Origin of the sequence: Aliifodinibius sp. S!AR15-10, from assembly GCF_031569985.1 — a bacterium.
Lineage (GTDB): Bacteria > Bacteroidota > Rhodothermia > Balneolales > Balneolaceae > JAMQKA01.
In genome coordinates this window covers 1-57,671 of sequence record NZ_JAMQKA010000026.1, presented here as the reverse complement: position 1 = coordinate 57,671, position 57,671 = coordinate 1, and the positions used below count along the sequence as shown (strand labels likewise).

General features: G+C 45.8%; 57 protein-coding genes, 2 tRNA genes and 2 pseudogenes (1 of these 61 running past the window's edge). 43 read left to right on the top strand and 18 right to left on the bottom strand.

Features of this window, described 5'->3' with window-relative positions:
* The 6 genes from NC796_RS16235 to NC796_RS16210 all read left to right on the top strand — a co-directional run.
* On the top strand, positions 1 to 90 hold the end of the coding sequence (locus tag NC796_RS16235) for an RluA family pseudouridine synthase (RefSeq protein ID WP_310685876.1). Its footprint begins 621 nt before the window's first position; 90 of the gene's 711 nt are visible here — the last part of the coding sequence; the start codon falls outside the window, past its left edge; the stop codon is at positions 88 to 90.
* Positions 91 to 336: 246 nt separating this feature from the next.
* Positions 337 to 834 carry a Dps family protein gene (locus NC796_RS16230; protein WP_310685874.1) on the top strand — a complete coding sequence of 166 codons (498 nt, stop codon included), beginning with the start codon at positions 337 to 339 and terminating at the stop codon, positions 832 to 834.
* A 48-nt stretch (positions 835 to 882) separates the two neighbouring features.
* A complete protein-coding gene (locus tag NC796_RS16225) occupies positions 883 to 1,173 on the top strand; it encodes a hypothetical protein (RefSeq protein ID WP_310685873.1) in 291 nt (96 codons plus the stop codon).
* Between the two features lie 95 nt (positions 1,174 to 1,268).
* The gene (locus NC796_RS16220; RefSeq protein ID WP_310685872.1) at positions 1,269 to 2,090 is read left to right on the top strand and encodes a mechanosensitive ion channel family protein; all 822 of its coding nucleotides are present in this window, start codon (positions 1,269 to 1,271) and stop codon (positions 2,088 to 2,090) included.
* A gap of 189 nt (positions 2,091 to 2,279) precedes the next feature.
* A complete protein-coding gene (locus tag NC796_RS16215; protein WP_310685871.1) occupies positions 2,280 to 4,403 on the top strand; it encodes a DUF349 domain-containing protein in 2,124 nt (707 codons plus the stop codon).
* A 103-nt stretch (positions 4,404 to 4,506) separates the two neighbouring features.
* Positions 4,507 to 5,772 carry an MBL fold metallo-hydrolase gene (locus NC796_RS16210; RefSeq protein ID WP_310685869.1) on the top strand — a complete coding sequence of 422 codons (1,266 nt, stop codon included), beginning with the start codon at positions 4,507 to 4,509 and terminating at the stop codon, positions 5,770 to 5,772.
* 123 nt (positions 5,773 to 5,895) lie between these two features.
* Here NC796_RS16210 and NC796_RS16205 read toward each other — a convergent pair whose 3' ends face one another.
* Positions 5,896 to 6,372, bottom strand: a complete 477-nt coding sequence (locus NC796_RS16205; protein WP_310685868.1) for a hypothetical protein — start codon at positions 6,370 to 6,372, stop codon at positions 5,896 to 5,898.
* 183 nt (positions 6,373 to 6,555) lie between these two features.
* On the opposite strand from NC796_RS16205, the gene NC796_RS16200 reads away from it, so the two are divergent.
* The 6 genes from NC796_RS16200 to NC796_RS16175 all read left to right on the top strand — a co-directional run bounded on the left by NC796_RS16200 (position 6,556) and on the right by NC796_RS16175 (position 14,589).
* Positions 6,556 to 6,891 carry an arsenosugar biosynthesis-associated peroxidase-like protein gene (locus NC796_RS16200; protein ID WP_310685867.1) on the top strand — a complete coding sequence of 112 codons (336 nt, stop codon included), beginning with the start codon at positions 6,556 to 6,558 and terminating at the stop codon, positions 6,889 to 6,891.
* Between the two features lie 94 nt (positions 6,892 to 6,985).
* Positions 6,986 to 8,035, top strand: a complete 1,050-nt coding sequence (gene arsS, locus NC796_RS16195; RefSeq protein ID WP_310685865.1) for an arsenosugar biosynthesis radical SAM (seleno)protein ArsS — start codon at positions 6,986 to 6,988, stop codon at positions 8,033 to 8,035.
* Positions 8,036 to 8,169: 134 nt separating this feature from the next.
* Complete coding sequence (locus NC796_RS16190) at positions 8,170 to 8,784, top strand: TIGR04282 family arsenosugar biosynthesis glycosyltransferase (RefSeq protein ID WP_310685863.1); 615 nt, start codon at positions 8,170 to 8,172, stop codon at positions 8,782 to 8,784.
* 137 nt (positions 8,785 to 8,921) lie between these two features.
* Positions 8,922 to 9,611 carry a TIGR04283 family arsenosugar biosynthesis glycosyltransferase gene (locus NC796_RS16185; protein ID WP_310685861.1) on the top strand — a complete coding sequence of 230 codons (690 nt, stop codon included), beginning with the start codon at positions 8,922 to 8,924 and terminating at the stop codon, positions 9,609 to 9,611.
* 166 nt (positions 9,612 to 9,777) lie between these two features.
* On the top strand, positions 9,778 to 13,116 hold the full coding sequence (locus NC796_RS16180) for a TonB-dependent receptor domain-containing protein (RefSeq protein ID WP_310685860.1): 3,339 nt from the start codon (positions 9,778 to 9,780) through the stop codon (positions 13,114 to 13,116).
* A gap of 246 nt (positions 13,117 to 13,362) precedes the next feature.
* The gene (locus NC796_RS16175) at positions 13,363 to 14,589 is read left to right on the top strand and encodes an ectonucleotide pyrophosphatase/phosphodiesterase (RefSeq protein ID WP_310685859.1); all 1,227 of its coding nucleotides are present in this window, start codon (positions 13,363 to 13,365) and stop codon (positions 14,587 to 14,589) included.
* A 250-nt stretch (positions 14,590 to 14,839) separates the two neighbouring features.
* Here NC796_RS16175 and NC796_RS16170 read toward each other — a convergent pair whose 3' ends face one another.
* The gene (locus NC796_RS16170; RefSeq protein ID WP_310685857.1) at positions 14,840 to 16,024 is read right to left on the bottom strand and encodes an MFS transporter; all 1,185 of its coding nucleotides are present in this window, start codon (positions 16,022 to 16,024) and stop codon (positions 14,840 to 14,842) included.
* A gap of 140 nt (positions 16,025 to 16,164) precedes the next feature.
* On the opposite strand from NC796_RS16170, the gene NC796_RS16165 reads away from it, so the two are divergent.
* Entirely contained in the window at positions 16,165 to 16,602 is a 438-nt protein-coding gene (locus NC796_RS16165) for a 5' nucleotidase, NT5C type (protein ID WP_310685856.1), read from the top strand.
* 584 nt (positions 16,603 to 17,186) lie between these two features.
* Here the strand turns inward: NC796_RS16165 and NC796_RS16160 are convergent.
* From NC796_RS16160 to recN, 5 genes are all read right to left on the bottom strand, one after another.
* Complete coding sequence (locus NC796_RS16160) at positions 17,187 to 18,623, bottom strand: lipase maturation factor family protein (RefSeq protein WP_310685854.1); 1,437 nt, start codon at positions 18,621 to 18,623, stop codon at positions 17,187 to 17,189.
* A 57-nt stretch (positions 18,624 to 18,680) separates the two neighbouring features.
* Positions 18,681 to 20,189 carry an acyl-CoA dehydrogenase family protein gene (locus NC796_RS16155; protein WP_310685853.1) on the bottom strand — a complete coding sequence of 503 codons (1,509 nt, stop codon included), beginning with the start codon at positions 20,187 to 20,189 and terminating at the stop codon, positions 18,681 to 18,683.
* A gap of 280 nt (positions 20,190 to 20,469) precedes the next feature.
* Positions 20,470 to 20,739 (bottom strand): hypothetical protein, encoded by a 270-nt coding sequence (locus NC796_RS16150; protein WP_310685852.1) that lies wholly within the window; start codon positions 20,737 to 20,739, stop codon positions 20,470 to 20,472.
* A gap of 35 nt (positions 20,740 to 20,774) precedes the next feature.
* Positions 20,775 to 21,155 (bottom strand): rhodanese-like domain-containing protein, encoded by a 381-nt coding sequence (locus NC796_RS16145; RefSeq protein WP_310685851.1) that lies wholly within the window; start codon positions 21,153 to 21,155, stop codon positions 20,775 to 20,777.
* A 51-nt stretch (positions 21,156 to 21,206) separates the two neighbouring features.
* Positions 21,207 to 22,913 carry a DNA repair protein RecN gene (recN, locus tag NC796_RS16140; RefSeq protein WP_310685850.1) on the bottom strand — a complete coding sequence of 569 codons (1,707 nt, stop codon included), beginning with the start codon at positions 22,911 to 22,913 and terminating at the stop codon, positions 21,207 to 21,209.
* 501 nt (positions 22,914 to 23,414) lie between these two features.
* Between recN and NC796_RS16135 the strand changes: the two genes are divergently transcribed.
* Positions 23,415 to 24,428 (top strand): RluA family pseudouridine synthase, encoded by a 1,014-nt coding sequence (locus NC796_RS16135; protein ID WP_310685848.1) that lies wholly within the window; start codon positions 23,415 to 23,417, stop codon positions 24,426 to 24,428.
* Positions 24,429 to 24,617: 189 nt separating this feature from the next.
* Positions 24,618 to 24,691 (top strand) — tRNA-Arg (locus tag NC796_RS16130).
* A gap of 697 nt (positions 24,692 to 25,388) precedes the next feature.
* Here NC796_RS16130 and NC796_RS16125 read toward each other — a convergent pair.
* A complete protein-coding gene (locus tag NC796_RS16125) occupies positions 25,389 to 26,285 on the bottom strand; it encodes a helix-turn-helix transcriptional regulator (RefSeq protein ID WP_310685846.1) in 897 nt (298 codons plus the stop codon).
* Between the two features lie 229 nt (positions 26,286 to 26,514).
* Here NC796_RS16125 and NC796_RS16120 point away from each other — a divergent pair, with 229 nt between their 5' ends.
* From NC796_RS16120 to NC796_RS16030, 19 genes and pseudogenes are all read left to right on the top strand, one after another.
* Positions 26,515 to 26,922 carry a nuclear transport factor 2 family protein gene (locus tag NC796_RS16120; RefSeq protein ID WP_310685845.1) on the top strand — a complete coding sequence of 136 codons (408 nt, stop codon included), beginning with the start codon at positions 26,515 to 26,517 and terminating at the stop codon, positions 26,920 to 26,922.
* An 82-nt stretch (positions 26,923 to 27,004) separates the two neighbouring features.
* Positions 27,005 to 28,078 carry an SMP-30/gluconolactonase/LRE family protein gene (locus NC796_RS16115; protein WP_310685844.1) on the top strand — a complete coding sequence of 358 codons (1,074 nt, stop codon included), beginning with the start codon at positions 27,005 to 27,007 and terminating at the stop codon, positions 28,076 to 28,078.
* A 101-nt stretch (positions 28,079 to 28,179) separates the two neighbouring features.
* Positions 28,180 to 29,544 carry a PQQ-dependent sugar dehydrogenase gene (locus tag NC796_RS16110; protein ID WP_310685843.1) on the top strand — a complete coding sequence of 455 codons (1,365 nt, stop codon included), beginning with the start codon at positions 28,180 to 28,182 and terminating at the stop codon, positions 29,542 to 29,544.
* Between the two features lie 20 nt (positions 29,545 to 29,564).
* Positions 29,565 to 30,188, top strand: coding sequence for a flavodoxin (locus NC796_RS16105; RefSeq protein WP_310685842.1), 624 nt, complete (start codon positions 29,565 to 29,567; stop codon positions 30,186 to 30,188).
* Positions 30,189 to 30,256: 68 nt separating this feature from the next.
* Positions 30,257 to 31,240 carry an aldo/keto reductase gene (locus tag NC796_RS16100; protein ID WP_310685841.1) on the top strand — a complete coding sequence of 328 codons (984 nt, stop codon included), beginning with the start codon at positions 30,257 to 30,259 and terminating at the stop codon, positions 31,238 to 31,240.
* A gap of 30 nt (positions 31,241 to 31,270) precedes the next feature.
* Positions 31,271 to 32,431, top strand: a complete 1,161-nt coding sequence (locus NC796_RS16095) for an aldo/keto reductase (RefSeq protein WP_310685840.1) — start codon at positions 31,271 to 31,273, stop codon at positions 32,429 to 32,431.
* 81 nt (positions 32,432 to 32,512) lie between these two features.
* Positions 32,513 to 33,363, top strand: a pseudogene (locus NC796_RS26855) (aldo/keto reductase).
* Positions 33,364 to 33,506: 143 nt separating this feature from the next.
* Entirely contained in the window at positions 33,507 to 34,400 is an 894-nt protein-coding gene (locus tag NC796_RS16080) for an alpha/beta hydrolase (RefSeq protein ID WP_310685837.1), read from the top strand.
* A 146-nt stretch (positions 34,401 to 34,546) separates the two neighbouring features.
* A complete protein-coding gene (locus NC796_RS16075; RefSeq protein ID WP_409070389.1) occupies positions 34,547 to 34,951 on the top strand; it encodes a nuclear transport factor 2 family protein in 405 nt (134 codons plus the stop codon).
* Positions 34,952 to 35,009: 58 nt separating this feature from the next.
* Positions 35,010 to 35,339 (top strand): annotated as a pseudogene (locus tag NC796_RS26850) (carboxylesterase family protein); the annotation flags it as partial.
* A 61-nt stretch (positions 35,340 to 35,400) separates the two neighbouring features.
* Positions 35,401 to 36,099, top strand: coding sequence for a carboxylesterase family protein (locus NC796_RS26845; RefSeq protein ID WP_409070387.1), 699 nt, complete (start codon positions 35,401 to 35,403; stop codon positions 36,097 to 36,099).
* On the top strand, positions 35,990 to 36,667 hold the full coding sequence (locus NC796_RS16065) for a carboxylesterase family protein (RefSeq protein WP_409070388.1): 678 nt from the start codon (positions 35,990 to 35,992) through the stop codon (positions 36,665 to 36,667). Before NC796_RS26845 ends, NC796_RS16065 begins: the two co-directional genes overlap by 110 nt.
* A 19-nt stretch (positions 36,668 to 36,686) precedes the next feature.
* Positions 36,687 to 37,424, top strand: coding sequence for a carboxymuconolactone decarboxylase family protein (locus NC796_RS16060; RefSeq protein ID WP_310685834.1), 738 nt, complete (start codon positions 36,687 to 36,689; stop codon positions 37,422 to 37,424).
* A gap of 56 nt (positions 37,425 to 37,480) precedes the next feature.
* Complete coding sequence (locus tag NC796_RS16055) at positions 37,481 to 37,981, top strand: cupin domain-containing protein (protein WP_310685833.1); 501 nt, start codon at positions 37,481 to 37,483, stop codon at positions 37,979 to 37,981.
* A gap of 88 nt (positions 37,982 to 38,069) precedes the next feature.
* A complete protein-coding gene (locus NC796_RS16050; RefSeq protein WP_310685832.1) occupies positions 38,070 to 38,828 on the top strand; it encodes a hypothetical protein in 759 nt (252 codons plus the stop codon).
* An 81-nt stretch (positions 38,829 to 38,909) separates the two neighbouring features.
* The gene (locus tag NC796_RS16045) at positions 38,910 to 39,314 is read left to right on the top strand and encodes an SDR family NAD(P)-dependent oxidoreductase (RefSeq protein WP_310685831.1); all 405 of its coding nucleotides are present in this window, start codon (positions 38,910 to 38,912) and stop codon (positions 39,312 to 39,314) included.
* Positions 39,302 to 39,607, top strand: a complete 306-nt coding sequence (locus NC796_RS16040) for a hypothetical protein (RefSeq protein WP_310685830.1) — start codon at positions 39,302 to 39,304, stop codon at positions 39,605 to 39,607. The genes NC796_RS16045 and NC796_RS16040 overlap by 13 nt, the downstream gene beginning before the upstream one ends.
* A gap of 376 nt (positions 39,608 to 39,983) precedes the next feature.
* Entirely contained in the window at positions 39,984 to 40,250 is a 267-nt protein-coding gene (locus tag NC796_RS16035) for a hypothetical protein (RefSeq protein ID WP_310685829.1), read from the top strand.
* Between the two features lie 9 nt (positions 40,251 to 40,259).
* A complete protein-coding gene (locus NC796_RS16030; protein WP_310685828.1) occupies positions 40,260 to 40,631 on the top strand; it encodes a hypothetical protein in 372 nt (123 codons plus the stop codon).
* A gap of 189 nt (positions 40,632 to 40,820) precedes the next feature.
* Here the strand turns inward: NC796_RS16030 and NC796_RS16025 are convergent.
* Positions 40,821 to 40,894 (bottom strand) — tRNA-Arg (locus NC796_RS16025).
* 498 nt (positions 40,895 to 41,392) lie between these two features.
* On the opposite strand from NC796_RS16025, the gene NC796_RS16020 reads away from it, so the two are divergent.
* The 7 genes from NC796_RS16020 to NC796_RS15990 all read left to right on the top strand — a co-directional run bounded on the left by NC796_RS16020 (position 41,393) and on the right by NC796_RS15990 (position 45,405).
* Positions 41,393 to 41,965: a cyclic nucleotide-binding domain-containing protein gene (locus tag NC796_RS16020; protein WP_310685827.1), complete on the top strand. Its 573-nt coding sequence runs from the start codon at positions 41,393 to 41,395 to the stop codon at positions 41,963 to 41,965.
* 100 nt (positions 41,966 to 42,065) lie between these two features.
* Positions 42,066 to 42,962: an alpha/beta fold hydrolase gene (locus NC796_RS16015; protein WP_310685826.1), complete on the top strand. Its 897-nt coding sequence runs from the start codon at positions 42,066 to 42,068 to the stop codon at positions 42,960 to 42,962.
* A gap of 23 nt (positions 42,963 to 42,985) precedes the next feature.
* Entirely contained in the window at positions 42,986 to 43,324 is a 339-nt protein-coding gene (locus NC796_RS16010) for a hypothetical protein (RefSeq protein ID WP_310685825.1), read from the top strand.
* A gap of 112 nt (positions 43,325 to 43,436) precedes the next feature.
* Positions 43,437 to 43,922 carry a DUF3237 family protein gene (locus tag NC796_RS16005; RefSeq protein WP_310685824.1) on the top strand — a complete coding sequence of 162 codons (486 nt, stop codon included), beginning with the start codon at positions 43,437 to 43,439 and terminating at the stop codon, positions 43,920 to 43,922.
* Positions 43,923 to 43,945: 23 nt separating this feature from the next.
* A complete protein-coding gene (locus NC796_RS16000) occupies positions 43,946 to 44,368 on the top strand; it encodes a cupin domain-containing protein (RefSeq protein ID WP_310685823.1) in 423 nt (140 codons plus the stop codon).
* A 116-nt stretch (positions 44,369 to 44,484) separates the two neighbouring features.
* On the top strand, positions 44,485 to 44,880 hold the full coding sequence (locus tag NC796_RS15995) for a DUF6010 family protein (RefSeq protein WP_310685822.1): 396 nt from the start codon (positions 44,485 to 44,487) through the stop codon (positions 44,878 to 44,880).
* A 102-nt stretch (positions 44,881 to 44,982) separates the two neighbouring features.
* Entirely contained in the window at positions 44,983 to 45,405 is a 423-nt protein-coding gene (locus NC796_RS15990) for an SRPBCC family protein (protein ID WP_310685821.1), read from the top strand.
* Positions 45,406 to 45,487: 82 nt separating this feature from the next.
* On the opposite strand, the gene NC796_RS15985 is transcribed toward NC796_RS15990, so the two are convergent.
* From NC796_RS15985 to NC796_RS15945, 9 genes are all read right to left on the bottom strand, one after another.
* A complete protein-coding gene (locus NC796_RS15985; protein WP_310685820.1) occupies positions 45,488 to 46,012 on the bottom strand; it encodes a GNAT family N-acetyltransferase in 525 nt (174 codons plus the stop codon).
* 221 nt (positions 46,013 to 46,233) lie between these two features.
* Positions 46,234 to 46,512: a hypothetical protein gene (locus tag NC796_RS15980; protein WP_310685819.1), complete on the bottom strand. Its 279-nt coding sequence runs from the start codon at positions 46,510 to 46,512 to the stop codon at positions 46,234 to 46,236.
* Between the two features lie 20 nt (positions 46,513 to 46,532).
* Positions 46,533 to 46,784, bottom strand: a complete 252-nt coding sequence (locus NC796_RS15975; protein ID WP_310685818.1) for a hypothetical protein — start codon at positions 46,782 to 46,784, stop codon at positions 46,533 to 46,535.
* 56 nt (positions 46,785 to 46,840) lie between these two features.
* The gene (locus NC796_RS15970) at positions 46,841 to 48,889 is read right to left on the bottom strand and encodes a hypothetical protein (protein ID WP_310685817.1); all 2,049 of its coding nucleotides are present in this window, start codon (positions 48,887 to 48,889) and stop codon (positions 46,841 to 46,843) included.
* A 112-nt stretch (positions 48,890 to 49,001) separates the two neighbouring features.
* Positions 49,002 to 50,477, bottom strand: a complete 1,476-nt coding sequence (locus NC796_RS15965) for an APC family permease (RefSeq protein ID WP_310685816.1) — start codon at positions 50,475 to 50,477, stop codon at positions 49,002 to 49,004.
* 38 nt (positions 50,478 to 50,515) lie between these two features.
* The gene (locus NC796_RS15960; protein ID WP_310685815.1) at positions 50,516 to 51,481 is read right to left on the bottom strand and encodes a homocysteine S-methyltransferase family protein; all 966 of its coding nucleotides are present in this window, start codon (positions 51,479 to 51,481) and stop codon (positions 50,516 to 50,518) included.
* Positions 51,482 to 51,715: 234 nt separating this feature from the next.
* Positions 51,716 to 52,459, bottom strand: a complete 744-nt coding sequence (locus tag NC796_RS15955) for a methyltransferase domain-containing protein (RefSeq protein ID WP_310685813.1) — start codon at positions 52,457 to 52,459, stop codon at positions 51,716 to 51,718.
* Between the two features lie 3 nt (positions 52,460 to 52,462).
* A complete protein-coding gene (locus tag NC796_RS15950) occupies positions 52,463 to 52,906 on the bottom strand; it encodes a GNAT family N-acetyltransferase (RefSeq protein ID WP_310685812.1) in 444 nt (147 codons plus the stop codon).
* Positions 52,907 to 52,980: 74 nt separating this feature from the next.
* Positions 52,981 to 54,777 (bottom strand): hypothetical protein, encoded by a 1,797-nt coding sequence (locus tag NC796_RS15945; protein ID WP_310685810.1) that lies wholly within the window; start codon positions 54,775 to 54,777, stop codon positions 52,981 to 52,983.
* Positions 54,778 to 55,448: 671 nt separating this feature from the next.
* On the opposite strand from NC796_RS15945, the gene NC796_RS15940 reads away from it, so the two are divergent.
* Positions 55,449 to 55,904 carry a GNAT family N-acetyltransferase gene (locus NC796_RS15940; protein WP_310685808.1) on the top strand — a complete coding sequence of 152 codons (456 nt, stop codon included), beginning with the start codon at positions 55,449 to 55,451 and terminating at the stop codon, positions 55,902 to 55,904.
* A 378-nt stretch (positions 55,905 to 56,282) separates the two neighbouring features.
* The gene (locus NC796_RS15935; RefSeq protein ID WP_310685807.1) at positions 56,283 to 57,575 is read left to right on the top strand and encodes a VCBS repeat-containing protein; all 1,293 of its coding nucleotides are present in this window, start codon (positions 56,283 to 56,285) and stop codon (positions 57,573 to 57,575) included.
* Positions 57,576 to 57,671: the final 96 nt, after the last annotated feature.

The window sequence follows — 57,671 nt, the reverse complement described above, 5'->3', positions numbered from 1 at the left end:
AAGGTGACGTATGAGGCAAAAATCCCACCTGATATGCTTCGTGTTATGGACCGGTTTCGCTGGAACCGGGAAAAGCAGCAGAACAGCTGAAACGAGATCTCTTATCTTACATTTCTATCTTTGATATAGGCAGATTCTATCGGTCAAGAGGAATGATTTCCGTGCGTTTGTTGTAGAAAAATGTGAAATATTACAACAAATAATCCCAACAACGACTCATGATTAAAGAATTGAGAAACTTTGTCTGTGAACTGCTGTTCGAAATTTATGGAAAAGAGCAGTGCGACGCAGAAACAAGAGAAATCAATATTCAAAGTTAACGGAGGTATTAAAATTATGAGTGCACAACAAGGAGTCATGGATATGGAAGTAAATATTGGCATTAGCGAAAAAAACAGAAAAGAGATTGCCGAAGGGTTGGCCCATTTGCTGGCCGACTCCTATATGGTGTATCTCAAAACACATAATTATCACTGGAACGTGACAGGAGAACTGTTCCACCCGCTGCATGAGCAGTTTGAGCAGCAGTACACTGAACTGGCCGATGCCATCGATGAAATTGCGGAACGGATCCGGGCTTTGGGCCACAAGTCACCGGGCTCATTTACTGAGTTCAACGAGTTGACTTCGATTAAGGAAGATATCGAGAAGCCAAAGGCCCTGGAGATGGTACGCCGGCTGGCCATTGCCAATGAACAAGTCATCCGTACCGCACGAAAAGCATTGGATGCCCCCAAGAAGGCCGATGATGAAGCAACGATTGACCTGATAACTCAGCGTCTGCACGTCCATTCAAAAGCGGCCTGGATGTTGCGAAGTCACTTGGAAGATTAATTTTATCTCAGTCTATTAATTTAAATCAATAGGATTCAGGAGGTCATTATGGCCACACGCGAAGAATACATTGATAAACTTGAAAAACAACTTCGGGAATGGAACCAGCAGATCGATAAGCTTCAGAAGAAAGCCGAAGGGGAGTCCAACAAGGTAAAGGCGGATATCTCGAGACGGTTGGAAAAACTAAAAACAAAACGAAGCGAGCTGAAGGTAAAGCTGGACCGTATCAAAGACTCCAGTGAAGATACGTTTGAGAAAGTCAAAGAAGACGCTGAGGCACTCTGGAAGGATGTTCGCGAAGGATTCTCTGAAGTCCGTTCTATTCTAAAAGATTAGCAATATCCGGAATTCTAATTAAAGGCAGCATAATTCTGTGCTGCCTTTTATATTTTGTACAGTTTATTCAACCTAAAATAACAGGAGATAAGTAGATGGAGCAGATCAATGAGCTATGGGCGACGGTATACGAACAGTTAGCTACGTACGGGTTAAACGTAATTGGTGCTTTGGGTATCCTGATTGCGGGATGGGTTGTGGCCAATTGGCTTAGCAAGAGAGTAAAGAAATCTACTGCCAAAACAGAGAGGATTGATGACACGATCTCTCCGATTTTAGTGAAGGGCACAAAGATTGCGGTACTCATCATCACCATTTTAGCTGTGTTAAATCGGTTTGGTGTGCAAACAGCCAGTATTATTGCCGTGTTGGGTGCCATCGGGCTGGCTATTGGACTGGCACTGCAGGGAACACTTAGCAATATTGCGTCCGGTTTTATGTTGCTTTTACTCCGCCCGTTTAATGTTGGTGATGCCGTAGAGATTGGAGGTACCTCGGGTATTGTAGATGAAATAGGCCTGTTTGTTACGGAAATGCATAGTTTTAACAATGTTGCTATCACAATGCCTAATTCACAGATTTGGGGTACTAAAATTGAAAACCTCACCCGCAACGAAACCCGGCGCGTTGATATGGAAGTTGGCATCGGGTATGACGACGACATTGACAAGGCGATGAAGGTAATCAAGGAGGTATTGGATGGCGATGATCGGGTTCTGTCGGAACCAGCGCCGCTCATTGCTGTCGGTTCGCTTGGAGATAATGCCGTTATTTTGCGCGTACGTCCCTGGACGGCAACCGAAAACTATTGGCCTCTATACCATGATTTCACTAAAAAAGTGAAGCAACGATTTGACGAAGAGGATATATCGTTTCCTTATCCACAACGTGATGTTCACCTGTTCCAGGAAGGCTAAACAATTGATCGACAACTTATTTAATTGCCTGAAGCCGGTTGAAAAGACCGGCTTCTTTGTTTCTATTTATAGCAAACAGAAGAAGTTTGTAATAAATTGTATAGAAATATTATCTTATCTAAACTTAACGAGTTTTTAAATATAGCAATGGTAGACCTCTAACATTCGAAGTGGTCCACGACTGTAGTTATGAGTGAAGAAACTGAAACAATGCTTGATTTTGAATATGAAGATCAGTTCTCTTATTTGACGGAGGACGGAGATCTAATGCTAAAAGAAACCAGTCTGTTTGCGGAGCGCAAGATTGCAGAAGTAACCGACAAGGACAGCCTCTCTGAAATTGTGAATGAATACCAAGAGGCGTTTGGCCGACTAAAAGATAGGGTGGAAACCCTGCTTGAGCAGGATGAGAAGGGCACCGAGGATGTAGATGAACTGATTGAGGAGCTGAAAAATGCCCAGGCGATTGGTGATTTTGAGGATCTGTACGAACAGTTAAAAAATGTAAAGGAAAGTTTGAGTCAACCAGTCCCCGAGCAGGAAGAGACCACAGAGGAAAAGCAGGAAACGAAATCAACCGACGGCGCGGAAGAGCAACAGGCAGAAGAGACCTCAGACGAGGAGAAATCCGAAGAGGAACAGACCGGGATTGGATACTATGAAGAGATCGTTGAAAAGGCGGAATCCCTGTCCAAGCAGTCTGATTGGCCTTACGTGACCATGGAGCTTGACAACCTGGCCAACAAGTGGAATGAAGGCCCTGAGGTGGAAGGGGATGAGGTCAAGGAGCTGCTGGGACGATTCCAAGATGCCCAGGAAAAATTTGAGCAGCGCAAAGAAGAGCATTATGAGCAGCTGAACAAGCAGAAAAAAGAGAACCTGGAAAAGAAAAAAGAGCTGCTCGAAAAACTCACCGATATTGTTGAAAACAAACAATGGACCGCCACCCAGAAAGTTTCCAGCCTGAAAGGACAATGGAACAGCGTGGGTATCCTTCCCTCTGGAACGGGTGATGAGCTTGAAGAAAAATTTAATGCCCAGCTCAAAGAGTTTGATGAGCACAAGGTGGATCGCCTGGTAAGCAAGCGCCAGCAGGAAGAGGACAACCTGACCGGAAAATTGATCGTTCTGGACAAGATGGAGGATCTGGCGTCTTCGATCGACGATGATACCAACGACTGGAAAGCGGTGGACAATGAGTTTGATGATCTGACCAAGCAGTACAAGCGTATTGGTCGCGTGCCGGCTGAGAAGTCTGATGAGGTGTGGGATCGCTACAAGTCGGCCCAGGACAAGTATTACGACCAGAAGTACAAATATGACAAGAAGCACCGCCAGAAATTCGATAAGTATTACCAGAAGAAAGAGGATCTGTGCCGCAAGGCGGAGGCGTTGCTGGAAGAAGATAACCTGCCCAAAGCGGCCAAGGAACTGAATAAACTACACCGCCGGTGGAAGAAGACGGGCAACCTGCCTCAGCGTGACGAAGACAAGTTGTGGGCACGTTTTAAAGCCGCTACCGACTCGTTCAACGAATACAAGTCGGAGCACCTTGACGAGCTTAAGGAGCAGGAAGAGGCCAATTATAATAAGAAGATGGAGCTTATTGAAAAGGCCCGTGAGATTAATGATACCTCCGACTGGGATAAAGGCCACAGCAAAATGCAGAGCCTGCTTGACCAGTGGAAAAAAGTTGGACCAGTTCCACGCAACAAGTCACGCAAATTGTGGAAACAGTTTAAGGAAGCCCAGGATGTGTTCTATGAGCGGCGGAGAGAACACTTTAAGGATAGAAAAGAACAACAGAAGGAGAACTTAAAAGAGAAAGAAGAGATTCTCGAAAAATTACGAGAGCTTGGCCAGCTTGATGACCCCATTGAGGCTGTGGAACAGGCCAAACCGCTACAGGAAAAATTTAAAGAAGCCGGATACGTTCCGATAAAAAGGAAGAACGAGATTTGGAAGCGATACCGCGAGGCGTGTGATGTAATTTATGAACGGTTCCGTGCAGCGAAATCGGGCAATAAATTTGACCAGGAGTTGGCCAAGGCCGACCTCGATCCCGATCAGCGTTCCAAAATCATGGGAATTCGCAAGAAGTACAAGAAGGTGAAGCACGAGATGCATGAGCTCGAGGAAGAGGTGCTTCAGTATAAAGAATCCCGGACCTATTTTAAGTCAAGCGATGATGACAATCCGTTGTTGAATGAGATCAAGTCAAAAATTGAGAAAGTGGAAAACAGACTTCAGAAGAAGCAGGATAAGCTTGACGAGCTGGATGAACAAATAGACGATATTAGGAGAGAAGGCTAACACTGTTGCGTTACATCGGTACTGTTTGAGTATAACGGCTATTAAGTTGGCAATAATAAATATGGTTTCGGGCAAGAAATGTTTTTGATTAAACCCCTTTTGTGTGAGTAATCAGAGTTTAAATAAAAAGATATTTCTTGTATCGGAACAACCCTCCGATCTTCCTGTCTTAACCAGCGCCGTTGAGAAGCATGATTTCCGTTTGATTACAGGTGCTCAAAGCTCAAAGGAGGAGTTGGTGAGCCGCATTCGTACCAGCCACCCGGACCTCATTTTTTGGGATATACAGTCTTTCAAGCAGGATTTACTCTCCCTTGTGCGCTCCCTGCAGGATCATGCGGAGACGGAATCTATTCCGATCTGTTTCCTCAGATCTCAAAACGACAGCGCACATCAAGTTTCTGAAGAATTAAAGTCACTGGCCTATGTTTCACTGCTGGAACCAGGTTTCGGGGGGAAAGAGGTGCATTCCCTTCTTGACCGGCTCCTTAAACCAAGTGTGGCAATTAAATTTTGGGGTGTCAGAGGGTCAACGCCATGTGCCAATAAAGAGAATATTTTTTACGGCGGAAATACGACCTGTGTGCAGGTGGAGCTGCCATTTACGGATGAACTGTTGATTCTTGACAGTGGAACCGGCATCAGGAATCTGGGCAACTATTTAACAGAGTTCAGGGACAACGTGACCGGTCACATTTTTATCACTCACCCGCATTGGGATCATATACAGGGATTTCCCTTCTTTAAGCCGATCTACAATCCTGATAACCACTTTGAAATCCATATGCCACCGCAGGTTACGGGAGGGTGCAGGGAAATTTTGTCCGGCCATCTTACCAAAACATTTTTCCCTGTGACACTGGACATGTTCGATGCCAATCTAAACTATATCACCCAGCAGAGCGGCCTGACCGAATACAATGGGTATTCAATTGAATATATGAGTGCAAATCATCCCATAAATACCGCTATATACAAATTGAGGGTGGGGGGTAAAACCATAGTGTTTTGCCCGGATAATGAGCTTAAGCCGATTGAACAGAAAACAAACGCCTACTTCTATACAAAGTTCAAAGAGTTTTTAAAGGATGCCGATGTATTGATTCACGACGCTCAGTATGACAAGACTACCTATCAAAAAAGGACCGAGTGGGGACATTCGGCATGGGAGACCACGGTGGATTTTGCACTGCGATCGGGTGTGAAAAACCTGTTCCTTACGCATCATGACCCCGACTCAAACGATACGTATCTTAAGCAGCTGGACCAACAGATCCAGGAAGAATTCAGTGCAGATTTTGAGTCTGTACAGTTGGCAAAAGAGGGAGCGAAGATCCAGCTAAAGCTGGAGGAACCGATTGCCACCTAGCTCATGTCTGCTCCCTACACGAAGTTTAGCCGCGTTGCCTGCCCAATATTTCCCTGAGTGTTACTCAAATAAAAAAGCCCACTGGAGTGAGCAGTGGGCTTGAGCTCTGTCAAGAAATTAATTTTAGAGGTATATACGCACACCAAGTGCTCCGCCGATATCAAAGTCAGTGCTCGGGGCCAGGTTAAGCGTTGGGGCCAGCTCCAGGAACAGACCTACTGGCGCTTCTTCGAAAAGATAATTCATGCCAACCGGCACGCGGAGGCCAAGAACGGAGTCGTTATCCGTAAGCACAAGGCGCCCGCCAACACCATAATACACTGGGAGCTGTCCTTCTTCCACATCATCAAAAACAGTGTAGCTGTGCCACAGGTAATCAGCGTGCAGGTGCAACGCGTCATACTGTCCAAGAGACCAGGCAATGCCGCCATCGATTGCATTTCGCTGTGATTGCCAATATTTGAGGCTAATTCCGGTCGGTTCACCGATCATTAAACCCACGCCCAATTTGCCATCCTTGCTTTGAGCTGTTGCAGAATTGGTGCTAAATAGTAAAAAGAGTATCGTAATAATAAATAGTCCCGAAAAAGATTTCTTCATAAGCAGCTATCCTGTTTTATTTAGTAAGATTATCTATTTAAACAGTGTCTTTTAATGTAATTGTGATAGAAAAGTTTCGAGCAAAATAGATCTTTTTGAATGAGATCCAATTCCTATTTGTTCTCGTATTCAGTATTACATGGCAGAAACAAATAACGTTCACTAAAAAAACTAGTAAACTCTATGGAAGAAACATACTATAAGCCTGAAGACCTCAAAAAATTTGAAGACGTTGGAGAATTTGGTCCTGAGCTGGCTGAGAAATTCTTTGATTATTATGGGTCGGTATTTAAAGAAGGAGCCCTCTCCGCCAAAGAAAAGTCACTCATAGCCTTGGCCGTGTCACATGTTTTGCAATGTCCCTATTGTATCGACGCTTACTCAACCGACAGCCTGGAAAAAGGAGCTACCGAGGAACAGATGATGGAGGCCGTGCATGTGGCATCCGCTATACGAGGCGGGTCCTCACTGGTACACGGCGTGCAAATGATGAATAATGTGAAGAAAAAGACGATGTGATAGTGAAAATTCTAAATTCCAAAACACAAATATCAAACCCACGGTTTTGAATTATTCACAAACGGTGGACCTAATATTTAATTAGGTTTTTAACATGAAGTCACTCAAAGCAGAAAAGCACGAACTGGCCGATCCGGCGGTGCAGCTCGATGTCATCAACAATCACTCCGAAAAACTTAAGTTACTACCTAACTTTGAGGAGAAGCTCGAAGAAGTAGGGCTGTATCCTCTCAAGCCCACTAGTATCGAAATTTTCCAGATTAATGTGGGCTATATGTGCAATATGACCTGCAAGCACTGCCATGTGGACGCCGGACCCGACCGTGACGAAGTGATGACCCGGGAAACACTCGAGTATTGCCTGGAGGCACTCCGGGGCACAGATATTGAGACCGTGGACCTAACCGGCGGCGCCCCGGAGATGAACCCCCACTTCAAATGGTTTGTGGAGGAGGTTGCTGCGATGGGCAAGCATGTTATTGTGCGTTCAAACCTTACTATTCTCACTACGGCCCCCAAGTACCGGGAACTGCCCGAATTTTTTGCAGAACACGGGGTGGAAGTAACCTGTTCCCTCCCTTTTTACAATCGATCTCGAACCGACCGGCAACGCGGCGAGGGAACCTATGATAAGTCAATAGAAGCGCTTCAGATGCTTAATGAAGTAGGCTACGGAAAGCAGGACACCGGCCTGGAGCTGAACTTGGTATACAACCCGGTGGGGGCATTTTTACCTTCCAATCAAAAGGAAATTGAGCAGGATTTTCGAAAAGAGCTACGGCGGAAGCATAATATTGAGTTTAACAACCTGCTGGCGATTACCAACCTGCCGATCAGTCGATTCCTGGATTTCCTGCTTGTGTCAGGCAATCTCGATGAATATATGGAACGGCTGGTAACCTCCTTTAATCCCCAGGCGGCCGAGGGCGTGATGTGCCGTAATACCATCTCCGTGGGGTGGGATGGCACCCTGTACGACTGCGACTTCAACCAGATGCTTGAGATGGAGACGCACGAGGAGGTCCCCGGTCATGTGAAAAACTTTGACAAAAGACTGCTCGAGAATCGCCAGATTATGACGAACCAGCATTGTTATGGCTGCACTGCTGGCGCCGGCAGCAGCTGTGGGGGACAGACGGCGTAGGAAGACATCTTTGGGTTTCCAAAATTCACCAGAATATTATGTTTTGGGATAAGGCGTGATATTGCTCTTGAGCTTGGCTAGTTTGTACGGGTATTACGGAATCACTCTGAATGCATAAAATATATAAGAAATAAGTGGCTACCGAAGAACTCCTTATTGTTTTCGTTAAAAATCCAAGAGAAGGCAGGGTTAAGACACGTCTTGCTGAATCAGTGGGCGATAAAGAAGCACTCAGAATATATAACCAGCTGCTTCAGTATACCCTGGATATCGTAAAGCCCCTGGAGATCGATGTGCAGGTGTGGTATTCGGAGTATATTCCATTGAACGACATTTGGGACACGATTGGAGCCCAAAAACGGACGCAGGTGGGCAAGGATCTGGGTGAACGCATGAAGCATGCCTTCGACTGTGCTCTCGATGACCGCTACAACCGTGTGGCCATTATAGGTAGTGATTGCGCGGAGTTGACGACCGAGATTATCCGGGATGCATTCAATGAGTTGAAGTCTCAGGATACTGTTATCGGGCCATCAAAGGACGGCGGATATTACCTGCTGGGAATGGACGATCATTACCAGCAACTTTTCGATGATAAAGAATGGAGCTCTGAGAGTGTATATGCAGAAACCATTACTAGTATTGAGGATCTCAATCTTACATACAGCGAACTTCCCAGGCTCAATGATGTAGACACCCTGGAGGACTGGCAGGATATAAAAATACGTTTTGTGAATTCTTCGAAATGAATATCAATCCGCTTTTCTCACCAATTAACTCCTAAGCAATCTGCAGGGCGTTAATTTTGCAATTGAGTGAATTCATTTGTTAAACTCATGATCAAAAGCACTTTAATAAATAAACGATATTCAAATTAGTGTGAGAAATGCGGATTAGCGTAATCATCCCGGCCCTGAACGAAGCGGATGTAATTGGGCAGACCATCCGAGAGTTGAAAACTCGTAACGGGCAGCATGTCCATGAGATCATTGTTGCAGACGGCGGCAGCACTGATCAAACAAGAGAAATCGCTGAAACGTCGGGAGCCCGGGTAATTGAAACTGCCCGAAAAGGGCGCGCCCGCCAGATGAATGCCGGGGCAGAAGCAGCCAGTTCTGAGCTTTTCTATTTCCTGCATGCCGATTCTATCCCACCTCGAGGTTTTGATCAAACGATTATGACCGCATTGCAGGACGGCTATCCCGCCGGATGCTTCAGGCTGGCTTTTGACAGTAAACACCCGTTGCTGCGATTTTACGCCTGGTGCACCCGTTTTGATATAGACGCTTTCCGTTTTGGAGATCAAAGCCTGTTTATTACCCGCGATTTGTTCAAAAGCGTTGGCGGCTTTAACCCAAAGCTGATCGTCATGGAGGATAATGTTATGGTTAGATGCATTAAAAAAGAAGGTGGGTTTTACATTTCGCCTAAAAAAGTTATAACTTCTGCTAGGAAATACAGGGAAAACGGAGTAATCCGACTTCAGCTAATATTTGTACTCATATATACACTTTTTTTTCTTGGGGTTTCTCAAGAAACACTGGTCAGCACCTATAAAAAGCTAATTAACTCGTGATAATTACCTCGTGAGTTGGTTACTTTACGCTGTTAAGTAACCTTTTCACCATCCTGAGTTAACACTATCGTAATCTCCATTTTTTTAGTTTAGCGCGTCAAGATGAGTTATCACAACCTCATCATTTCTATCATCTCATCACAATCTCTAACTAACACATTTCATTATGAAACGTTACGCAACGATTTTTTGCGCATTGCTATTTTTACCGCTCGTTGTTTTTGGTCAGGGTGTTACCACGGCCGGAATGAACGGGACAGTTTTAGACGAGTCCGGGGAAAGTCTCCCGGGAGCCAATGTATTGGTCCTTCATGTTCCATCGGGAACGGAGTATGGGGCAGCCACTAACAACTCAGGTTCCTTTCATATCAGGAATATAAGGGTGGGTGGCCCTTATCGCATCCGGGTTACTTTTGTCGGTTATGAGCCCTACGTAGAAGAGGGCGTACAGCTTGCATTGGGAGAAACCTACAAATTCAAAGCCCAAATGAAGCCGGGTTCCACACAGCTTGGTGAAGTTGAAGTGGTGGCCGCCGGCGATGTCTTTAACCGGAACAAAACCGGTGTCGGGAAAAACGTCGGCACTGCAGACATTGAAGATGCCCCCACCGTTGGACGCTCACTGGCGGATTACTCGCGGCTGACCCCGCAAGCCTATGTGGTAAACAGTGACGATGACGGGGCCGCAATATCCATTGCCGGGCAGAACAACCGGTTCAACAGCATTTTCATTGACGGAGCTATTAATAACGATGTTTTCGGGCTTTCTGCCCAGGGAACGAATGGTGGACAAACCGGGGCATCGCCTATCAGTATGGACGCTATTGAGCAGTTCCAGATTAACCTCTCTCCCTTTGATGTCACCCAGGGTGGTTTTACAGGTGGGGCTATCAACGCCATTACCCGAAGTGGAACCAATAAGTATGAGGGATCAGTGTACTGGTTCAACCGGAATGAAAGCTTGGCCGGTGAAACCCCTATAGGGCTGGCCAATTTTAACGATATAAACAGAGAGCCTCTTCCTGAGTTTAAGAATAACCGGTTTGGATTCAGGGTCGGCGGGCCAATAATTGAAGATAAGCTCTTCTTTTTTGCAAATCTTGAGATGCTTCGGTCTCAATCTCCGCAGCCATTCCTGGGGATAAACAGCTATCAAGGGGATGCCGACATCAGTACGCTTGAAGAGATAAGCACAACATTGCAGGATGAGTTTTCATATAATGCCGGTACATTCCGTGATAAAAATTCGTCTCTGGACAGTGACAAAGCGCTCGTAAAACTCAACTGGAATATCAATCAGCAGCATAAGCTGATGTTCCGCCACAGTTATACCAAATCGGATAATATCGACCGCTATCAAAGTGGAACGGGGACAATCAATTACAGCAATAATAGTGAGGTTTTTCCAAATACCACCCATTCTTCAGCGCTTGAACTCACCAGTTCGTTCGGTAACGATATGGCCAACAAGTTGACTATTGGTTATACCGATGTTCTCGATGATCGGGATTATGATGGTGAAGCTTTTCCAACGGTAACCATATTCGACGGTGACGGGGAGATTTCGCTGGGAAACGAACCGTTTTCAACCTCTAATCTATTGGATCAAGAAATACTGACTATTACCAATGACTTTAACATCTTTGCCGGTGATCATACCATAACCATTGGAACCCACAATGAGTTTTATGATATGGCAAACCAGTTTATTCCCTTCAACAATGGATGGTATTTCTATTACAGTCCACAGGACTTCCTACAGTCCGTTCGTTCTGTTAATGATCCGAACATAGATCCTGCAGCTCCTGCCCTTTACCTGCGGGGTGTATCCCTGGTTGGTGGACAGAATGTTATTGGTGATGAGGCTAAGAACATCGGGGCTTTTAATGCCTATCAACTTGGTTTATACGTTCAGGATGAATGGCAGCTCAATGATCAGTTGCGATTGACAGGTGGTTTGAGGTTCGATGTACCCAAAATTACTACAGATCCACGATACGCCGATGATGTGTTCAGCACCACCATTCCCGAATTGCAAGCACTTGGCAAGGATCTAAAAGGAGCTCGTCCGGGAGAAACACCCGCTGCACAGCTTTATGTATCTCCCCGTTTTGGATTCAACTGGGATGCTTTTGGAGATGGCAATACGCAGCTTCGCGGAGGTGCTGGTGTCTTTCTTGGGCGTGTACCTTTTGTATGGCCGGGAGGAATGTTCCTCAACAACGGTGCCAATACCGGTACGATTGAAGCGGGAGATTTTGAGGACCAGACCACACTCTCAAATGGAAATACGATTCCATTCCGCCCGAATCCGACAGAGGGACTGACGTTGGAGGATTTCGGTCGCTCTGCTGACCAGGTTATACCTTCCGGTCGGTTAGAGATGTTTGCTGAGGATTTCAGGTACCCGACCGTTTTCAGAACCAGTTTGGGGGTTGACCAACGTCTTCCCTATGGCATCATCGGGTCCCTGGAGTTTCAGTACACAAAAACAATGAACAATATTGTCATTGAAAACGTGAACCTGAAGGCCCAGAATGACAGACTGGATGGACCGGATAATCGACCGTTTTACAACTATTCCGACCGATACGTTGACAGCCGGTATTCCAACATTCACGTTGTGAGCAATACCAGTAAGGGACACACGTACGATATTACCGCCCAGTTGCGTAAGAATTTCGGGAACGGTTTCAGAACCAATCTGTCGTATACCTACGGAGATGCTTACGTAATCAACGAAGGCACCTCTTCACAAATCAATTCACTGTGGCAATACCAGGAGCATGTGAACGGAGCAAATAACCTGGCGTTGTCACGTTCCGACTTTTCCCTGGGGCACCGGGTTACGGCCTCTCTTGTTTATCGCAAAGAGTTCCTGGATAACCTGGCTACAACGATATCATTATTCTTTGAAGGCAATTCAGGTCGCCCAACTTCCTTTGTCATCGACCAGAGTACAAACATGGTTAACGAGGGCGGCGATGACGCTTCCCTGATTTATATACCTGAAGATGCATCTAACCTGGCTTGGGAAGGTACACCGACTGAACAACAGGCACAGGCAGAAGCCTTCGATCAGTTTATTGAAAGCAGTGATTACCTGAGCAGTCGCCGCGGTCAGTATGCTGAGCGCAATGCTTCGCGTGCTCCTTTTGAATCAATCATTGATTTGAAAGTGGAGCAGGAGATCTTTGCTGACTTGATGAACCGAAGGCAAAAACTCGAGTTTACCCTTGACATCTTTAACTTTACCTCCCTGCTCGGAGATCTGGTCGATACAAGTTGGGGAAATAGGTATAGTATAGGGAATGGTGTTTATGAGCCGATTGAGTTTACCGGATTCAGAGATGAAGCCAACGGTGACTATACGCCGGTATACAGCTTGAACTACGGTTCAGACCAGATTCAAACCGTGGATGATATGTACAAAGCAAATATCCAGGACTTTGGTACATACAGCTCCCGCTGGTTGATGCAGTTTGGTGTGCGCTACACTTTCTAGCTATCATCTCATTACATTCCGATGGGTATCCCGGATGTTCGGGGTACCCATTTTTAGTTAGTATAAAATACGTGTTTCCCGGTTAGTCATCTTCACGGGCGATCCATAAGGATGGATGTACCAGGCAATCTGCGGAATCCGCGTTATCTGCGGGCCCTGTCGTTCTTCCACCGATTACGTAGATCTCGCAGAGACCGTATAGCGGCTCTAAATGCAACCGGTAAATACGTTAAAAATATTTTCCTTATGCAGACCAAGAAAATTATATATCAACTCATTGCTCTGCTGCTAATCTTGTTTACAAGTTGTAGCAAATCCAGCAACAACAGTACTGGTAAACTGCTATTGATCTCATTCGATGGATTCCGATATGACTACCTCTCCAAAACTGAGACGCCAAACTTTGATCGGTTTATTTCCATTGGTGTAATGGCGGAGAGCCTGATCCCGGTCGTCCCCACTAAAACGTTCCCGAATCATTACAGTATTGTTACGGGCCTGTATCCCGAAAACAGCGGACTTGTAGGCAATACGATGTATGACCCGGAATGGGATGAGTGGTATCGAATAAGTGATCGTGAGGCTGTTGCAAATGGCGACTGGTACCAGGGGGAACCGATCTGGAATACGGCCGAAAGGCAGGGTTTGACCACCGGCACCATGTTTTGGATAGGTTCGGAAGCGGAAATTAATGGAATGCGGCCCACCTACTGGAAGAAGTTTGACGCCGGCATGAATAATCGAGCACGGATTGATACGGTCGTTTCCTGGTTCGTCAAGCAGGAAAATCCCATCGACTTTGGCACGCTCTACTTCGGAATGGTTGATTCCCAGGGACACCAGCATGGCCCTGCATCAGATTCCCTGGTGGTCGCTGTACAGGAGGCCGACCAGCTGCTTGGATACCTGGTCCATAAACTACAGCAGAAACAGCTTTGGGATAAAATGAACGTGCTGATCGTCTCCGACCACGGCATGACCGAGCTTTCGGCCGACAAAATTATAACCCTGGATTCGCTTGTCAATATGGATGATATCCAGCGTTATATCCTGGAACCAGTCACCATGATACAGCCGGATTCAGGGAAAGTGGAGCAGGTGTACCAGCAGTTGAAGCGGTCGGAGCTGCATTACACGGTGTACAGAAAAGAGGAGCTACCCGAACGCTATCATCTGAAAAATCATAGCCGGGTGATGGATATCATTATGCTAGCTGATATCCCATATACTATTTTAAAGAGCGAACACAAAGAAAGCTTCATCAACAACCTGCCACAAGGCACCCACGGATATGACAATATTAATAAAGATATGCATGGCATTTTCGCGGCGCGTGGACCTTCGTTTACTGCAGGTAATACCGTTTCACCATTTGAATTAGTACACCTTTATGAGCTGATGGCCCACCTGCTGGAGTTAGAGCCGGCTCCCAATGAAGGCTCTCTGGACAGTATAAAAACGCTCTTGAAGTGAAGAATTGGTAAATGAACTTTGTGGCACCCATTGATTCTGGTTCCGCAAAGAGAAACTACCCAGCCACAAGAAAAGTGATAGCACGGTTTAGCAATCCAGACTCCTGGTAAAACAATTCCAGGAACCAGGTTTTTGAGGGGCTGGCAATTAGGAAGGTTACTTAATTATAATGGCAATACTTTTTTAACGATTCGGTTGCAGGCTGAATGTACGGCATGCCGTTATGGTTTCTGGCTTAACATTTCGTCGATCAGCACTTCTTGGGCTTGGCAGCACCGAGTCCAACAAAGAGTTTTGTGGCAAGAATGAGGAAAAGGAGTCCCAACGGCAGCAGCCACGCCCCGGTGAGATCATGAAGTGCTCCAAACAGGGTGGGACCGATGGCCGCAAGGGAATAGCCGATCGATTGCGACATTCCGGACAGCTCAGTGGCGGTTTCTGTGTCACTGGTGCGCAGAACGATAAAGAGCAGGGCCAGGCCAAAGCTGCCGCCCAGGGCGATGCCGATCAGGGAAACCCACAACGGCACCCAGAACGTTGTGGGGAGCAATAACCCAATAAGACTTATTAACTCCAGGATAACGACAATCCAGACCGCCAGGCGTTGATCAGGCATCTTTTCGGCCCAGGTTGGTAAAGTTAGTGAACCGACAAGGCCCATACCCTGGGAAAGAGAGAGCATCCAGCCCGCATATGATGGGTCCAGGCCACGGTCCACCAGGATTTCCGGGAGCCAGGCAAGGATAACGTAAAAAGAAAATGACTGGAGTCCCATAAACAGCGCCACCTGCCAGGCCAGTTTTGATCCCCCCAGGTCCTGCATCGCTTTCAGGAAGCTGCGGTTATGTCTTGGGAGAGTCGTATTCCTTGTTTGAGGCAACCATAAAAGTAGTGCCAACGTTGAAAATGCCGCCCATGCTCCCAGTGACCACCGCCATCCAAAGCCAGCTTCAACAGCCAGCGGCACACTGATGCCGGCCGCAATGGCGGCGCCCAGCCCCATCGCACTGGAATAGAAACTGGTCATCAGCCCGGTTTTATGGGGGAAGTCGCGTTTCACCAGGCTGGGCAAGAGTACATTACCAAATGCAATGGCGGTACCCAGCAGCAGTGTGCCCCCGAAAAGAGTGAGGTCAGTAGGAATTACACGAAGTAAAATTCCACCTGTAAGAAGTACCATCGCGCCCGCCAGAGTCTCTTCTATGCCAAACCGCTTGGTAAAAAGGGGTGTAAGCGTGGACAGGGTTGCAAAAGCCAGCAGGGGCAGGGTTGTCAAAAGGCCCAGGAGGGTGTTGGAGAGTCCTGTACTATCACGTATGGCACCGATCAGTGGGCCGACTCCAGCCAGGGCAGGACGTAAATTGAGACCGATAAGCAGAATGCCGGCAATAAGGAGGGACTGCTGTAATGGGGATCGTTTGATGGTTTTTTTCATCCAGGTGATAATTTCGTATTGCCTGTAGCGCCTGTGAAGATACAAAGGAAGTGATTGAAACACGAAAGCAAATCACCACTTTGACAACCAAAAGTTAGAGGCTAATTCGTTATCTTTTACCGAAGAAAACCAAGGCAGCTATGAAGCGATTATACATAGACATGGATGGGACGCTGGTCGATTTTGAAGCCGGCATCCCGTCTGTTACGAAAGAACAAAAGCAGCAGTTTGGAGAAGAATATGACGATATACCGGGATATTTTGATGATCTTCCGCCGGTGGACGGGGCTATAGAGGCATATCACAAATTAGCAGCAGCATTTGATACCTACATTCTGTCTACTGCACCGTGGAATAATGAAACGGCGTGGGCGGCAAAAAATCTTTGGGTGCGGCAGCACCTTTCCGAGGTAGCTAGAAAGCGTCTTATTTTGAGCCATCACAAGCACCTGGTCAGGGGAGATTTTTTAATTGACGATCGTTTGGCCCACGGCGTAGATAAGTTTGAGGGAGAACATATTCATTTTGGATCAAAACGATTCCCCGACTGGCCGTCCGTATTGGAGTACCTGCTTTGAAGAACAGCTGGTATCATCAATAGTGCTCCAGCTAATTTGTGCCAATGATTTCGGAATCCCGGAGCTTGTCTCGCGCAAAGGAATAACCAATATTCTTCATCGATATGTGGTGTTCATTTTTTTAGTGAAAAAAATCCGCCGGGAGTCGGACTAAAGAACTTCCACCAAAAAATCACCGCCTGATGAAATTTTTGTTGCGTTTCATACTCCCGAAGATTTTCGGGAAAAACCATTTAACTCAATCCGCTGAGCCGCGCGGATCCCAGACAGAAATTGTTTCTTAACACTTCGGTTTCGGGCACTTTGCTCAACAAAAATTTCGAAGGGCGGAAAGCAAAGTTAGGATTAGTATCAACAATTCAACACCTCAACAGTTTAACATCTGCTAGAGGACTCAGAATATAAACATACCCTGGACCTTACAACTTTGGACTTTTCGACCCTGGACCTTCCACCCTTCCACCTTCCGACCTTGGACTTTCTGACCTTTGAGACCCCTTTGATCAACAGCTCAACATTTCAACAGTCCAACGAGACAACATTTACACCAATCGACGAAATTTTTTGAGCAAACTACTTACCTGTTAAAAATCTTCGAGAGAAAGCGGTCGAATGTATCGGTTTACGAAGCTCCGTTTCCACCAGTTGTCGGTTTCTTTGTACTCTTTTTGGGAGGTGAATCGATACCGGAAGAGTCTGGCACGGATATATTTGGGTGGCTCGTTTTTAAACGGAACCTTCTTCAGTAGCTTTTCAGCCGATCTGTTACCATTCAACAGTTTGTGGATGAGTGTAAGCAGCCAGCGGTTTTGACGGGGAGAAGACATTGCTGCAAACCACATCTGCCAGTCTAGCCGAAGGTGGTACGGTGAGATCTGGGGAGGACGTTTGGCGGGATCCCCAGGTTTGCCTTTGAACTCATATTCCTTCCACTCAGTTTCATCAGTTAGCTGGTTTTCATCAGTACCTTCCAGGATAATCTCATAGCGTTTTTTGGTGACAGATCCGAAGGCACCGTAGGTATTGACCAGGTGCAACGGGTTAAAGCTGAAATTCATCATCTGCCCGGGGGAGAGCATGTTTTTTACCGGTTGATAGCTCATGATCAGAACAGCAATACCGAGGATAAGCAATACCGGGTAGTAGAGGGCTGGTAAAGAAGCAACAACAGGTGGGGTAACTCCAATTACATTTTGAATAACACCGTCGCTAAAGCCACTGAAAGCAAGAGATAAGGTCAGCCAGTTGAGCCAGGAATAGTTCCCACTGATGATAAGGTATCCCTGTGAGAGGATGATCAATGCAGCAGCAATGGATGCGGCCGGCTGGGGAAAGAAGAGTCCCCAGACAATTACCAGTTGTATCGTGTGATTAAAGAAGGTCTCCATTTTGTGAATCGGCTCGGGGAGCAGGTGAAAGTAGCGGCTTAACGGGTTGGGCAGTGGCTGGGTTTGGTGATGATAGCTCAGGCAGGTCAGATCGCGCCAGCACTGATCGCCCCGCATCTTGATAAGTCCGGCTCCAAATTCTACGCGAAACAGCATCCAGCGAATGAGCCAGATAACCAGCACAGGCGCCGCCATATGTGCCGGTCCCAGGAAAATGGCAAAGAAGCCAACCTCGAGCAGCATTGATTCCCAGCCGAAACCATAAAAAGTTTGTCCTACGTTGACAATGGACAGGTATAGTGCCCAAAGCAAAAGCCATATCAGCATGGAAATCCAGAGCGGTCCCCATTCTGAGAGACCGGACAGTGCCACCAGTGAAAGTAGGATGCCGATCCACGCCACGGTTCTAAGCAGCTTGTCGGAGTATCTCCAGTGGAAAATGCTGGGAGCCCTCTTGAAGGAAGCGCGTTCCAGGTACAGATCGATCGGCAGCAGACCATTTTTACCACACAGCGCCGGGAACTGGTTCAGGGCGTTGACGAAGGAGAGCAGATAGATAAAGGCCAAAGCGCGTTGTAGCAGAAATCGACTGAACCAGTATTCTCCATTGTATAACTGACCCAGAAAATCCATAACAGGAATAGATTTCTGTTTCTGTCAGGGCGATGCTCTCAAGCTGTAAAGAGCGTGTTAGTCGTACTGGAGTTCAGGAGCTACAAAACGAACCCATGCGCTATTCTCTTCATAATCATCAACAACATCCGCTGTATCTTTGTTTTTGAAGGTGGTCATCAGCTGTTCCACCTTGTCTTCCAGCGTTCTGAGGCTGTTGTTAATCAGGTTGCGGTTGAACCCATACTCTTCTAGCCGAAGGGTAAATTCCATAGAGATGACCCGGCTGAGGATACGTCCCATATCCACCATCTTATGCTGTACCATCTGGGAGTCAACGTTGAAGTTGAACAGTCCGTTGAAGCGGTCGGCAACATTAGAGGTCAGCTCATACTTTTTAAGAAAATCGAACATATTATTGAGCTTCAGGCGCCGCATTTTTTTCAGCACGGACTCAGCAATCTGTTGATAGAGAATATCATTTGAACCCTCAAAAATTTGGAAGGGACGACTATCGATCAGGGAGCGTCCGGCAATATGGTCGAGCCGGTATCCCTTGGCGCCCATCAGTTGCAACAGCGACTGTGAAGCCTCCTGCATCAGGTCGGTCGTCACAGTTTTAATGGTGTTGGCCTGCACATCCATTGTAGAGGCATCGCGTTTCAACGGCACTTTGGTACTTGTGTGGGTACACATGGCGGAGCAAACGGTGAATGCCATCTGTAGGCGGGCGATACGTCGTTTTACCTGGTCGTATTCGTAAAGATTTTTCCCACCTACCAACCGCGATTTGCAATGTTTGTGTGCCTCATCCAACAGGCGTTTCAGAAAGCCCATCCCCATGCCCGGGAACTGAAGCCGGCTTCGGTGCAGCACATCCAGCATCATCTTGATACCGGTGGAACGGGGCTTCAATTTAAATTCTTCAGGTACCGTGATATCGATTTTATTCCGTCCGTATGGAAGCATGTAGAGACCAAGGTTGTTGTAATATTCCTCTACTTCGATGCCGCCGTTTCGACTGTCATGCACAAAAAATCCAATATCTCTGCCAAGGCCACTGCCGTTTTGTTTATCCATACGGGCGGTGATCAGCCAGTAGTCAGCCTGTCCGGTTAATCCGGCCCAGTGTTTGGTTCCCGTAATGCTGTAGTTGGAGCTGTTGTCGTCTTTGATATAGCTGGTTTCCATCCGGAGGGCATCAGAACCGTAATCAGGCTCCGTAATCATTAATCCGCCCATACTTTGATCTTCCAAAAAGCGGGTGAAAATATCCTGTTTTATCTCCTCACTGCCATAGTTGGCAAGCGGCTGCAGAAAAAGAGCGCCATTTATTCCCATCATAAGGGAAAGGGCAAGAGATTCGTAGGAGCTGGCTTCCAGCATCGACAGGGCCTCATGCGTTTTGCAGCCCCGGCCGCCGTATTCCGAGGGAATAAAAGTGGAGAGCGGTTTGCAATCCATAACCTGCCTAAGGATATCGGAAGGGATGCCCCTTTTCAGGCTTAGCTCATTAATGTTATCCTCGGTTCTGAAAACAGTTTTCAACCTGTTTCGATATGTTTCTATAAACTCTGAAAAATCCATTCTAGTAAATCAATATTTGGAAAGGTAACCCGTACTTATTGAAGTTGCTTTGTTCTGAAGCCGTATAAATAAAACTTAAGTTTATCTTTAAAATATAATGAATGAGGTATCTAAGTGAAAGTACCTTAGTACCTGTGACCGGCTTTTAAATCACAAAACCAATTAACCTGATATCCCCAGCAATTTTACTACCAGGTTTATTACTAAATATAACGAAAGGTATTGAGATAAAGTATTATTGGTGTAAATGAAACCTGCACCAACTGATGATGGAGGGCTGTTAACAGATTTCCCCGGTTCGAGGATCTATGTAACAGCTGTCACTGGTTACCATTCGTTGTTCACGCAGTTCCTGTTCAAGTTCCTTCAAAAATTGATTGATCTGGTTTTCACCGGTAATTTTTGTTTCGTTTTCCTGTAGATATGGCAAATTTTCACCACTCCCATCCGAATAGCGCCGAACCTGGTGGGCCACTACCATTTCTACCAGGCGCTCTTCAATGTGATCGGCAAATTTGTGGTCTTGTTCAGGTCTGTGTAGGAAAATCATAAATTAATTTAATCAATGTATTTTATCCTGAACATTCAGGCTTCTTCTTTTTCAATCGGCAGCCCGGCCTCATTCCAGGCGCGGAAACCGCCCTTTAATAATTTGACGTTTCTGTAGCCCATTCTTTTGAGGTTATCTGCTGCAAGAGCCGATCGGTACCCGTCCTCGCAGTACAGTACCAGTTCTTCATCCTGGTTAGGCATTTCATCCTCAATATCGCGTTCAATGACACCCTTACCAAGATGAATCGCGTTGACAATCCGGGAACTGTCCCACTCATCATGTTCCCGTACATCAATCAATGTGAATTCCTCCCCATCAATCTTTTCCTGCACTTCTACCGGTGTAATCTCTTCCACGCGGTTAAGAGCATCTTTAACCAGGGTGACAAACCGTTCGGAGTGTGTTTTTCCCATGGGAACTACAACTATCTTTATTCAAACTCAAAGAATCGATGCAGACCAAAGCTAGTTTCGGAACGTATTTTTCTCAATTAGCTCTTCGGCGCTTTTAAGTGCTGCATCTGTGATATCTTCGCCACTCATCAGGCTGGCCACTTCCTGCACGTGCTGCTTATTTGATAATGGATTTATTCTGGAAACCGTTCGTCCATCTTTTTCCATTTTTTCCACTTTATAGTGATGATGGGCCTGGCTGGCGATCTGAGGCTGGTGCGTGATGGCAATAATCTGGCACGACTCGGAAAGGCGGCGCATACTGCGGCCCACCTTCTCCGATATCTGTCCACTGATGCCGTTGTCGATCTCATCGAAAATCATTACCGGCAGGCTCTGCTCCTTGGCCAATATCGATTTCAGGGCCAGCATCACCCGGCTGATTTCCCCACCCGAGGCGATCTTGGCCAGTGGCTTGGGCTCTTCTCCCTTGTTGGTAGAAATATAGAGGCTGACCTCGTCACAGCCATGTTCGGTGCATTCCACCGCTCGGCCCTCAATCTCGATCCACCCGTTCTCGTAGAACAGCCAATCCACGCGAACACGGAATTGGCCGTTGGGTATACCCATTTTTGTTAGCTCGTCAACGATGTCGGAACTTAGCTTTTCCCCGATGTCCTTGCGCTTGTTATGCAGCTTCTTAGCCTGTTCTGCCAGTTCCTGGGCTTTCATAGAGATCTTTTTTTCCAGCTTTTCGATCTCCAGGTCAAAATTTTCGGCCAGGCTCAATTCCTTGCGTATTTCGTGGTGATACTCAATGAGATCCGGAATGCCGCGGTTATACTTTTTGCGCAATCGGTTCAGTTCAGAGAGCCTGTTTCGCAACTCTTCCAGCCGCTGGGGATTAAATTCAATACCCGCACGGTAGCGCTCGGTAAAGTTGATCATCTCCTGGATACTGATTCGGGCGGTGGAAACCTCTGCAAGATAGGATTCAAATTCTTCTTCGATCCGGGCCATATCCTCGAGATGCAGCTTTATCTGGTTCAACAGTTCCATCACGTTGATATCGTCACCACTGCCCATCTCCACGATGGCTGCAGCTTTTTGATCGAGATCTTCCGCATTATCCAGCAGTTTCAGTTCGGCTTCCAGCTCATCCTCTTCGTTGGGATCAAGATCAGCATCTTCCAGCTCCTGGTTCTGAAAGCGGTAGAGCTCCAGCTTTTCCTGTAGCTCATCTTCTCGTTTGCGCAGTTTTTTGAGCTCACGCTTCAGTTCACCCATCTCATTGTATGAGTTCTGGTATGCTTTCTTTAAAGGCGCGATCTCTTCAAAGCCATCGATAACCCCCCGGTGATTCTCCTCTTTCAGCAGAAGCTGGTGATCGTGCTGACCGTGCAGGTCCACCAGGTAATTGCCCACTTCCCGAAGCACCGTGATGGTGACAGGGGTATCGTTGATGAACGCCCGGCTGCCGGACTCCCTGATTTCGCGGCGCAGAATCAGGTCTTGGGCATAATCGACGGAATTGTCCTGAAGTATTGAACGTATTGCAGGCATTTCTCCGATGTGAATGATGCCTTCGGTAATCGCTTTGTCAGCACCTTGCCGCAGTAGCTCAGTATCGGCCCGTTCTCCCAGAATCATGTTCAGCGCCCCCACTACGATCGACTTACCGGCCCCGGTTTGCCCGGTTAGGATATTCAGCCCTTTGCCAAACTCGACCTCCAGTTCGTCAATGAGGGCAAAATCTTTGATATATAGTGATTTGATCATGGCAATGGGTTTAAATTTTAGAACAGCTCAATGTAACAAGTGAACGCTAAAAAATCTTACCGATACGAAATATTAACGCTGTGTTAACTGCGTTATGTGGATTAGATCGATATCAAGGGTCAAAGTTCATTGGAACTTTGCCAAAGCGACGTTGATACAAATAGCTACAGGTTTCAGCCTCCACAAGTGTTTTCTGTTGTGTCAGTAAAAATAAAAAGGCTCCCAGCCAAGGGAAAAGCCGGAAGCCTTTTGGGACTCTATTGGGGAATAGTGTATTTTATTCAAAAGGAATAAACGCTGTATGTCAGGTCTCCCTTAATGAAAAGTCACTCTATTGATACCTTTCGGAGCAAATCCTTACAAAAAAATTTAAATTATTTTTTTAGGTTATATGTGGAAGTGGTAAATAATCTCTATCACCATGTATACCATGGAGTTACAATGATCATAAAGTGGTAGAAAAACAGGGAATTTTGGTGTTTTTAATATCAAAAAAGAGTTATGACAGTGGAAAAAATTGAGTTTTCTGAGCATAAGTTCGAGGTGCCGGGCGATTTTTCCGAAGGTACAAGACTCGATAAATACCTGGCTACTCAGCTTGATGATACCTCCAGGACCAAAGTTCAGGAGGCGATTGAAGGGGGACATATTACCGTTAACGGGAAGGTCGAGAAGTCTTCATATAATGTGGAACCGGGTGACGTTATTGATGTTAAGTTGCCGAATCCGCCGGAGCCGGAGGCTATTCCTCAAAAAATGCCTCTTGAAATCGTATATGAAGATGACGATCTGCTGATCGTTAACAAACGGGCGGGCACAGTAGTACATCCGGCAAAGGGAAATTGGACCGGTACGCTGGTCAATGGTTTGCTGTGGCATGTGGACAGCCTTTCCGGGCAGGATCAGGATACGCTGCGCCCGGGTATTGTGCACCGCCTGGACAAAGAGACCAGTGGCCTGTTGGTGGTAGCCAAGAATAACCGCACGCACGAGATACTGAGCGAGTATTTTAAAAACAAAGATATTCAGCGAACCTATTGGGCCATCATATGGGGAACCCCGGAAGAAGAATCCGGGACCATTACCGGAAATATTGGTCGTGACCCCCACCACCGCAAGCGGATGGCTGTGCTGCCGGAAGGCCAGGGCAAAGAGGCAGTTACACATTACAAGGTGCTGGAGTATTTTGATCACCTATCACTGGTGGAAGTTACGCTTGAGACAGGCCGCACTCACCAGATTCGGGTCCACTTCGCCCACAATAATCACTGGGTTTTTGGTGATCGTCAATATGGGGGCGATTCTGTCCGCTACGGATCCAATACCGGAACGCGTCGGCAGATGTTCAACAACCTGTTTGCGAATCTGAAGCGACAGTGCCTGCATGCGAAAACGCTTGGTTTTGAGCACCCTACCACTGGTGAGCATGTGACATTCGACTCAGAACTGCCCGGCGATTGCCAGCAGGTGTTGGCTACGCTACGCGCAAACTGCAAGCCAAAGCCGTTGTATTAAGTTGCGTGCGGGCTTCGCTTTTTTATATTTATGGCAGTGAGTGGAAACTTAAAGGGGTTGAACGAGCAATAATAATTTTTCCCAAAAACATCTTGCCTGCCTTGTAAATGGTACTTATCTTTGCAAGCTCTTTTTGTAGGATTTTGAATGTTTGGGTACACAACGCGGACATTCAAAATAGAATTTTATGCGCACGTAGCTCAACTGGATAGAGCACCTGATTACGGATCAGGAGGTTGGGGGTTCGAATCCTCCCGTGCGTACTTTTAAATAAAACACTGCAAGACAGTAACTTACGGCATTAAAGGTATCTGTTTTTAAACCAAAAATTGGAATGATAAACCAAATTTGGGTAACATTTGGGTAACGGAGTACCATGTCGCCCTTAAAAATTATCGAACTTTACAATCAAATATGGGAAGGTTTTTGTTCTAAAAAGACATGTATTACAGTGTAGGTATAGGTATCAAAATATTTAAAAACCTTTTAAGAGTATATCATCAAAGCCTGTCACGCAGGAGGTCGTGAGTTCGAATATCGTCCGGATCGCCACCACATAACCCCTTGACTCACAATGAGTTAAGGGGTTTTTTATTTGGTTAAAATCCGACTAATTTTTCACTTCCGAATTGGCTGGGGACAACAAAATTGTTTATTCGCTCGAAATATTTTTGTGAAATCCCCTGAAATTCTGTGCGTGGAATTACATTTGGATGGGCTACATCTGATTGAGTTATCTATTAGTAAAAGGCAAAATGTCTATAAATGATTTGGTGGGTAAAGGAGTGATTACAGATGCGATACCCTGAACTGTTAGTTCCGAAGCCAAACTGATATATGGCTTTCTGATTCATAGAGGTTGATTTTGAGATTTCATGTTACATCATATGTAATAACTAATAGGAAAGCTGTGAAAGCTATTCATTTTGAGGGTCCCTGTTTTGTGAAACTCTTTCAATACTAATTTTCCTGTCGGTATTCACTTGGTGAAGAGCCGACATGCTCCTTAAACATGCGGCTAAAATGCTGCGGATAGCTGAATCCCAACTCATATGCAATCTGGCTGATCGATTTGTTCGGTTCAAAAATTCGTTCCTTGGCAATGTTGATCAATTTAAGCTGAATGTGTTCCTGTGCTGACTTCCCTGTTTCTTTTTTGATCAAATCACCAAAATAGTTGGCAGACAAATTACATTCTTCGGCAAAATAAGCAACCGAAGGCAATCCGTTAGTTTGTGGTTTATCGGATACAAAATAGTCGTTCAACAGTTCTTCAAATTGTTCTAAAATTCCCCTGTTAGCGTTTTCTCTTGTAATGAACTGCCGATCATAAAACCGTTCGCAATAATTCAAAAACAGTTCAATATTGGAGGCAATGAGTTTCTTGCTGTGCTTGTCGATGGACTGCTTTAACTCAAACTCTATTTTTGAAAAGCAATCCAATACGATCTGACGTTCCCGTTCTGAAAGGTGCAGGGCTTCATTCGTATCATAGCTGAAAAAACTGTACTCAGTCTGTATTCTTGCCAGTGATGTGCCATGTATTAAATCCGGGTGGAATACCAAACCATGCCCCATGGGTTGATACGGCTCCGTTTTGTCCTGAACATCAATAACCTGTCCGGGCGAAATGAAGACCAGGGTTCCCTCCTGGTAATCGTAGTAATGTCGGCCGTACTTCAAATTTCCGCACGCTATATCTTTCAGAATAATGCAATAAAGCCCAAAATACATTTTTTTGCCGGTGCGCATTTCCGCTTTGGAGAAATCGATCACACTGACCAAGGGGTGCAATGTATCATGGTTATTGAAATCATTGTATTCACTGACAGTATCAAATCGGTAAAGTTGTGACATATCTGCTTTCATTTTTTGCCAATGTAACTATTTCCAGTTCGCTATAACAGCTCATTGAGGTCTGATCCGTAATATTGGTAAGGATTACCGTAATCTGTATAACAAGAAGCAGGCGCCAATTATTTATGTTCTTCTCTATAATAATTACAAATCATACATAATCATCAACATGAAAGCATTAATCAGTTTAAAAACATTACTCACAGGGCTGTTTTTAATCACTAGTGGCATGCCATCTTATGCCCAACATTCTGACGTGGAACAGGAAATTGCGAATCTCTCCCAACAGAAATGGCAGTGGATGGCAGACAAGAATGTGGAAGAGCTTGCTTCCCTTTTCCACGATGATTCACGATTTGTGCACATGAGTGGAACCTGGGGGAAGGAACGGGAGCTCGAAATCATTGAATCCGGAAGTATTTGGTACAAAAATGCGGATGTTCACGATGTTGTGGTAGAGGTTTTTGACGACACCGTCATCCTTTGGAACCGCATTACGCTGGTGGCCGTGGTTCGCGGCAATGAGGTGTCAAATGAGTTTACGGTTACAGAAGTCTATCAAAACCAGGATGGTGACTGGAAACAGTTAGACTTGACCTTTAGCAGCGTTCGGGACACCCATAGCATCGAACAATAGTGGAATTTAAACCGCTTACGCCATATTAAGGCTTACCCCTGGAAATGAAGAATAACGTTCAGTTATAAACTCATATATGATTATGGAAAAAATAGAACCTGGAAAGAATGACCGAAAAGAGATGACAAATATTTTGAACAGGTACAAGGTAATAATCTCCCTTGTTACTGCGGTAATGACGATTGCCCTTTTAAGCAGCCCTTTATTCGTACAAGCGCAGGATACGGGGTCTTATCCTGTCGGGAATCCCCTTGGTCTGACGTATGACGGTGATTTTAACCCGATCTCATCCAATGTAAGCGTGTACGGAGCCATCAATAATGCCGAGAGCTGTATATACGACGCTGATAGAAAACTCATCATCGTTCCAAGCCGTGGGGTCTCGCAGCGTGTGCAGGTCAACGACGCATGGGTGTCGCTGATTAATTCTGACGGTTCGGTGCATACCACAAAATGGATTGGTGTTCAGAACCCCGGTCAGCGCAGCGAATTGTCCCCGCCACTGGTTTTGAATGATCCGCTCGGAAGCGAGATAGCAGATGGGGTTCTCTACTTTGCCGATCGCGATGGCGGTACGAGTCAAGATGATCCAACGGTAGCCGTGATACGCCGGTTCGACTTGGAAACGGGGGCGCCGTTGGAGGATATCCGGCTCGAAGATTCTCCCTGGATAAATGACATTGCCGTTGCAAAGGACGGGACCATTTATACCACGCAAACCGGTGACCTGGGACAAAATCCCGATCCGCAGTCCTGGAAAGTATGGAAAGTTTCTCCTCAAGGGGATATATCGGAATTTGCTGTTGGTGAACCGATTAACATTCCAAACGGCATCGCATTAGATTCGGACGGAAATATTGTCGTAGTCAATTTTGGCAATCCTGAAGTACTCACCTTTTCACCGGAGGGAGAACTGCTGAAAACAGAGAAAGCCGTGCAGGCGGGAGGGGATGGAATCGAAATCATGCCTGACGGAACCAAATATGTAAGCAGTGTGAGACAGGGTGGAATTACCCGGATCAGTCCAAATGGATCTGCGGAGCTTATCGCTGAAAATATTCCAAGCGCGGCCTCCATCTGTTATGATTCGGATGCCAACCAGCTTGTTGTGCCGATGACCTCACAGAGTACGCTTGGGTTTGTTCCGCTGGACTAATGTCCTGAATCCCTCCAAGAGTTTTGAATCTTTGAAGAGGTATGACTTATATGGGACGATTTTTAAATCAAGTGCTATTTATTACAAAAAACCGAAACACTATGGATATTAAAACAAGCTTTTCTGATTCTCCCACTGGGTCTGCTTACCTGTTTCCTATTCTGTCTATCCTGACCCTACTATTGTTTACCGGGTGCGGCGGCTCTTCGTCTCAAAATGAGACAATCGAAGCAAACCCGGAAATCGTATGCGCCTCTGATAACGGAGGTATCACGCTGCCGGATGGATTTTGTGCGAGCCTTGTCGTGGACAGCCTGGGCCGCGCGCGGCACATCGCCGTGGCGTCCAATGGCGACATTTATGTAAAGACGCGCAGCGAAGAGGGTGGCATCGCCGCATTGCGCGACACCACTGGTGATTTCAAGGCTGACGTTATCGAACATTTCAGTGATATGACCCCGATGGGCAGTGGCATCCTGTGGGAGACGGGGATGGCGATCCATGACGGCTATCTCTGGGCCTCGAATACCGAGGCGGTCTATCGCTGGCCGATGCCCGAAGGTGGCGCGCTTGTACCTGAAGGTGATCCGGAGATCGTTGTCAGCGGCTTCCCAGAGCAGCGGTCGCACGACTCAAAGTCCATTACTTTCGACGACAACGGATTCCTCTACGTAAATGTAGGTTCCCCTTCAAATGCTTGCCAAGAGAGTCCGCGTACGCCCGGATCTCCGGGACTTGATCCCTGTCCCCAACTGGAGCGGCACGCCGGCATCTGGCGCTTTCGGGCTGACTCCCTGGGACAGACGCAGCAGGGTGGTACCCACTACGCTACGGGTATTCGCAACGTGGTAGGGCTCGACTGGAACACCGAAGCCGGTGCCCTCTTCGTGATGCAGCATGGTCGTGACCAGCTCAGAACGCTCTGGCCTGACCTCTATACCCAGGAGGAGAGCGCCGAACTGCCCGCTGAAGAGATGTTGCGTCTTTCTGAGGGCGCTGACGCGGGTTGGCCGTATTGCTATTACGACAGGCAGCAAGAAAAGAAAGTGCTTGCTCCTGAATACGGCGGCGAGGGCCAGGAAGTCGGGCGCTGCTCGGAGTTCCTCGATCCGGTGGCTGCCTTTCCGGGCCATTGGGCACCCAACGGTCTCCTGTTCTATACAGGCGAACATTTTCCTGAACGCTACCGGGGCGGTGCCTTCGTGGCCTTCCATGGCTCCTGGAATCGCGCGCCACAGCCGCAACAGGGTTACAAGGTCACGTTTACTCTCTTTGAAGATGGCAGGCCGGTAGGTGATTACGAGACGTTCGCCGATGGCTTTGCCGGTGTCGATCCCATTCCCACCCGAAGTGATGCGGAATACCGCCCGATAGGCCTGGCAATGGGACCGAACGGTGAGCTCTATATCTCTGACTCCCAAAAGGGGCGTATCTGGCGAGTGGTTTACACCGGAAATAGTGAATAAAAAAAGAAGGCTTACCAATCATGAAACCTAAAGGTTCATGCATACTGCTACTGGTAGCATTCTTTGGATTGGTTTCGTGCTCATCAAAAGCACAAGAACAAGATGCAGCCTTGACCGAGCTTGATCAAGAGGAAGTGCTAATCGTGTACCTGTCCCGTACCGGAAATACCCAGGCGGTAGCAGATATTATCCAAAAGGAAGTGGGCGGCGACATGGTCGAGCTCAAGCTGGAAACGCCGTATCCCGAAGATTACGATAAAATCGTGGCCCAGGTGGCTCGGGAAAATGAGACGGGCTATATGCCTCCTCTGGAGACGGAGATTGAGAATATCGGAGAGTACAATACGGTATTTGTTGGCTTCCCCACCTGGGATATGCAGCTGCCACCGCCGATGAAGAGCTTTTTGAATAAATACGATCTGAGCGGCAAAACGGTGATTCCCTTTAATACCAATGGAGGATATGGCTTGGGAAATAGCATCCAGCAGGTGGAAGATCTATGCCCTGATTCCAACATTCTGCGAGCGTTTTCCATCAAAGGAGGGCTGGAACGAGATGGCATTTACCTTGCGATCAAAGGAGAACGAAGAGAAGAAGCCCACGAAGAAGTAGTCAGCTGGCTGCAACGCATTGGAATGTTGTAAGAGCGAAAATGAAGGTTGGAAATTATTGAGTTTAGAAGAATCAACGCAATTTAAATAAAGATACTGGTATGCAAACACGAATACTTGGAAATAGCGATTTGGAAGTTTCTGCCGTAGGACTCGGTTGCATGGGGATGAGCTATGGTTACGGTCCGGCCCCGGATAAGCAGGAAATGATTAATCTTATCCGCAGGGCTTTCGACGAAGGAGTCACTTTTTTTGATACCGCCGAGGTGTACGGGCCCTTTGCCAATGAAGAACTGGTGGGTGAAGCGCTGGCGCCTATTCGCGACCAGGTAACCATTGCTACAAAGTTCGGCATTAAAATGGAAGATGGGAATCAAACGCTGGATAGCCATCCCGAACAAATTCGCCGGTCCGTAGATGGGTCCCTGCGGCGCCTGAATACCGACGTTATTGACCTGTATTATCAGCACCGTGTGGATCCCGATGTACCCATCGAAGATGTGGCTGGAACGGTGAGGGAATTGATAGAGGAAGGAAAAGTTAAGCACTTTGGCATGTCGGAAGCCGGTGTGAAGAGCATTCGAAAAGCACACGCTGTACAGCCGGTTACTGCAATTCAAAGCGAATATTCCATGTGGTGGCGAAAGCCGGAAAAACAGCTATTGCCCACACTTGAAGAGCTGGGTATTGGGTTCGTCCCTTTTAGTCCATTGGGGAAGGGATTTCTAACTGGAGAAATTGATGAGGATACAACCTTTTCTGATGATGATTTCCGAAATATTGTACCGCGATTTAACAAGGAAAATCGCAAGGCGAATCAACAATTGGTCGAGCTGCTCGGCGACATTGCGGATGATCATGGTGCAACCCGTGCCCAGACCGCCATTGCCTGGGTACTTGCGCAAAAGCCGTGGATTGTTCCCATTCCCGGTACAACCAAACTGAGGCATCTAAAAAGCAATATTGCAGCTGCCGAAATCGAACTGACCTCTGATGATCTTACTGATATTGAAGGTGCCCTGTCAAAAATAGAAGTGAAAGGTGCGCGATATCCAAAGGAGCTGGAAGAACGCGCAGGAAATTAAAATCACGAACCAATCAAAAGGTCTATCACTATGAAAAAGGAAAATGAATTATCCAATTCAGAAACGAATAAAACAACCCGTCGTGATTTCTTGGCCAAGGTTGCTGCTATTGCAGGAACCGGATTGACACTTTCATCCCTGCCATGGACTAATTCAAATGCTCAAGCGACAGGTAAATCGACATCTGGCAAGGTTAATGTCAGCGGTGAAACGCGCATGTTGGGGGATCTTGAAGTCTCACCTATTGGTTTGGGATGTATGAGTATGAAATCAGGTTCCTACAACCCGCCCCGCGACAATAAAGAGATGATTCCAGTCATACGGGGAGCTGTAGAACGAGGTGTTACGTTTTTTGACACCGCAGAGGTGTATGGTCCGCTTACTGATGAAGAGCTCGTAGGTGAGGCGCTCAAGCCCGTGCGTGATCAAGTCGCAATTGCGACCAAGTTTGGGTTTGACGTCAGCGAAGATGGCGACTGGTCGATCAACGGTCGGAACAGTAAACCCGCTCACATTCGCAAAACGGTGGACGAAATGCTTAAACAGCTTCAAACCGACTATATCGATCTGCTTTATTGTCATCGAATTGATCCGGAAGTCCCGATCGAAGATATGGCAGGGGCGGTCGGAGATCTCATTGATGAGGGCAAAGTTCGCCACTTTGGTCTTTCAGAGGCAGCTCCGGATACTGTACGGCGAGCACATTCCGTTCAGCCCATTGCGGCACTCCAGACGCAATATTCGCTCTTGGAACGCTTTCCTGAAAATAAGGTTCTGGATACCTGCGAAGAGCTTGGAATTGGTTTCGTGCCGTGGGGACCTGTTGGCCGTGGTTTTTTCGCGGATAAGTTTAATGAATACAGCCGGTTTTCTGAAAATTCCAGGCATAATTCTGTCGGTTCATTTTTACCCGAAAACCTGGAGCAAAACATGGCACTTCTGAATCTGGTTCGGGAATGGGGTGTGCGTAAAAATGCCACTCCCATACAGGTTGCTCTCTCATGGTTACTGGCACAGAAGCCGTTCATAGTGCCTATTCCGGGTACGACCAAGCTCCATCATCTGGAAGAAAATCTTGGGGCACTTGAAATAGAATTTTCCGCCGATGAGCTGAAAGAGTTTCGAGAGGATTTCGAAGAAATTGAACTGGCCGGTGTGCGATCATTCGAATCGGCCGTGACTGATCAATGATTTTGAGTTTAAATCTATTCAACTACAGATTTAAACTAATTCAGATGTAATTAAAAAGATAACGAAGGAAGAAGAAATGTTATGAAGAATGTAGTGCTAAATAATGGCGTAGAAATGCCAATCATGGGATATGGCGTCTATCAAATCCCAGATCATAATGAATGCAAGCGATATGTGCTTGATGCGATCGATGTAGGTTATCGCTCCATCGATACGGCAGCGGCCTATCAAAACGAAGAAGCGGTTGGTGCGGCGATCAAAGAAACCGGGGTAGCCAGAGAAGAGATCTTTCTCACCTCCAAGCTCTGGATTTCGCATGTCGGGTATGAAGCAACCAAAAAGGCCGTAGAAGAATCCCTGAACAAACTGCAAACAGATTATCTGGTCTGTACTTAATTCACCAGCCGTTTGGAGATGTACATGGTTCATGGCGTGCAATGGAAGAGTTGTATCACGATGGAACCCTGAAAGCGATCGGTGTGAGCAATTTTCACCCTGACCGCGTGATGGATCTGATCGTCAACAATGAGGTGGTTCCGGCCGTAAATCAAATTGAAACCCATCCATTTTATCAACGGCAAGAAGATCAAGAGTTTTTAGAAGAAAACGGTGTTCAACATGAATCCTGGGCTCCATTTGCTGAGGGTAAGAACAACACGTTCAGCAATGAGCTATTGGTCTCCATCGGTGAGAAATATAACAAATCCGCCGCCCAGGTGGTCTTAAGATGGCTTATTCAGCGAGGTGTTGTAGTAATTCCAAAAACCGTCCATAAGGAAAGAATGAAGGAGAATATTGAAGTATTCGACTTTGAACTTTCGGATGAAGATATGGAATCGATCCAATCACTGGATACCGGTAAGAGCCAGTTTTTCAGCCACCGCGACCCGGAAGTCATCAAGTGGTTTGCAAGCCGGTTGGAAGAGGATTGATACCCCAAAAAATCGCACGAATTCCTTCTGATTTAATCCAGTGAAATATGGTAAAGATAATGTGGATGTTGTTTTCGGTCCTTTTATTACTCCAAACGAATAATGACCCGGTCGATTCTGTGTATAACACAAGGGAAGATCAAATGGTACAAAACCATTTAACACTCAATGATACCGTAAGTGATATCGTGAACCACCCGGCTTTCGAGGGATTTGGCGAACTGTTGTTGCCCTGGGAAAATAACTCATCTTATTACGATACCCCGTTGAGAAATGTGGGCAGGCTGATGCCGTATCACAGCAATGTTCAGCCTGAAGGGGTTCTTTCGGCACTTAATGATATGATTGATGAGGTCAGTAGTGGCAGAACCATATTCTATAATTTTTATTCAGAACAGCAAAAGCAACAGGATCCCTCAAAGAAACAAACCGGTCTCTTCCTTTTCAGGGGTGAACCGAGGGCTCCATTTGCGATCGTGTCCCCCGGCGGCGGATTTAGCTATGTGGGCTCATTACACGAAGGGTTCCCGCTTGCCCAAGAGATCAGTAAACAGGGACTTAACGCTTTTGTAATTAGATACCGAACCGGCAGTGGCCAAATAGCAACTGACGATCTTTCGGCTGCTATTTCTTACATAATCAATAATGCAGAAAAGCTCGGAGTCAGTGCAAATGGGTACTCATTATGGGGTGGCTCCGCTGGTGCCAGGATGGTAGGCAATATTGCATTACATGGAGTATCTGCTTTCGTGGACAGCAATCTTCCAAAACCTGCTGCAACCGTCATCGCATATACCGGCCAGTCAACGTACTCATCTGACTTTCCACCAACATTTATCACCGTGGCAGAAAATGACTGGATCGTAAATGTATCAGGTGTGGAACAGCGCGTACAAAATCTGAGAAATGCCGGGGTTGATGTAGAATACAGAAAGTATGAAACGGCCGGACATGGTTTCGGAACCGGTCAAGGTACAGATGCGGAAGGTTGGATGAAGCATGCAGTCAATTTTTGGGAAACCCATCTGGCGAACTAAGACAAGGCAATGCTTCCCAGGTACTTTATGCAATAAAATCTAAATCACTAAAAACAAACGTTATGATGAATCGAAAACTTGTAAAAATCTGCCTTAAAATACCCGCTGTGGTACTTCTTCTTACCATTTCGTCGACCGACTGGGTCATGGCACAGCAAAATGAAAGCATGACAGATACACAGCAGGAAATCATTAATCTCTCTGAAGAAAAATGGCAGTGGATGGCTGACAAAAACGTGGAGGCCCTGGCGGATCTCTTTCACGAAAAAGCGGAGTTCGTCCACATGGGAGGATCCTGGGGTAAAGAACGGGAACTCAACATTATTGAAAGCGGAGGGATCTGGTACAAGCAAACCGATATCCACGAGGTGTCGGTGAATATTATTGACAATACGGCCATTCTCTTAAACAGAATCACCCTGATTGCGGAAGTTGGCGGAAATGAAGTCACCAATCCATTTGAAGTTACCGAAGTGTATGTGAAACTGGATGATGGATGGAAGTTGGGTTCCCTGTCTTTTACAAAGCTGATGTCAGGGGGCGATGAATAGCTGGCAAAAAGTATAACTCACTACTCAAGAAAGAACCCTTTAAATATCACTTATTAAAATGAAAAAAGTAATAGCAGGATTAGTTATCATCATGAGTTGCGTAATGCAGGCTCATCATTCATCATTGTTTGCCCAGGGAACAGATTCCAATGCATCACCAACTGTTCGTACCGAGAACGGCGTTGTACGTGGCGTGACGGAAGGAGAAGTTTCAAGCTTCAAAGGAATTCCCTATGCTGCTCCACCGGTTGGCGAATTACGCTGGCGCCCGCCACAACTAGTATCTTCTTGGGATGGTGAGCTTGATGCAACCGAGTTTGGGGCAAATTGTGCTCAGGCCGGATGGGGAGCTGCGCCCGGGACCATTTCGGACGGCTCGTCAGAAGATTGCCTATATCTTAATGTATGGGCACCAGCCGAGGCCGAACCTGATGCAGAGTTGCCAGTTTATGGTATGGATCCACGGTGGTGCTTTTGTGGGCGGAAGTGGTGCCGGGGCTACAACCTCGGGAGAGGAATTTGCCAAACAAGGGGTTATCCTGATCACCTTCAACTATCGCCTGGGACGCCTCGGCCATTTTGCATTTCCCGCCTTGAGTGAAGAGCATCCGGAGGAGCCGAAGGGCAGCTACGCTTATATGGACCAGATTGCCGCACTTGAATGGATACAGGAGAATATTGCAGCATTCGGCGGCGATACGGATAATGTTACCATTTTCGGTTTCTCTGCCGGTGGCGTGTCGGTTCATTCACTCATGACCATACCGGCTGCAAGAGGTCGTTTTCATAAAGCAATCAGTGAGTCGGGCGGCGGTCGTGACGGGGTACTTACCGGCAGGCCGATTCGTGAAGATAATGCTGATCCCCTCTACACTGTTTCTGCTGAATCAATTGAAATAAACTTTGCCCATAAAAAGGGGATTGAGGGAACAGGTGAAGAAGCACTGGCAAAACTTCGCGACCTGAGTGTTGAAAGAGATTGTGGATGGAGGTCAAGAAACCGATGGAGAGGGTGGTCCACGCACCTATTCGGGTCCGATTCTGGATGGAGAACTGGTAGTAGAAACGGCCGAGAGTGCATACGAAGCCGGCAGACAGGCAGACGTTCCGCTTATCATCGGGAATACAAGTGCCGAAGTAGGGGGTAGTTTTGTAAATAACAGCAGCTCAAAAGAGGAGCTGTTTTCACTTTTTGGAGAGCTGGAAGATGAGGCGAAAGCTGCTTACGACCCCGAAGGCAACAAGGAGTTCGCTGAGGTTATCACAAAGTTTAATACCGACTGGGCATGGGGTGAGCCGGCCCGCATGACAGCAAGAGCTTTTGTTGATGAAGGCAATCCCGCCTATATGTATCTCTTTTCCTATGTCCCGGAAGCCATGCAGGAGCGAATGCGGTTTGGCGCCGGACACGGATCAGAAATCTCCTACGTGTTTAACAACCTGGAGGCCCGCAGGGGAGATACTGAACCAACACCTGAAGAACAAAAGTTAGCGCAGGTGATGAATACCTATTGGGCAAACTTCGCCAAAACAGGTGATCCTAATGGCGCGGGGGTACCTAAATGGCCCGTTTACAATACTCAAAATGAGGAGATACTCGAAATTGAGTCCGATGGTGAAACAGTCGGCAAGCCCGATCCCAGAGAAGAAAGACTGGATGTGATTAAAAAAGCCATTGAGAAATTTAGAGACCGTTTACAATCACGTGGTATTTAACCATTAAAAAAGAAACAATATGAAAAAACTTAGTACACGATTACTTATCAGTTTATTTGTGGCAGTAAGTTGTCTTTCACTCGATCTGAAGGCTCAAAACTCAGAACAGAGTCAGAGACTAAGCGAAAAGCAACAAGGTCTCATTCCGATTGCAGCCTACACAGCCATCGGAGACCTTCAAAGCTTAAAACCTGCACTACATAACGGTTTGGATTCTGGTCTGACAGTCAATGAGATTAAGGAGGCTATGGTACATCTCTACGCCTATGCCGGATTCCCCCGCAGCATTCGCGGGCTTAATACCTTTATGGAGGTCCTGGAAGAGCGTGAGGCTAATGGCATCCAGGATGAACGGGGCCCGGAAGCATCTCCAATCAATGATGACCGAAGCAAATACGAACGGGGAGTGGAAACCCTGTATGAGCTTACCGGTTCAGACTGGGGTAATCCGGAATCGGGCTACGGAGCTTTTGCTCCTGCCATTGACAGATTCCTCAAAGAACACCTGTTTGCCGACCTGTTTGAGCGGGATGTGTTAACCTACGCCCAACGAGAACTGGTGGTCATTTCCATACTCAGCAGCCTTGATGGTGTGGAGCCCATGTTGGGAAGCCATTTCAATCTTTCCCTGAATGTAGGGTTTACCCCCGGCCAGTTGAAGGAATTCGTAGGTGTTATTGAATCAACCTTGGGCGAAGAAAAAGCTGCAACAGCTCAATCCGTTCTGGATAACGTGCTGGACAACAGGTCTGATTAGGCTTCAAAAATCCGCAATCCACTATCCAACAATCATTAAATCAACCTTTGTCAACCATGAATTTTATACAACAAACGACTTCAATGTTAGTGATCGCTTTTTTACTGATGCCTGCACTCCAGGTAATGGCTCAAACTGAAAGCGATGAACATTATAATATGTCCACTATCCAGCCAAAAGGAAACGAGGTGTCCGGCGGCAATTTTACCGGTACTGTTTGGGTGAATATGATCGTAGAGCCGGAAGACAACTTAAACACCGTAGCCGGTAAAGTGATGTTTGAACCCAAAGCAAGAACCAATTGGCACAGCCATGCCGGAGGTCAAATCCTAATTGTAACTGATGGTGTAGGATACTACCAGGAAGAAGGGAAACCGATCAAAATTATCCGCGAGGGAGATGTGATTAAAGCACCGGCAAATGTACCCCACTGGCATGGTGGGTCTCCTGAGCAATCAATGACCCATACGGCCATTGTACCCGATTTAGATGAAGGCAGAACAAGCTGGGCTGATCCGGTAACGGACAAAGAGTATGAGATGGCCGATGGCAGTTAACATTTCTGATCAAGTCAAAAAATTTCATTTAAAAGCCTCATCAGTAGTAAAAAGATCAAACACTGCCTTTGAACGTACAATCAGACATTTGACGCATTCAAGATTATTTAAAACATCCATCCTGTTGATTGTTTTTAATATCATTGCATATCCGGGTTTTTCACAGGGAAATTCTAACGAAAAACTGGATGTCTCGGGTAGCATAAGTGTAATGAATGAGGGAATTTCCACTGTGCCATCACTGGCTCTTGGTGAGCCGGCGGCAATTTTTAATTTGTCAGTTGGAAAAAGATTTCGATTCGAACCGGAACTAAGATTCTCACTGGAAGGCAAGCCGTGGTCTTTCCTGTTTTGGTTTCGGTATGATATAGTCAAGAATGATAAATTTTCATTTAGAATAGGTGCCCATCCTGCCTATTCATTTCGAACCGTACCTGCTCTGATCGATGAAGCTGACCAATCAGAAGAAATCATCGAAGCACGACGATTTTTGGCCGGTGATATGAATACAAGTTATTCAGTTACCGAAAATTTTGATGTTGGGTTCTATTATTTGGGCGGACACGGTTTGGAATCATCCGTGCCGGACCAAACGCACTATCTGAGCCTGTACAGCAGTATTCCAAATATCTCTCTATTTAATGATCTGTACATGAGTCTGAGGCCACAGGTCTATTACTTAAAAATTGATGAGATCGACGGTTTTTATGTGGCCTCAAGCTTTGCACTGGGTATGATAGATATTCCATTTACAATTTCAACCACCATCAACAAAGTTATTGATAGCGAGATTGAAAATGATGACCCTCTATGGAATATCAGTTTAAATTACTCGTATCGTTTTTAGTAAAGAAACGAATTTATTCTTTGACACTATATTAACATGGCACGGATATTTATAACGGGATCTATTGCAGGATTAGGGTAATTGGCGGCCGAATCCCTGATCAATCAGGGACATGAGGTTGTATTGCATGCCTGCAACAAACAACGAGCCAACGATGCCGAAAAAGAAATTCCTGGTGCTAAAGCCATAGTCATCGGGGACCTTTCCAGCATGAAGGAGACCAAATCTCTGGCAGAAGATGTAAATGCATTAGGTGATTTTGATGCAATTATTCATAATGCCGGGGTTTATCGGGCTTCAGGTCAGGAGATCTTGACCGTAAACACATTAGCGCCGTATATCCTGACCGGCCTGATCCAAAAGCCAAAACGCTTGATCTACCTTAGTTCAGGGATGCATAAGCAGGGAGATCCTTCACTGGAGAAAATAAAGTTGGATGAAGGAAGCATCAGTTACTCTGATTCAAATTGCATGTGGTTCTGTTAACAAAAGCCGTAGCCCGTAGATGGCCGAACGTATATGCCAATGCCGTCGATCCTAGTTGGGTCCCTACGAACATGGGCGGCTCCGGTGCTCCCGATGATCTTCAGAAAGGGTACCAGACCCAAGTGTGGCTGGCTGTGAACGATGAGGGAAACGATAATGTTAGCGGCCGTAATTTCCACCACAAAAAAGAAGCAGATTATCATCCCCAGGCAAATAACCCTGCCGTGCAGGACAAATTCCTTTCTCTCTGTGAGCAAGTGACGGGCGTTTGTTTTCCCGTCAATAAGAAATAATCGATAACTCTACATTACCCAACAAACAAGAGTTGAGGCAGCAGGTAATCTGAGCAATTTTATCCAAATAATACAATGGAAATGAATTTAGAAGACATTAAGCAGTTTTTCTGCGAATTGATTAAAGAGTTTTTTCGAGAAAAAGACCGAAGAGTTCGATGCTGTTTTAACTGTAGCTGTAGCAAATAAATGAAGTTGCTAACTTCCTCTATTTACACAATCTAGCATAAGTTACTAGTTTCCTTGTGACTCAACCAGACTACCAGGGGGGCAATAAAACTTGTAATTAAGGAGTTAACTAACGTATATTGTGGGAAATCCCAATATGGGGTATTGTTACCCCGCAATGTAATAGAAGAAAAATAGACCGTTAGCTATGAATGCTACCGAAAAGAAAAAGGAGTACGATGCCAAACTCGACTCCAAAAAACGCCTGACTATACGAGGAGCCCGTACAGAGTATTACCATGTCACTGAATTTGAAGATGGATCTGTTAAACTAAGTCCCCGGGAGTTAATTCATCCCGATGAGATTTCCAAGCGTACGTTGGAGATGATGGACAAGGCGATGAAGAACCTTGAAGAAGGTAAGGTATCAGAGCCAGTGGACATGGAAGAACTCGAAAAGCTGCTTGAGGAGTAATCGCACCATATGTTTGAAATCTTGATGGGAGTCCCGGAAATGAAGGAGTTTTGGGACGGTTTAAAGGCCCGTAAAAAGCAAAACCAGTTAAGCGGGGATGAGAAAGAATTATTTAAAAAGTTTGGTAAAGCCATTCAGTTTTTAGCGGCCGATCCCCGGCACCGGGGACTGCAGACACATGAAATTGAAGATTTAACGAGAAGGTACGGCCAGAAGGTGTTCCAATCATATCTCGGACAGGGCAAGCATGCCTACCGCATGTTCTGGGTCTATGGTCCAAATAGAAAGCAAATAACGATTATTGGCCTGGAACCACATCCAGAAGATGCTAAAAGTGGGGCGTACGATCGTATTAAGCTTTCTGATCTGCCGAATCTTTAAGATCTAGGTCGTAGTCTGCCTATCTGTGTAATAGTCGTTTAAAGACAAACATTCCTTGGTGCCATTTCATGTATCATCATATGTTACATCAGCATAGCATAAATGTCGATTTATCGAATAAATTTGTTCGAAAAGAGTAGTCATAAAATAAGCAGTGCCTGCCCATTTTAGGCAGGCACTGCTATGAAGTACGCCCGGTAGGACTCGAACCCACAACTTTCAGATCCGAAATCTAACGCTCTATCCAATTTAGCTACGGGCGCTTACAGTATATGTCAGGTTAGCTACATAATTTTTGCAAGTATGTCTGACTGAGTAAAACCAAAGAACAAAAAGCTAGCTGTTATCCTATTCCAAGCGTCCCTTATTGCAAGCATTGCCACTGGATTGTCTGACTGGCCTGTTCCGAAGTCATAACAAGATAGGCCAATACGTTCTGTATAACTGTATTTTGACTTTTTTTGTACTACCATTTGTACCACCGGGCAGGAACACTGTGAAAACAATTCATTCTAATAATGAGTTTTCGATCTATCAGCTGATTATGGAAATAGTTCAAAAGCGCGTTTATGGGTTTTATATCCTGATTTATAATTGGTATGTACCCACTTATGTGTAAACTATTTATGTCTCTGAAATATTTAACCCACCTTAATTTAAATTTGGTATATATTTTTTCCTTCACTACTTAGGTATAAGCTGATGATTATTAATTTGCTAAACAATCTGACTTAATCGACTTTACTTGGTGGGCACTACTGATGTCTAAGTCTTTACAAGAATTCCTTCAACAAATCCATACAGTGGAGAATGAGATCCTTGAGGAATACGCTTCTCAGTGGGACGAATATACTGAGCCACGCAAAACTTTGGTAACTGAGGCAGGTAAAACAGAGAGGTATCTTTATTTTGTGGTCGAGGGCATTCAAAGATCATACTATATCAATGAGGGGAAAGAGCACGTCATTGCCTTTACTTATCCTCCTTCTTTTTCTGGAATTCCTGATTCATTTCTTGTCCAGAAACCTTCGAAATACTACTTGGAAACAATAACAGAGAGTCGATTTTTACGCCTTTCCTATGAACGCCACCAACAGTTGATGGAGAAGTATAGGCCAATAGAAACCTTGTTCCGTAAAGCAATCGAGAGGATTTTTATTGGTGTCCTTGAGCGACACTATGAGCTTATGGCCTATACTATTGAAGAACGTTTCAAAGCTTTTATGAAACGAAGTCCCCACTTGCTCAATATGGTACCCCACAAGGATTTGGCTTCCTATTTGCGGATCGATCCCACCAACTTCAGCAAGCTGCTCTCATCAGTTAGGCTATGAATCTTGGTATAGACCAAGGACAAAATCGTTGTGATACTGCATATTAGCTCTCGAAGGCGAGAAGGTTGAGGCTGATATCCATAACCTGATCACAACAATTATGGCTGAAACACCAGAAATACCAAACTGGGTCGATCAAACTGAGTATCCTTTTAAGCATCAGTATATTGACCCTGAAGCGGGATATATGCACTATGTGGACGAAGGGGAAGGCGACATTATCCTGTTTGTACACGGGACGCCTACCTGGTCGTTTCTCTACCGGCACTTCATTACTGCATTTTCAAAAGGTCACCGCGTAATCGCCATTGACCATATTGGGTTCGGGCTTTCTGAAAAACCCAAAACGTTTGCTGGGCAACCGCAGAATCATGCCCAAAATCTGGTCGAATTCATACGGAAAATGGATTTGCATGAGATTACTCTTGTAGTGCACGACTTCGGCGGACCCATCGGGCTGGCTGCGGCCATCGAACAAACGGAGCGAATCAAGCAGTTGGTGCTGTTCAACACATGGCTTTGGGAAACGGCATCCAACAAGGAGGCCCAAAAAGTGGGTCAAGTTATCAACTCGTTCTTGGGACGGTTCATCTATCTGAGACTGAATTTTTCTCCCCGGTTATTGCTAAAAAAAGCATTTACAGAGAAAAAGTACCTGTCCGGTCATATACATCAGCAGTATATCAAGCCGTTTCCGAATAAACAGTCCCGGCTGGCGCTGTACAGGATAGCTCAATCTCTGGCGGGTAGTTCTGACTGGTACCAGCAGCAGTGGCAACAGATTTCAGCTCTTGAAAATAAACGCTGGCTCATCCTGTGGGGTACCAAGGACCCGTTCTTCAACATCGACTTCCTAAAAAAATGGTGGTGGCGACTACCGCAAGCAGAAGTACATACTTTTGATTGTGGACACTTTGTGCAGGAAGAACGAACGGGTGAAGCTATTTCGGCCATGTGTGACTTCTTGTATCCTGAAGTGAAGTTAGCTTGCGAATAACCTCAATCAAATACCATTTAGCCATGAATCAACAACTATTTTACACCAATACCCTGTGGCCGGAAGTAGCCGTTGTCTCAGTCCTTTTCACACTGGGACATATTTTCTTGGGCCACTTCGAAGAGCGTACCTCCAGTTGGAGAAAATTAGCCAAGTACCTGCTAACACTTACCGTGGTCTGCCTGTTTTCTGTTTTCTTCGGTCGCATGGTCGGATTTTCTGTCCTGGGCCTCTCCCTGTTGCCAGTACTGTTTATCCACCTGTATCTATTGCCCTCCAATGGGATCAACGGGTGGACCGGGGAACCGAAAGAGAAATACTACGAGTTTCGCGGCTGGGACAAAAACATTTTCAATCGGTAACAATCTCTCTTAACAGGCTTAAAGATGTCGTTTTTTTTCAATTACCGGTGTAGAGCCGGATTTATATTTCAATCGCAACCTTAACTCAAACGCAAACTAAAATACCAATACCATGAATACCTATTTAACCGAAAATACCGAACTGTTGTTTGAAGAGCAGCTTAACTTGACCAATATAGCCGAATACGGCATCAAGTGGAGTGAGTTGACAAGCGGAAAGACCGCACCCGGCCCGGAAGGTGCCCGTTTTGACCTTGACTTCGAAGGTATTGTAGACGGCCCAAACATCAAGGGTAAAATAAAAGGAACAGACTACCTTGAAGTCCGGGCTGACGGCAAGTTCATGCTGAACATTCAGGCGGCTGTTATCACCGATGATGGGAAACGCATTGCTGTACGGGAAGATGGCATTCTCTATCCCGGTGAGAACGGGCAGGCCCACATTCAGCTCAACCTGCAGTTTACCACGCACCATCCGGAGTACAACTGGATGAATAACGTACAGGGATGGGCTATCTGCGAAGTGGATATGCAGCGCGGAGAAGTAAACGTCAAAGTCTATAAAGGCAGCTTCGAGTCCGTAACCGAGGCTGCATAACCATAACTTAAAACGGATACGTAATGAAAAAAGTAAACTTGAACAACTTGGAACTGACCGAATTCACCGGTAAGGACGATCCCGGTCAGCATTGTCACGCAACTTTTCCTATGTTTGGGGCCCACGGAACCAAATCAACGGCGACCGTCTACTTTGAACTGGATCCCGGCGACGCACTGGGCCGCCATACCGACAGTGCAGAAGAATTGCTGCTGGTGCTGGAAGGCGAGGTAGAAGTTGAGGTTGGCGGAGAGACCGGGCCTCTTTCAAAAGGAGAGATCGCCCTGGTTCCGCAAATGATTCCCCACAACCTGATCAATACAGGGAAAACAAAAGCCAAGGTATTGGGCATGTTCGGGGGAGCCAACAACATTGTGGCTACTTTCGAAAAAACCTGGCTTCCTACCGATTCAAATACAGTGGATACCGCCCAAATGGCTGGCTGAAGACCTCTATTATAATAAAAAGGGGACAGTTGTCCTGACGGGTGTCCCCTTCCTTTTCAGTAGCAAAGGGCCAAAACATAATTGAACCCATAACTTAATATCCGACAACTGCCATTATGAATTACCTGTACTGGCTTATCCTCGGCATAATTTTAGGAACGATTCTGCTTTACAATGTCAGCTCAAAGGGCAAAAAAGATTCAGAGAAAAGAATGTTATCGATTGGATTGATTGTTGCTGCAGGTTTGTATCCAGGCTTTGCAATAATATGGGGTAATGGTACCTGGGTCCTGGTTGAGTTAGCCGGAATCCCGATATTTGGCAGCTTTGTTTGGCTGGCAAACCGGTGCTCCTACAACTGGCTGGCTATCGGTTGGGGGTCCCATACTGCCTGGGACGGACTCATTCACCTTTTCGGACCTGGCCGGGTTATCGCTCCAGAGTGGTATGTTGTAACCTGCATCTCTTTCGATCTGATTCTTGCCGGTTATATATTGTTTTCTGATAAATAGATTTGTTAAATAACCGGTAAATTGCTTTGTATCTCAACCAGCTTGTAACTGAATGTGATCTCTTCTTTAATAAATGAATTGAATCTTTAACGGACCTCATCTATGACTATAGAAGAAACCATCTATATTGATGTGCCCCTGAATAAAGTGTGGAACATAACCGTAGATATCGAGCGATGGCCGGAATGGAATCCCTCTATCACTGCAGTCAGACGTCTTGACGATAACCCGTTTGGGATTGGGAGTATTGTTCGAATCAAGCAACCTGGTCAACCCGAGTCTGACTGGACTGTGACAGAATACGTACGCGAGAATCGTTTTACCTGGGAAACCCATCGGTCCGGCTTGCGAATGGAAGCGACACACTTTGTACAAGGGGAAGAGTCTGGAACATTGAACATACTCCGGTTACAGGCATCGGGAATATTGGCTATACTGCTTTGGCCGGTGCTTCGGGTTGCCATACGCCACGCCCTGAAAAAAGAAAACCAGGGACTAAAATTCAGGTGTGAAAGAATTACTTAATTTTGGAAAAGATGTAAAGTAAACTTTGATTTCCAGTATTTTTTATGGATCAGATTTCTGTTTGGTTATTGAATTGCACTTTTTATTTATCCGGTCGAAAAAAACACCATGTCCCAAGAGTTTTAGAAGAAATGAAATACTCTTTAACTTTATAGCCATGGTGTTGATAAAATGGGACATTGGAAGGGTCTTCGGTAGTTAGCGTTACTCCAGTGGAATCCGGATCGTCATACGACATCTTATGCACAGCCTCAAGCAATTTGCTACCAAGACCCCGGCTCTTTAATAAACTGCGAACTCCAATCATATTAATGTGATAGTGGGGAACTCCTACTTCAAATTTACTCCAAAGCTTGCAAAGGGCCTTATAACGATTCTGTGCATCTTGGCCGAGTTCATTCCAGATGTATTCCTCAATTTCCTCTAATCGGTCATCAGTAGACCTGTCATGAGGTGAAGTGACGGTGACACAAGCTAAGAGAACTCCATCATGTATCACACCCAATATGGGTCCTCCTTTCATAATCCGCTTCATGACAAATAGCTTTATCAAAAGGCTTAAACGGTAGTCGTATTTTTCTCCCGCATTTCCAATAACGAATCTCATCACAGGTAATCGTAAAATGCATCACAAAAAACATCCAATATTTGAGATATGTTAGATTCATCGAGCCTTTTAATAGGCGAATCAATCTTATTTATAGCATTCATTATTAGAGGTCAAAGATTTAGAGATTGTAATAAATTTAACTTTACAGATTTGACCGGGGTCGATTTTATACTGTTTTCACAGCCCCTGGTTCTTTAAGTTGGACGAAATAGCATGGGTTAATGTAAACGTAACTCCCGGCGTATCTTGGTAATCATCTCTTTCGGTTCATCTGTTTTTGTTGTCAAAAAAATGTGCAGTAAGTTCCGCTGCTCTTTTGAGAATCCTACTTTTTCGAGAGTACGGAACAACAATTTTTCGCTTGGAATCTTTCGAACGGGAGTTTTCCATCCTGCCATTTCCAGCCAAAACCGGATAATCCCTTCACCAGGATCATTCGGATTCAACACCTCTCCCAACAGGCGATTTACCAATGCTCCATCCTTTCTATGGATCATGACGGCCCCATCGGTATGTTCTAATTCAAATGCGCATCATTGATCATCCATGCTTTCTTACGCAGATCTTCAAATGGTCGGTTAAACCGGACAGCCTTGACTGGCACATCAAAGCAATATTCCGCACGCCAGGTTTCAACATCAAGACGTTTCAATGTAAATGAACCTCCAACCTCATGAGCAGAAGCTGGCAGGGATATAGCCATCACAAGGAGAAAAGCCCATAATTTCTTCTTGATTGAAAAATAAATTGTTAGATTGATCGAATTCATGTTATAGAAAACTAAATGTTTAGTCCCCCACAACACACTGGCAGGGGACCACTAAGTTATTCATCCTGAAAAGATTTGAGTCCGGGTTGACCGGGCTTCATGCTTTCAAGGATTTTCTCATGGACCGGCGGTTTACCCCATACGGGATTTGATCCAAAAAAGGCCCATGGTACCAGCTTGAACGACATGGAGGCTTTATTCATTATGGGCCAGTCTTCCGGACGCACTATATGTGACTTGCCCATTACGTACCAGAGTACCACATCCGTGTCTTTGATATCACGATTCTTTTTCGTCCATTCCGGGAGCCCGGCAAACTGCTGATCACTGGGAGGATACAGGCCGGCGGGGTAGATCTCATCCTTTTCATAGGGTGTCACCCAGAAATGATGCCAAAGTACCCGGGCACGGTTCGAAAGTGATGATCCTTCAAGAGCTAATGGTACGGTACCCTGTTTGGGAACCAGCACATAACTTGGGTTTTGGCCAAATTTTCCACCCTCCTTGTCGTTATTCAATACCCTCCACCGCCTGCTGCTGGGCGCATAGGAATCTCTCATCGCTTCATGCTCGGTTTCCAATACCTCTTTTTGAGCTACTATGGCATTGCGATAGGGGTTTCCGGGACCGGGGGGCACAGCAATATTATTCAATTCTTCTACTGTATTGTTGAGTCCGTCTACATCCAGATCCAACCGCCACACGTGCCAATGCTGATGGTTGTTCGCCTCCACGTTGGGATGCACAACTACGCCGTAGGGAGAGCCGTTGTAGTGTTCATCATCCGGAAAGGAATGGTCGTCTTTTCGGTCTACACTGTGGATGTGGACAATGCCCTGCAGCTCGTTATTGACCTGGATGGTCCCGTCCTCTTTAAAGATCCATTCAAATCCATAATCGTAATTCCCGGCCGTTATATAATATTTGATAGAAAGGTTAGTGGCTCTTCGCCCGACTTTTTCATGGCGCCATAGGGCTCCTCCGTACCCTTCGAAAATGGCCACCGCGCTGTCAATAACTACCGGATTACCCATATCATCATGAACCACCGCGTCTATGTAAGTGGCATTTTCCGGGGCATCGGCACCTGCGTTGAGCGGCCGGTTTTTTTCCTGGAAGAACCGGTATTCTCCCTGGTCAAAATAGTTGTTCGAGGCTTCATCCAGTTCTGGAGAACCGTAATTGACCACCATTTCAGCGATCGATCCGCGGTACATGATATAGCGCCATTCTTTTTGAAAAGGATCAAAATACTGCACGTCATAGATGACCAATCCCTCCCGGTTATGGATACCGTACCTGAACTTCCAGTAAGGCGTTGTAACCTGGTGGCCGCGGATGGTGTAGTTTACCCCATCTGGCTGCTCAATGATAACAGGATTCAATACAGGTAGAGTCGACTCCAGGCTGTCGGGATCAAAATATTTGAGATCCGTTTTTTCGCTGTATCCATCTCCTTCATCGATCACTTTCAGCACTTTTCGGTCTGATAGGTCAACATGGGCATATAACCCCCGAATACTTATCTTTGTGTCTTTGAAGGAAGCAGATACAATTAGCTCCCGGTTTCCCTCGGTGTTGAGGCTCATATCGGCAGCATAGTCGCCACCAAACTCCACTTCATCGGCATTGACCTCGCGTTTTATTAAAGCCTGTTGAATCCGGGGATCCTCCAAAGCAATTTCGGTTGCGATAGAATCCATCTCGAAAGTACCCACCGGCTGTTTTCCAATGGCCAGCTCATAGGAAACCAGTTTCTCACTGTTCAAGTCGACGATCGCTTCATAGATTCTGTTCTCCGGATAATCATAGATTGAAGCAAATGCCTCGCGAGTGAATTCTTCCCCTTTTTCGTAGGCCAAAACTTCATGTTTGTCTGGCTCGTTGAGGAAGATCATGCCAAATGCGACCTCGTGATTCTCTATTCGGTCCGTGTCAATCTTGCCGGCTTTCTCGAGAACCGATCGTACAGTTTTTATTTCCTCAGCACTCAGTGGATCAAGTGGGTGATTATTGGATTCATTTACTTGTCCATGGGAAGTATGAATGCTGAGTAACAGGAGAAGAACTGTGATTAATAAATGATTGATAATACTACTTTTCATGATATTTTAATTCTTATAATGACTATTAACTGCCAGCCGGCCCCTTTTCCAATTTTAGAACGTATGGATCTGGAAGCTCGGCCGGCAGGTTGAGGATGTATAGCCGTCTGGGCTATTCGTCTAATTCATGGGCAGTTGAAAAAGCTGGAATGCTTGACGGTTCTTCAGCTTCTACAACTGCAGGTATTGGGCTCTCTTCCGGTTTATCAGTCATCCTGAAAGAAACCACGGTGACAAGAAGTGCTCCGGCCGTTACGATTAGGGCCCTTCCACCATATTGCCAGTGTGCCCCGGCGAAAGCGAAATACAGGGCTACCAGTGTGGTAAGAATTCCCACCGCTGCTGCAACTGTAATCCATGAGCCCCGGAAGGCCTTCTTAGTGTTCGGATTAAAGGAACGGTTTATAATTACCAGCACGTGGAATACTACATAAAGAAGGATCCACAGGTAGGCAGCCGAGTACAGCCAATCGATAACCGCACTGCTATACAAAGCCGGAAGCAGATAAAGGAAAAATGTCAATATGGTTGCTGCAACCGGTGTACCGAATTTCGGGTGCAGCTTGCCAAAAAACCGTGAAAGCGGACCAAAGAAATTTCCATCGCGTGCTACACTATAGATAATGCGCGGCATCGCTGCAAAGGCTACGGTAAGCGTTCCTAAAGTAGCTGCAACCGAAGCTAGAGCCATCAACGAGTATCCTACATCACCAAACATGAGCTGCCCTACCGCCAGCTGGGGGGCTTCACCGTGGGCTCCTGCAGCACCTTCTGTGGCATTTTGCCATACTGAAAGCGGGGCGGATCCTGTGACACCAATCCCCATTACCAGCGAGGTAGCAAGAATACCAACGAGACCAAAAATGAGCCCGCGGGGTAATGATTTTTGGGGATGCTTTACCTCTTCGGCCAGCGAGCAAGCAAACTCAATGCCCACAAAACTCCAGAAAGCCAATGCCAGTCCGGCTGTGAGAATTCCACCTTCGCCAAACCAAAGAAGGCCGGCTGAGCCGGTTTGCAGGTTGACTGCACTCCATGCCCCGGTATCACCCCAGCCCATGAATCCGGCCAGCCCAAAGAACCAGCGGATCCCCAGCATAAACAGCAGTAATCCTGCACTTACCCAGGCAGTTGTTTTAATTCCCAGAATATTGGGGATGACCGCCATCACACTGAGAATGACAATAAAATAGCGGATATCCAGTTCCGATTGGAATAGTGCCTGCAGGCCAAATGCACCTGCAGCGGTTTCTCCTGAAGCTGTAAACCCAAACATGCCGAAAAAGGCAAGTCCTACAAAGGTGCCCCAAAATTTTCCTTTTCGTCCGCTGAAGATGGCACTCACGTAGTCATACAAAGCACCCGCCCGCGGGTAGGCAACACTCAGCTCTGCCGCCGAAAGGCCCAATAATAGGTTAATTCCAAAACCAAGTAACAGGGCTATTGCGAATCCCCATCCAAAGGAGAAATAACCCGAAAAGTCTGTAACCAGGGTGCTGGCAGCAACCACAAGGGCTACACCGGCCACCATCACTTCCCAGGTACCGATATGTTGTTTCATGTTTTTGTTTCTAAGTTTATTACTCATTGCTTTTCAATTTTATTTATTTCTATTTCTGATGAATATTATTTAGAAGCTTCAACCTTTTGTGTTTTGTCTTGTCCCGAAACTGTCGCCTCGCAGATTACCTGGAGATGGGTATGATCGGTACCGCAGCATCCGCCCAAAACTATCAGGTTGGGAAGAAGCGTACTTAACTTCCGGTATCCCTCGGTAAGCCGCGACTTGTCGCCGGTATCCAGGGTGTCTGAAGCGTCCAGCTCGGCGTGACTTTTTGTGGAGGCATTAGCCCGCACGCCGCGAATACGGGATTTCCAGTTACCTTTTTCCTCTAGCACATGGATAAAATGCTCAGGATGGGCACAATTAATCATATAGTGCTCCGGATATCCGTCCAATTCCGCATCCACTTTTTCGATGGCGGATTTCAGCGTTTCACCGTTGGGAAGCCGCCCGTCGGTTTCCACTGTAAATGAGATTACGGCCGGAATATGGAGTTCCCTGGCAGCCAGAGCAATGCCCAGGGCTTCATCGCTGTAGGTCATCGTGATGGCCGAGGTGATATCGGCATCGGCCAGTGCAAAGGCCTGGATTTGCTCAAAGTGATAGGCCTTGGCTTCGGCGGGGGTCATACAGTCTCCGGCGATATAGCCGTCTCCCCGGGGTCCTACGCAGCCGCTTAATACGACCTTCGATGAATCGATGGTATGGGAAGCTAGGAGACTCCGTAAAAACGTTACGGCGTTGCGGTTAATGGCATTCAATTCGTCATTTGAATAGCCTAGTTTGTACGCCCAATCGGGATTGGCTCGCCAGGTGGGAGTTTCCAGGATAAAGTTCAAGCCCTTCTTCTCGGCAAGGTCGAGGTAGGGAACATAATATTTGGCCATCTCCTCTTTGCCCTGCTCATGGGTTAGCAGCTCAAACGCCGCAAAATGATTGAGCTTGAGTCCCTGGTGATAGATAAGGGTCGTTTCCAGGCCGCCATCGGCCAGATAGAAATCTTTTTGGAATATGTTATTTGTAGTCATGGTATTGTCCTTTAGGGTTATGAATGTTGATGGTTTTTTTCATCATGACGTTCATCCCTAAAGGCGTAAGTTCTCACCTTACGATGTAAGTGGGGACAGCCTTACAGACTTAGCAGTAAATTGGTTGCCTGTTTGCAGCAGTATTTTTTAAGGGATGGCTTCCTGAAAAGGAAACCATGAGATCTTTTAAGATTGAGAGCACTTAATTCATTAAACCCTCAGAAAGGCAGAAAACTATGGATCGATTTGTTCCTTTAATGCCAGAAATCCAACAAGACCCTTGGGCAGGAGGTTTTTATGGTAGGAGTCCAACAGATACACATTAAAACCAATCTGTTTTAACGATTCTTCAATTTCGGATATATTAAGTAGTTGAAGTTTATGAACTTCGAAATCCCGTTCATATTGACTCCCCTTCTTTCTGAAGGTCGTAATATGTCTGGTTAAGATATTGTTTGAATGGTCGGTGTCTGTTTCCATGAGAACTGCCCATTCGGCATTTGTTGAAAATGTTTTTTGTGAGCCGGCTGATGGAGCACGTGCAGCCCCGGCAACATCGAAAAGAAAACATCCGCCCGGCTCCAAAGCCTCATACACCCTCTCAAAAAAGCGGTGCCGTTTCTGCCTATCATTTGTTTCGTCAAAGATGTAGTTCATCACCTCTCCAATCGCAGCTACGGCGGTGCATCGAGGAATATAATACGTAAGAAAGGACTCCTTATAAAACTTCCCCTCCGGTACCCGGGATCTTGCCATTTCAAGTAACGATTCGGAAATGTCGATACCGGTCACCTCAAATCCTGCATCGCTCAATAACCGGCAGGTGATGCCGCTGCCGCAACCGATATCAACAAACCTCCCTTTATGAATGCCCGCCTGCTTTAAGGAATCCAACAGAAAGTGAGCTGCATCTTTGGCAAGATGACCGAATCCGGCATCGTGTATGAAAGCCAGGTTTTCTTTGTAAGCCTCTTTCATCTTTTATTTTTTCATTACGAAATCCAGCTCGATCAAATCCCGTAATGGAATGCCATGATTGCCGACTTTCGGGATCATTGGTTTTTTTTGCCTGACCCTGTCCATCGCATCCGGATATACGGTTTTGATCCTAAAACCGACCTGTTGATACAATTTCAATGCTGTAATATTATCATTAGTCGTAACCACATAAAGGCGCGAGATGCGGTTATCCTGCGTATATTCAATTAGTCTTTTGATCAATCTTTTGGCAATGCCCTTTCCCTCCCGCAAGGAGTGAAGATATACCAATTCACATTCCCCACCGTCCTCAGAAAATAGTAATACTCCTGCCGTCTCCCCATCTTCATAAGCAATAAATCCGTCAAGCAGATGAGCCTCTCTGTATTCTTTGTGCGTGCTGATAATGTATTCAGAACTAAACACAAAGGAAATATCCTTTTTCACAAAATCAACGTGCTCGTCCTTTTTTTAATGATCGAAATTATAAGAAATCATACAGCATGGAATACCAAAAATTATCAGTTATAAACCTCCCAATGTTCCTCCTGCTCTGGCTCATAGGAACAAAAGGTTCCGGTTTTTATGGAGTTTGAAAGGTGTTTACCCAAGACTGGGTGTTCCTTTTCGATTTTGGCAATCGCACTCCGAATACGCCAGGTGACAGCTGAGCGTGCCCGTTCAACCGTATCACCTTTCACCCGGGGAGAACCGTCGAGACCCAGCGATTTTGACAAATGCTCAACTAATTGCTCATACTCTTCCTGCAACTTCCCTGCCTTTTCAAAATCCTGGTGATTTTCAGCTTCTTCAATCTCATTTTGAAGCGTACTGATTTTTTGCCTGTACTCAGATTTAGCCTGCTCATCAAGAACCCTCTCCCCTTTAGATAGAACAGCCGTTCCCATCAGCTCGCAGCAGTGAACGGGAGTTCTTATGTTTTGCATCAACATCTTTAGATTGACAAATCCTTTTACAGCTACCAGTTGCACTGTTTTTCCTCCATATGTGAATTCCCAAAAATCCGGACCTTCTTTTATCGATTGGGGTTGATCTTCTGTCAGAACGGGAGCTTCGTGTTTTTTTAATTCAAACTCTCCATCAGTAAGATAGGTCCAAAAATTTTCGAGACGTGTCTGATTCCGGTAGGGATTGACGGCACTCATCCATTCAATCGCTTCCTGAATAGTTGCATTTTTGCCGCGATTAATGAGCCTGTTATATTCATCGAGAAATTCATTCAGGCACTCCTTCATCTTTTCCTGATTCCCGAGCTCGTACCAGGCAGCAGCACAGTACGCTTTATAATCGGCAAATGGTATAGAATCAGAACGATTGGCAAGTTCAAGTGCTTCCTTGAATCTGCCAAGTTCAAATAGGATTACAGCACCCGCAGGATGATATATTTCACTTGCTACAGGATTGAGACGCAATGCTCGTTCATAGAGCTGAAATGCTTCTTTATGATAGCCAAGATAATTGAAGCAAAGAGCTATCCGAACAAGACTTAGCGAGTCATTAGAATTTAAACGAAGTGATTTGCGCAAGTAATGTTCGGCTGTCTCAAAAGCATGCTGGTAAAGAAATACCCGGCCCAAAATATATGCCGCCACGTAGTTCTGCTCATCCAGTTCAATCGCTTTTTTAGCCCATTCAAACGCACCGTTCTGACTGAGCTCCCAACGGTCCCAAAGCTGGCAGCTCCATTCGTTGAAATAGGTGAGCGACATACCGGAATAAGCCAGTGAGTAATTCGGATCAATTTCAAGCGCCTGTTGAAAAAACTCTCTGGCCTTCAGGTCGCTTTCAACAGTTCCCTTTTTTACCTCTTCAATGCCGTACAGCCAGCATTCATAAGCTTTTAAATCCGTTTTCTGTTTTTTGGGGATCTGTGAAATCAGATCGTAATTCATCTGTTCCTGAAGCATTGCCACCACTTTACGCAGCAACTTTTCCTGCAGTTCCATCAGTTGACCTGCCTCTTCTTCGAAACGGTCGGCCCATACCAGTCGGTGAGTATCACTTTCCAAAAGACGGACATTAATCCGAATTTTTTCTTTGTCGGTTCGAAATGTACCGCTGACGAAATAATCGGTGTGCAGATCATCAAAAAATGTTTGCCAATCTTTAGTATCCGGCCGCAAATCTTTGACCGAGTCAAAGGCAATGATCTCAAATTGCCGGAACCGGGAAAGCTCGGTTATAAGATCGATACTGAATGATCGACAGAAGATATCTGCCTCCTCTCCAGGCGTCAGATTTTCAAAAGGCAAAACCGCTAGCGCTATGCGTTTTTGATATTTTGAATCACCACCCATAAAACTATTATTGCCCCAATCCTATAGGTCACCTCTAAAAGTTGAATGCAACCTAATGCAAATGAGAAACATTCGAAGGGTCTCAACTGTTGTTACGTGTATTCTAATTGCTTGATTTTCGAATTACGTTGCTTTCCTAATATCAACCAGTGTAAACAAAGTTCAATATAGGATACTAATTAAAAATCTAACAAAAAATCATTACTATTGCATTAGACCGACTTTTAATAAGATGGATTTATCCCTTCCCCAAATAATATTAATTCGGTATCTAAATGTTCGGATCGTACTTAACTGCCAAGAAATAAAACTTAGTTGTCGTTACGCAGCGAGTCAAGACGTATCAACAAGAGACCCTAAATTATCGCCAAAAAATATACGGAAAACAGAACTTCATAGAGATTGCTTAGAAAAGTAGTTTATATGTCTGGTAAAAAAATGTCTCCGTCCCAAGCTATAAGAAACGTTCGCCTCACATTGTAAGGCCGAACCTTACGTCTGTAAGGGTGAGCAGTTATCATTGAATGACTGGTCGTGTCGTTCGACGAGATTGCAAAGCAGTTATCAAAGAATCACTACCTGACGAATAGGGCTACTTTTGAAATGTGACTGATTTCAACTAATTAATTAATTGAATTTGAATCGCTCAGACTTAAATCGGAAATAATATAATGACAAACAAACTAACCATACGATCTGCTAAACCTTCGGATAGGGCTCTCCTGCTTGAGATATGGCTTGCATCCGTTCGGGCCACCCATACTTTTTTATCCGAACAGGAAATTCAAGAGCTTTTGCCCCTTGTCGAAGAACAGGCATTGCCAGCTCTTGAATTATGGGTCTTACTTTCCGGTGAAGAAATTATCGGATTTGCTGGCCTGGCTGATAACAATCTGGAAGCCCTTTTTCTACATCCTTCACACTTCGGAAAAGGCGGAGGGAAAATGCTTGTAAATCATGCCCGGCAGCTAAAAGGAAGTTTGGTTGTAGATGTCAATGAGCAGAATCCCGAAGCTATCAAATTCTATAAATCAGTTGGGTTCGAGGTTGTTGGCCGATCAGAGACAGACTCCGGTGGACGTCCGTATCCTATTTTACATATGAAAGAAGTCATTCAGGAGAAATAAACTTTGATACAATAATAAAAAATTCCACAAGATATCATCTGTACCGGGACCTCTCACATATTACATGTGTAGTCACCCCCCTTTTATATCTCTAATAGCATTTCTTTTTTGTCTCGGTGGCCAAACCTGTCCATGGTTACAAAGTGAAGTAATGTCTTTATCCAGGTTTTTTCCAGATTGTCTAACCTCTCGACGTGCCATAAATATCTCCTATTTTTACTTCCTTCGATTATAAGGTGATTGATTGGTTGGTTTCAATGAAATATTCAATTCTGATGCTTTACTTCGAATCGCAGCTGGAGTTCTACCTATAAACTGAACACTATCCAGCCTCCCGCATTTACCGAGGATAAGGATTCAGAAGACACTGATTGTGTATTGTTTGACGCCAATGAGGATGGAAACCTGGATCTTTATGTGACCAGCGGTGGAAATTCCTATTCACACGGAGCGATGGCACTGTTGGATCGTCTGTATTTTGGAGATGGTAAAGGCGGATTTGCCCGGTCAGGCCAGATGCTCCCCAGTTTAAGCTCTCTGGCTAGCACAGCTACCGTTGAGGTCGGTGATTTCAATGGTGACGGTCACATGGATCTGTTTGTTGGAGAGCGTCTACAGTTATTTGCAGTGGGATTGCCCGCCCGTGGTTTCCTTCTGGAGGGCGATGGGAAGGGAAGATTTAAAAATGTAACGAGTCAATGGGCGACTGATTTCTCTGAATTGGGCATGATCACCGATGCGGCCTGGACAGATTGGGATTTGGATGGTCGGGAGGATCTGGTAGTGGTGGGGGAATGGATGGGAGTACAGGTATATCAAAATACAGGGAGTCAACTTAAGAATATCAGCGGGGCACTGGGTTTATCAGACACGCTTTCGGGATGGTGGAATGTAGTGCATCCGGCGGATCTTAATAAGGATGGACGTATGGATTTGGTTCTTGGAAATCACGGGTTGAATTCCCGATTTGAAGCTAGTCAAGATCATCCTGTTAAAATGTGGGTTGGTGACTTTGAACGAAACGGGCAAATAACCCAGATTTTGAGTATGCCTAAAGATGGTAAAGACTACTCTGTGGCACTCAGACACGAGCTTTTGGAACAAATGCCATCACTGGAGGAAAAATATCCTAATTATGCCAGCTATGGTGGTCAGACTATTCAGGATATTTTTAGTTCGAATCAACTTGCTCAAGCTCAGCAGCTTCAGGCTTCGGAACTGCCCAGCATTATTGTCTGGAATAAGCCCGATGGAGTCCAGGTTCAACGGCTACCACTTCGCACCCAATTTTCACCAATTTATGGAATATGGAGTGGGGATCTAAACGGGGACAACTTCCCAGAACTACTGATGGGAGGTAATATGCATGAAGTTAAACCAATAGCTGGACAATATAATGCCAGCTATGGAGCAGCTTTGAGTACAGATGACAGGGTTTTTACTACGTGGAGATCAAGTGATACGGGATGGTTTATTCCAGGAGCAACTCGTGATATCGCCAGCGTGAAGATGGGTAACGGGAACACTTTATTGGTAGTTGCCCGAAATAATAATTCACCGATGGTTTTCCATATCATTTGCACATACCTAAGCATACATTTCACAGTGACCCCTCAGGTCAAACATTTTTTACGAAAGCTGAAGGAGAAAAAAGATTTAAAGATATCCTGAGTTCAAGTAATAAGTGCAACACGTAGGAAGACCTCAGGGGCGCGCCCCTGAGGTCTTCGGCCAAGCGGGTTATATTCGTGTTGCTTATGCAAGAAT

Excerpts from the sequence above, each read along its gene's own strand:
- NC796_RS15995 (WP_310685822.1), top strand. The coding sequence starts at position 44,485 with ATGAATTACCTGTACTGGCTTATCCTCGGCATAATTTTAGGAACGATT.
- NC796_RS16000 (WP_310685823.1), top strand. The coding sequence starts at position 43,946 with ATGAAAAAAGTAAACTTGAACAACTTGGAACTGACCGAATTCACCGGT.
- NC796_RS16115 (WP_310685844.1), top strand. The coding sequence starts at position 27,005 with ATGGAAAAAATAGAACCTGGAAAGAATGACCGAAAAGAGATGACAAAT.
- NC796_RS16125 (WP_310685846.1), bottom strand. The coding sequence starts at position 26,285 with ATGTCACAACTTTACCGATTTGATACTGTCAGTGAATACAATGATTTC.
- NC796_RS15975 (WP_310685818.1), bottom strand. The coding sequence starts at position 46,784 with ATGAATTCGATCAATCTAACAATTTATTTTTCAATCAAGAAGAAATTA.
- NC796_RS16060 (WP_310685834.1), top strand. The coding sequence starts at position 36,687 with ATGAAAAAACTTAGTACACGATTACTTATCAGTTTATTTGTGGCAGTA.
- NC796_RS16185 (WP_310685861.1), top strand. The coding sequence starts at position 8,922 with ATGCGGATTAGCGTAATCATCCCGGCCCTGAACGAAGCGGATGTAATT.
- NC796_RS16075 (WP_409070389.1), top strand. The coding sequence starts at position 34,547 with ATGGCACAGCAAAATGAAAGCATGACAGATACACAGCAGGAAATCATT.
- NC796_RS16180 (WP_310685860.1), top strand. The coding sequence starts at position 9,778 with ATGAAACGTTACGCAACGATTTTTTGCGCATTGCTATTTTTACCGCTC.
- NC796_RS16120 (WP_310685845.1), top strand. The coding sequence starts at position 26,515 with ATGCCATCTTATGCCCAACATTCTGACGTGGAACAGGAAATTGCGAAT.
- NC796_RS16035 (WP_310685829.1), top strand. The coding sequence starts at position 39,984 with ATGAATGCTACCGAAAAGAAAAAGGAGTACGATGCCAAACTCGACTCC.
- NC796_RS16135 (WP_310685848.1), top strand. The coding sequence starts at position 23,415 with ATGACAGTGGAAAAAATTGAGTTTTCTGAGCATAAGTTCGAGGTGCCG.
- NC796_RS15990 (WP_310685821.1), top strand. The coding sequence starts at position 44,983 with ATGACTATAGAAGAAACCATCTATATTGATGTGCCCCTGAATAAAGTG.
- NC796_RS16175 (WP_310685859.1), top strand. The coding sequence starts at position 13,363 with ATGCAGACCAAGAAAATTATATATCAACTCATTGCTCTGCTGCTAATC.
- NC796_RS15945 (WP_310685810.1), bottom strand. The coding sequence starts at position 54,777 with ATGGGTGGTGATTCAAAATATCAAAAACGCATAGCGCTAGCGGTTTTG.
- NC796_RS16030 (WP_310685828.1), top strand. The coding sequence starts at position 40,260 with ATGTTTGAAATCTTGATGGGAGTCCCGGAAATGAAGGAGTTTTGGGAC.
- NC796_RS16155 (WP_310685853.1), bottom strand. The coding sequence starts at position 20,189 with ATGGATTTTTCAGAGTTTATAGAAACATATCGAAACAGGTTGAAAACT.
- NC796_RS16215 (WP_310685871.1), top strand. The coding sequence starts at position 2,280 with ATGAGTGAAGAAACTGAAACAATGCTTGATTTTGAATATGAAGATCAG.
- NC796_RS16010 (WP_310685825.1), top strand. The coding sequence starts at position 42,986 with ATGAATCAACAACTATTTTACACCAATACCCTGTGGCCGGAAGTAGCC.
- NC796_RS16105 (WP_310685842.1), top strand. The coding sequence starts at position 29,565 with ATGAAACCTAAAGGTTCATGCATACTGCTACTGGTAGCATTCTTTGGA.
- NC796_RS26845 (WP_409070387.1), top strand. The coding sequence starts at position 35,401 with ATGGTATGGATCCACGGTGGTGCTTTTGTGGGCGGAAGTGGTGCCGGG.
- NC796_RS16220 (WP_310685872.1), top strand. The coding sequence starts at position 1,269 with ATGGAGCAGATCAATGAGCTATGGGCGACGGTATACGAACAGTTAGCT.
- recN (WP_310685850.1), bottom strand. The coding sequence starts at position 22,913 with ATGATCAAATCACTATATATCAAAGATTTTGCCCTCATTGACGAACTG.
- NC796_RS16205 (WP_310685868.1), bottom strand. The coding sequence starts at position 6,372 with ATGAAGAAATCTTTTTCGGGACTATTTATTATTACGATACTCTTTTTA.
- NC796_RS16230 (WP_310685874.1), top strand. The coding sequence starts at position 337 with ATGAGTGCACAACAAGGAGTCATGGATATGGAAGTAAATATTGGCATT.
- NC796_RS16015 (WP_310685826.1), top strand. The coding sequence starts at position 42,066 with ATGGCTGAAACACCAGAAATACCAAACTGGGTCGATCAAACTGAGTAT.
- NC796_RS16225 (WP_310685873.1), top strand. The coding sequence starts at position 883 with ATGGCCACACGCGAAGAATACATTGATAAACTTGAAAAACAACTTCGG.
- NC796_RS15980 (WP_310685819.1), bottom strand. The coding sequence starts at position 46,512 with ATGATCCATAGAAAGGATGGAGCATTGGTAAATCGCCTGTTGGGAGAG.
- NC796_RS16005 (WP_310685824.1), top strand. The coding sequence starts at position 43,437 with ATGAATACCTATTTAACCGAAAATACCGAACTGTTGTTTGAAGAGCAG.
- NC796_RS16110 (WP_310685843.1), top strand. The coding sequence starts at position 28,180 with ATGGATATTAAAACAAGCTTTTCTGATTCTCCCACTGGGTCTGCTTAC.
- NC796_RS15985 (WP_310685820.1), bottom strand. The coding sequence starts at position 46,012 with ATGAGATTCGTTATTGGAAATGCGGGAGAAAAATACGACTACCGTTTA.
- NC796_RS16160 (WP_310685854.1), bottom strand. The coding sequence starts at position 18,623 with ATGGATTTTCTGGGTCAGTTATACAATGGAGAATACTGGTTCAGTCGA.
- NC796_RS16165 (WP_310685856.1), top strand. The coding sequence starts at position 16,165 with ATGAAGCGATTATACATAGACATGGATGGGACGCTGGTCGATTTTGAA.
- NC796_RS15940 (WP_310685808.1), top strand. The coding sequence starts at position 55,449 with ATGACAAACAAACTAACCATACGATCTGCTAAACCTTCGGATAGGGCT.
- NC796_RS15965 (WP_310685816.1), bottom strand. The coding sequence starts at position 50,477 with ATGAGTAATAAACTTAGAAACAAAAACATGAAACAACATATCGGTACC.
- NC796_RS16080 (WP_310685837.1), top strand. The coding sequence starts at position 33,507 with ATGGTACAAAACCATTTAACACTCAATGATACCGTAAGTGATATCGTG.
- NC796_RS15955 (WP_310685813.1), bottom strand. The coding sequence starts at position 52,459 with ATGAAAGAGGCTTACAAAGAAAACCTGGCTTTCATACACGATGCCGGA.
- NC796_RS16020 (WP_310685827.1), top strand. The coding sequence starts at position 41,393 with ATGTCTAAGTCTTTACAAGAATTCCTTCAACAAATCCATACAGTGGAG.
- NC796_RS15960 (WP_310685815.1), bottom strand. The coding sequence starts at position 51,481 with ATGACTACAAATAACATATTCCAAAAAGATTTCTATCTGGCCGATGGC.
- NC796_RS16095 (WP_310685840.1), top strand. The coding sequence starts at position 31,271 with ATGAAAAAGGAAAATGAATTATCCAATTCAGAAACGAATAAAACAACC.
- NC796_RS16170 (WP_310685857.1), bottom strand. The coding sequence starts at position 16,024 with ATGAAAAAAACCATCAAACGATCCCCATTACAGCAGTCCCTCCTTATT.
- NC796_RS15970 (WP_310685817.1), bottom strand. The coding sequence starts at position 48,889 with ATGAAAAGTAGTATTATCAATCATTTATTAATCACAGTTCTTCTCCTG.
- NC796_RS16145 (WP_310685851.1), bottom strand. The coding sequence starts at position 21,155 with ATGGGAAAAACACACTCCGAACGGTTTGTCACCCTGGTTAAAGATGCT.
- NC796_RS16055 (WP_310685833.1), top strand. The coding sequence starts at position 37,481 with ATGAATTTTATACAACAAACGACTTCAATGTTAGTGATCGCTTTTTTA.
- NC796_RS16100 (WP_310685841.1), top strand. The coding sequence starts at position 30,257 with ATGCAAACACGAATACTTGGAAATAGCGATTTGGAAGTTTCTGCCGTA.
- NC796_RS16150 (WP_310685852.1), bottom strand. The coding sequence starts at position 20,739 with ATGATTTTCCTACACAGACCTGAACAAGACCACAAATTTGCCGATCAC.
- arsS (WP_310685865.1), top strand. The coding sequence starts at position 6,986 with ATGAAGTCACTCAAAGCAGAAAAGCACGAACTGGCCGATCCGGCGGTG.
- NC796_RS16200 (WP_310685867.1), top strand. The coding sequence starts at position 6,556 with ATGGAAGAAACATACTATAAGCCTGAAGACCTCAAAAAATTTGAAGAC.